We start from the raw sequence: 57671 nt of genomic DNA, 5'->3' as shown, positions 1-57671 counted from the left end.
ACACTGGCGACGCTTACAGCTTCAACTGGTCGATTCGCATCGCGCCGGACCTGCAAATTCCGTTCGAACCGTCGCATGAGAATATGGCGAATCTGCAACTTTACCCCGATCAACCGGTTGAAATTCTGGCGGCGGATCTGCGGCGCGCCTTCTCCGGCATCGTTGCGGGTAACGTCAAGGAGGTTGGCATCCGTGCGATTGAGGAGTTCGGGCCTTATAAAATCCACGGCGACCGCGAGATGATGCGTCGCATGGACGACCTGCTCCAGGGCTTTGTCGCGCAGCATCGTATGAAACTGCCCGGCTCGGCTTACATTCCCTGCTACGAAATCTGCGCATAACGCGCAGCGCCCGGTGGAGCACATCCGCCGGGTCAGACGATCGTCCGCTTTCTCAGACCGGGTCTGGTGTTTTCACCGCCCGGTTTTTTCATTGATACCAGTCACATAGTGAAGCTAAGTTTATAAATGCCGCTTATATTTCAAAATAAAAGCATTAATGCGCAAACGTTTACCTTACAATACCAATAGTAATTTATCAGCCGTAATTCTTATTAGTCGCGACAATCCTCCAAAAACATTGTTTTTTATAGCCAAACCTCCGTATATTGCGCCCCGATCTTTTAGGGCATATGTCGTTAATGGTAGCCTTCGCGCCCGTAAATTCGCTTTGACGTTTTTTTAACAGATTAATGGTCCAAATTTATCCACATAACAGGTGGATTATTGCATTTGGGATCGCGATCACTGATACATTCATAAGTTAAATGTATCTTTCCGCCCGCAAATTATTACGGCGAAAAATTATATAAAAATCGTCATTAAACGAATTTCATTTTACGGTCAGGTCTTTTTTCATTGGATTAGACCACAAACCTGACTTTTAGCTTCCTCCAGGAGAAACAGATGGAAACCACTCAAACCAGCACTATTGCTTCGATTGATTCTCGAAGCGGATGGCGCAAGACGGACACCATGTGGATGCTGGGCCTTTACGGCACGGCAATCGGCGCGGGCGTACTGTTCCTGCCAATTAACGCAGGCGTCGGCGGTATGATCCCGCTGATCATCATGGCGATTATCGCTTTCCCGATGACCTTCTTCGCACACCGTGGCCTGACTCGCTTCGTGCTGTCCGGTAAAAACCCTGGCGAAGACATCACTGAAGTGGTTGAAGAGCACTTCGGTATTGGCGCGGGTAAACTGATCACCCTGCTCTACTTCTTCGCGATTTACCCGATTCTGCTGGTTTACAGTGTGGCGATTACCAACACCGTGGAAAGCTTCATGACCCACCAGTTGGCCATCACCCCGCCGCCGCGCGCGATTCTGTCTCTGATCCTGATTGTCGGCATGATGACCATCGTGCGCTTCGGTGAGCAGATGATCGTTAAAGCGATGAGTATTCTGGTATTCCCGTTTGTTGCGGCCCTGATGCTGCTGGCCCTGTACCTGATCCCCCAGTGGAGCGGCGCAGCGCTGGAAACGCTCTCCTTTGATTCCGCTGCCTCTACCGGCAATGGTCTGTGGATGACGCTGTGGCTGGCAATTCCGGTAATGGTGTTCTCTTTCAACCACTCTCCGATCATCTCCTCCTTCGCGGTCGCGAAGCGTGAAGAGTACGGCGATGCGGCTGAGAAGAAATGCTCTAAGATCCTGGCATTCGCTCACATCATGATGGTGCTGACCGTTATGTTCTTCGTCTTCAGTTGCGTACTGAGCCTGACGCCAGCAGACCTGGCGGCAGCGAAAGAGCAGAACATCTCTATTCTGTCTTACCTGGCGAACCACTTTAACGCGCCAGTTATCGCCTGGATGGCGCCGATCATCGCGATTATCGCCATCACGAAATCCTTCCTCGGCCACTACCTGGGCGCTCGTGAAGGTTTCAACGGAATGGTTATCAAGTCTCTGCGCGGCAAAGGCAAATCCATCGAAATCAACAAGCTGAACAAAATCACTGCGCTGTTCATGCTGGTTACGACCTGGATTGTCGCCACGCTGAACCCAAGCATCCTGGGAATGATTGAAACCCTGGGCGGCCCAATCATCGCGATGATTCTGTTCCTGATGCCGATGTATGCCATCCAGAAAGTCCCGGCAATGCGTAAGTACAGCGGCCACATCAGCAACGTGTTCGTTGTTGTTATGGGTCTGATCGCTATCTCCGCTATTTTCTACTCCCTGTTCAGCTAAGTTTTGTAGCGCCGCTTTCGGGCGGCGCTTCCTCCCTGAGATTTAAGCAATGGATGCCCTATGATTAGCGTATTCGATATTTTCAAAATCGGCATTGGCCCTTCCAGCTCTCACACCGTCGGGCCAATGAAAGCAGGCAAACAATTCACGGATGATCTGATTGCCCGCAATATCCTGACCGATGTCACCCGCGTCGTGGTGGATGTCTATGGTTCACTGTCGCTGACCGGTAAAGGTCACCACACTGACATTGCCATTATTATGGGTCTGGCGGGAAATCTGCCGGATACCGTCGACATCGACGCCATTCCGTTCTTTATTCAGGACGTGAATACCCACGGACGTTTACTGCTGGCGAATGGTCAGCATGAAGTGGAGTTTCCGGTCGATAAGTGCATGAATTTCCATGCCGACAACCTGTCTCTGCATGAGAACGGGATGCGTATTAGCGCGCTGGCGGGCGATAAGGTCCTCTACAGCCAAACTTACTACTCCATTGGCGGTGGTTTCATCGTTGATGAAGAACATTTCGGTTTGTCGAACAGTGCGCCGGTCAACGTGCCGTATCCGTACAAATCCGCTGCCGATCTGCAAAAACACTGCCAGGAAACCGGTCTGTCGCTTTCCGGCCTGATGATGCAAAACGAGCTGGCGCTGCACAGCAAAGAAGAGCTGGAACAGCACTTTGCCAACGTCTGGGAAGTGATGCGCGGCGGTATTGAACGCGGCATCACGACGGAAGGCGTACTGCCGGGGAAACTGCGCGTTCCACGTCGTGCCGCGGCGCTGCGTCGTATGCTGGTCAGCCAGGATAAAACCACGACCGACCCGATGGCGGTTGTCGACTGGATCAACATGTTCGCGCTGGCGGTCAACGAAGAGAACGCGGCGGGCGGGCGTGTCGTGACTGCGCCAACCAACGGCGCATGCGGCATCGTTCCGGCGGTACTGGCGTACTACGACAAGTTTATCCGCGAAGTTAACGCCAACTCACTGGCTCGCTACATGCTGGTGGCCAGCGCGATCGGCTCTCTGTACAAGATGAACGCCTCCATTTCCGGTGCGGAAGTGGGCTGTCAGGGTGAGGTCGGCGTGGCCTGCTCTATGGCGGCGGCGGGTCTGGCAGAGCTGCTGGGCGGCAGTCCGACGCAAGTGTGCATCGCTGCGGAAATCGGCATGGAGCACAACCTGGGTCTGACCTGCGATCCGGTTGCGGGCCAGGTACAGGTGCCGTGCATTGAGCGTAACGCGATTGCCTCCGTGAAAGCGGTCAACGCCGCGCGTATGGCGCTGCGTCGTACCAGCGAGCCGCGCGTGTGCCTCGATAAAGTTATTGAGACCATGTACGAAACCGGTAAAGACATGAACGCCAAGTACCGTGAAACCTCTCGCGGCGGCCTGGCGATGAAGATTGTCGCCTGCGATTAAGTCCTACCACGTTTCAGGATCTGTAGGCCGGATAAGGCGCTCGACGCCATCCGGCATTTATTGCCTGATGGCGCTTCGCTTATCAGGCCTACGGATCGCGCTATTTCGCAACACTCGCCTCCTGTCGCCCTGGATGTTACCCTGTCCCCAAATTTGTCAGGGAGAACACCGTGGCCGTCCATCTGCTTATCGTCGATGCACTGAATTTAATTCGCCGTATTCATGCGGTTCAAGGCTCGCCCTGCGCGGAGACCTGCCTGCATGCGCTTGAGCAGTTGATTGTACACAGTCAGCCGACGCACGCCGTCGCCGTATTTGACGATGACGCGCGCAACAGCGGCTGGCGTCATCAGCGTCTCCCGGACTACAAAGCCGGTCGTCCTCCCATGCCTGACGAGTTGCACAATGAAATGCCCGCAATACGCGCCGCCTTCGAACAGCGCGGCGTGCAATGCTGGGTTTCCAGCGGCAATGAGGCGGATGATTTAGCCGCCACGCTGGCGGTCAAGGTCACACAGGCCGGGCATCAGGCCACTATCGTTTCTACCGACAAAGGCTACTGTCAGTTGCTCTCCCCGACGCTGCGTATCCGCGATTATTTCCAGAAACGCTGGCTGGATGCGCCATTCATTGAGAAAGAGTTCGGCGTCCTTCCCCAACAGTTGCCGGACTACTGGGGACTGGCGGGGATCAGCAGTTCAAAAGTCCCCGGCGTGGCGGGCATCGGCCCCAAAAGCGCGACCCAATTGTTGGTTCAGTTTCAGACTCTGGAAGGGATTTATGCGCACCTCGACGAGGTGGCGGAAAAGTGGCGCAAGAAGCTTGAAGCGCATAAAGAGATGGCATTTTTGTGCCGCGATATCGCGCGCCTGCAAACGGATCTCCATATCGACGGGAACTTGCAGCAGCTACGGCTGACGTGGTAGCTGTGTTGCCGGGTGGCGCTGCGCTTATCCGGCCTACATTTCGTGCAATCCTGTAGGCCGGATAAGGCCATCTGGCAAAATTACCAGGCGGTATGATACAACTCGACGATATCGGCAATACTCGCTTCACGCGGATTACCACCGGTGCAGACATCGTCAAATGCCGCCTGCGCCAGCGCCGGAATATCCTCTTTACGCACGCCGACATCGCGTAAATGCAACGGAATACCGACGTCCCGGTTGAGGGTAAATACCGCTTCCACGGCGGCATTACGCGCCTCGCTCAAACTTATCCCCTCAACCTTCTCGCCCATCGCACACGCGATATCACGGAACTTCTCACCGGTATATTCCGCGTTGTAGCGCATGATATGCGGCAGAAGAATCGCATTAGCAACGCCGTGCGGAGTGTTATAAAACGCGCCCAGCGGATGCGCCATCCCGTGCACCAGCCCAAGCCCCACGTTGGAAAAGCCCATCCCGGCAACATACTGCCCCAGCGCCATCGCTTCGCCCGCTTCACGCTCGCCCGCAACCGAACCACGCAATGCCCCGGCGATAATCTCAATGGCCTTAATATGCAGCGCATCCGTCAACGCCCACGCGGCACGGGTGATGTATCCTTCGATCGCGTGGGTTAACGCATCCACCCCGGTTGCCGCCTTCAGCGCGGGCGGCATGCCATCCATCATGTCGGCATCAATAAACGCGACCTGCGGGATATCATGCGGATCGACACAAACAAATTTACGCCGCTTTTCTTCATCGGTGATCACATAGTTAATGGTCACTTCCGCTGCGGTTCCCGCAGTGGTCGGGATCGCCATCACCGGCACGCTCGGATAACGGGTCGGCGACAGACCTTCCAGACTGCGCACGTCAGCAAACTCAGGGTTATTGCTGATAATACCGATCGCCTTACAGGTATCCTGCGGGGAGCCGCCGCCGATGGCAATCAGGTAGTCTGCCCCGCTTTGTTGAAATACGTTCAGCCCCTCTTTCACCACACCGATGGTTGGATTTGGGATCACGCCATCGTAGATCGCCCATGCCAGCCCTGCGGCATCCATCTTATCCGTGACGTTTCTGACCACACCGCACTGCACCAGCGTTTTGTCACTGACAATTAGCGCCTTGCGATAGCCCCGGCGTTGAACCTCATCGGTTAACGCCGCCACCGCCCCCCGGCCAAACCATGCCGTTTCGTTCAGGATCATTCTGTTCGCCATAGCCCGTCTCCTTCGCTGTGCGAAATTACTCTTCGATACGTAATCCGTAGGTTTTGAATTTTTCCAGCACAATGGCGATAGCCTCATCATCCAGTACAGGCACCGGATCGGTAATCGCCAGCGTACTGAGGTACAGCTGCGCCAGCACTTCCACTTCATGCGCCAGCCACAGCGCTTTTTCCAGGTTCTCTTCGCAGGCGATCAACCCATGATGCTGTAGCAGGGTCGCTTTGCGATTTTTGAGCGCAACGGCAACGTATTCAGAAAGTTCACGCGTGCCGAACGTGGCGTAAGGCGCACACGGAATGGAGTTCCCCCCCGCCGCCGCAATCATGTAATGAATGGCTGGAATAGGACGATTGAGGATCGACACCGCCGTGCAGTGAACGGCATGGTTATGGACGACAGCATTAGCATCCGGGCGCGTCTGGTAGGCCGCCATATGAAAACGCCACTCGCTGGAAGGCAATTTTCCCTGCTCATGCTGACCCTCTGCATCAATAAAGACGATATGTGATTCGGTGAGTTTGTCATACGGAATGCCCGTTGGCGTGATCAGCATCCCGCCCTGATAACGCACGCTCACATTGCCTGCGGTCCCCTGGTTCAGCCCCAGCCGGGTCATCTCCAGGCAGGTGTCGATAATCTGGCGGGCCAGTGTGTTTCGTTCCATTAGTTACCTCTCTCAGTCATTCAAAACGCGACAACAGAACAGCACGTTGCTCTGCTGAATTAATTGAACATTTGGTAACCATCATCATATTGAATAGCGATAAAGGAATTTACATGACTTTATTTTGTGATACGCATCAATTAATCACGTCAGTTAAATACCGTTTTCGCCGGATTCACTCTCGCCAAAATGACCGCTCTTAATATTATTTATCCAAACGGGCATTTTCATAATATTTGTAACAAATGCCCGTTTTCGCAGTAATAAATTAAATCGGTCATCAACGCTGTGGGTTTTTAATTTTATTTACTCAAACGGGCATCATTTTTCAGAAATTAAAGTGATGATAATCACATAAAGCCACCCTCCAGGTGCTAAATGTGACCACCATCATATTAAACAGCGTTTTTTATTTGAAAATGAATTCATGAGTTCACCATCAACAGCCAATTTTCTCTGGCAGATAACAGGAACTCGCCTGGTTTGTCGATCTGGTGAGAAACACCGGTCGTACTTCTAAAATGTTGAACACGCTTCTGAGCCAATGAGGATGCTATGGGAAACACAACAATACAGACGCAGAGTTTTCGTGCGGTGGATACAGGGCAAAGCAAACGCTATATCATTCCGTTCGCTTTACTCTGCTCACTGTTTTTCCTTTGGGCGGTTGCCAATAACCTGAATGACATTTTATTACCACAATTTCAGCAAGCCTTTACATTAACTAATTTTCAGGCAGGTTTGATTCAGTCTGCTTTTTATTTCGGCTATTTTGTTATTCCCATCCCCGCGGGTATTTTGATGAAAAAGCTGAGTTATAAAGCGGGGATAATTACCGGACTATTCTTATATGCTTTTGGCGCGGCATTATTCTGGCCGGCTGCTGAAGTGATGAATTACACCTTGTTTTTGATTGGTCTTTTTATTATTGCCGCAGGACTTGGTTGTCTTGAAACCGCCGCGAACCCTTTTGTTACGGTATTAGGGCCAGAAAGCGGTGGCCATTTCCGTCTCAATCTGGCGCAAACATTTAACTCTTTCGGCGCTATTATCGCCGTGGTGTTCGGGCAAAGTCTTATTTTGTCTAACGTTCCACATCAATCTCAGGACGTGCTCGATAAAATGACGCCTGAGCAATTGAGTACATATAAACACAGCCTGGTTTTGTCGGTACAGACGCCTTATATGATCATCGTGGCTATCGTTTTACTGGTTGCCCTGCTGATCATGCTGACCAAATTCCCGGCGCTACAGAGCGACGATCACAGTGACGCCCAACAAAGTTCATTCACCGCTTCGCTTGCCCGCCTGGTGCGTATTCGCCACTGGCGCTGGGCGGTGCTGGCGCAGTTCTGCTACGTCGGCGCGCAAACCGCCTGCTGGAGCTACCTGATCCGTTACGCTATCGAAGAGATCCCCGGTATGACGCCTGGCTTTGCCGCCAACTACCTGACCGGCACGATGGTGTGCTTCTTTATCGGCCGCTTCTCCGGCACCTGGCTTATCAGCCGCTTTGCGCCGCATAAAGTGCTGGCTGCCTATGCCCTGCTCTCCATGATCCTGTGTCTGGTTTCAGCCTTTAGCGGCGGCCATATCGGTCTGCTGGCCCTGACGCTGTGCAGCGCATTTATGTCGATTCAGTACCCCACTATCTTCTCGCTGGGTATTAAAAATCTGGGACAGGACACCAAATACGGCTCGTCATTCATCGTCATGACCATCATTGGCGGCGGCATCGTCACGCCGGTCATGGGTTTTGTCAGCGATGCGGCTGGCAACATCCCAACGGCTGAGCTGGTCCCGGCGCTCTGCTTTGCCGTCATCTTCATCTTTGCCCGTTTCCGTTCACAAGCGGCAACTAACTGAACATTTTTCCGAATAACGTGAGGAACCTGTAATGAAAAAAATCAGCTTACCGAAAATTGGCATTCGCCCGGTTATTGATGGACGTCGCATGGGGGTACGCGAGTCGCTGGAAGAACAGACCATGAATATGGCGAAAGCCACCGCTGCGCTTATCACCGAAAAACTCCGCCATGCCTGCGGCGCGCAGATTGAGTGCGTGATTGCGGATACCTGCATTGCCGGAATGGCGGAATCCGCCGCCTGTGAGGAGAAATTCAGCAGCCAGAATGTTGGCGTAACCATTACCGTGACGCCGTGCTGGTGCTACGGCAGCGAAACCATCGATATGGACCCAATGCGCCCGAAAGCCATCTGGGGCTTCAACGGTACGGAACGTCCCGGCGCCGTTTATCTGGCCGCCGCGTTGGCCGCGCACAGCCAGAAAGGCATTCCGGCATTCTCTATTTATGGTCATGACGTACAGGATGCCGACGACACCTCGATCCCTGCCGACGTTGAAGAAAAACTGCTGCGCTTTGCGCGCGCGGGTCTGGCGGTCGCCAGCATGAAAGGCAGAAGCTACCTCTCTGTGGGCGGCGTCTCAATGGGGATTGCCGGTTCCATCGTCGATCACAACTTCTTTGAGTCCTGGCTGGGGATGAAAGTGCAGGCGGTGGACATGACCGAGCTGCGCCGTCGCATCGACCAGAAAATCTATGACGAAGCCGAGCTGGAGATGGCGCTGGCGTGGGCGGATAAAAACTTCCGCTATGGCGAGGATCAGAACGCGCAGCAGTACAAACGTAATGAAGAACAAAGCCGCGCGGTGCTGAAAGAGAGCCTGCTGATGGCAATGTGCATTCGCGACATGATGCAGGGCAACAACAAGCTGGCGGAAAAAGGGCTGGTCGAAGAGTCGCTGGGTTATAACGCTATTGCGGCAGGCTTCCAGGGCCAGCGCCACTGGACCGATCAATACCCGAACGGCGACACCGCCGAAGCGCTGCTGAACAGCTCCTTTGACTGGAACGGCGTGCGCGAACCGTTTGTCGTCGCTACCGAAAACGACAGCCTCAACGGCGTAGCGATGCTGCTGGGCCACCAACTCACCGGAACCGCGCAGGTCTTTGCCGACGTGCGAACCTACTGGTCGCCGGAAGCGGTAGAGCGCGTCACAGGCCAGCCGCTCACCGGCCTTGCGGAGCACGGCATCATTCACCTGATCAACTCCGGCTCTGCGGCGCTGGACGGCTCCTGCAAGCAGCGCGATAGCGAAGGCAAACCGACCATGAAGCCGCACTGGGAAATCAGCCAACAGGAAGCGGACGCCTGCCTGGCCGCCACCGAATGGTGCCCGGCGATCCACGAATACTTCCGTGGCGGCGGCTACTCCTCTCGCTTCCTGACCGAAGGCGGCGTGCCGTTCACCATGACCCGCGTGAACATCATCAAGGGTCTGGGGCCGGTACTGCAAATCGCTGAAGGCTGGAGCGTGGAACTGCCGAAAGAGATGCACGATCAGCTCGACGCCCGCACCAACTCGACCTGGCCGACCACCTGGTTTGCGCCGCGTCTTACCGGTAAAGGCCCGTTCACCGACGTTTACTCGGTGATGGCGAACTGGGGCGCTAACCACGGCGTACTGACCATCGGCCACGTCGGCGCTGACTTCATCACGCTCGCCGCCATGCTGCGTATTCCGGTCTGCATGCACAACGTGGACGATGCGAAAATCTACCGTCCTTCCGCCTGGGCTGCGCACGGTATGGATATTGAAGGCCAGGATTATCGCGCCTGCCAGAACTACGGGCCGCTGTACAAACGTTAATGCGTCACTTCTTTGCCCGGTGGCGTAAGCTTACCGGGCCTACAATTTCGCATTTTGTAGGCCGGATCAGCGAAGCGCCATCCGGCAACGTTTCGGAGCTACTATGAAACAAGACGTCATTCTGGTTCTCGACTGCGGCGCCACCAACGTACGGGCAATGGCCGTTGACCGTCAGGGAAACATTGTCGCCCGCGCATCAACAGCGAATGCCAGCGACATCGCCACGGAAAATAGCGCCTGGCATCAGTGGTCGCTGGCGGCCATTCTGCAACGCTTCGCGGACTGCTGTCAGCAACTGAAGACGGAACTGGCGGCCTGCCGGGTTCGCGGTATTACGGTCACCACCTTTGGCGTGGACGGTGCGCTGGTCGATGAACACGGTCAGTTGCTCTATCCGGTGATCAGCTGGAAATGCCCTCGCACCCTTGCCGTCATGGAAAACATCGGCCGCTTTATGCCGCCGCAGCAGTTGCAGGCGATCTCCGGCGTCGGCGCATTCGCCTTTAATACGCTGCATAAACTGGTGTGGCTGAAAGAGAACCACCCGCAGTTGCTCGAACAGGCGCACGCCTGGCTGTTTATTTCATCACTGATCAACCACCGTTTAACCGGTGAATTCACCACGGATATCACCATGGCGGGCACCAGCCAGATGCTGGATATCCACCAGCGGGATTTCAGCCCGGAGATTTTACAGGCCACGGGTTTACCCCGCCGTCTGTTTCCACGGTTAGTTGAAGCGGGCGAACGGATTGGCACGCTGCAAAACGACGCCGCAAACCTGCTTGGGCTTGAGGCGGGTATTCCGGTGATCTCCGCCGGGCATGACACGCAGTTTGCCCTTTTTGGCGCCGGCGCAGAACAGGATGAACCGGTACTCTCGTCCGGTACGTGGGAAATCCTGATGGTACGCAGCGCGCAGGTGAACACGCCGCTGCTCAGCCATTACGCCGGTTCCACCTGTGAACTGGACAGCCAGGCCGGACTTTATAATCCGGGCATGCAGTGGCTGGCTTCCGGCGTGCTCGAATGGGTGCGCAAACTGCTCTGGACGCCAGAAACGCCGTGGCAGACGCTGATTGACGAGGCGCACGCCATTCCGCCGGGTGCTGAAGGCGTGAAGATGCAGTGCGATCTCCTCACCTGTCAAAACGCGGGCTGGCAGGGGGTGACGCTGAACACAACGCGTGGTCATTTTTACCGCGCCGCGCTGGAAGGGCTAACGGCGCAACTGCAACGTAATCTGCAAACGCTGGAAAAGATTGGTCACTTCCAGGCAACTGAGCTTCTGCTGGTTGGCGGCGGAAGCCGCAACGCGCTGTGGAATCAAATCAAAGCCAATCTGCTTGATATACCGATTAAGGTGCTGGATGACGCGGAAACCACCGTCGCCGGGGCCGCCATGTTCGGCTGGTATGGCGTAGGCGAATTTGCCAGCCCGGAACAGGCCCGAGCCCAGGTGCGCTATCAGTACCGCTATTTCTGGCCGCAAACTGAACCCGAATTTATTGAGGGAGTGTGAGATGCTAAAAACTATTTCGCCATTGATATCCCCTGAGTTACTGAAAGTGCTGGCTAAAATGGGGCACGGGGATGAGATTATTTTTTCCGATGCCCACTTTCCCGCTCACAGCATGGGACCGCAGGTTATTCGCGCAGATGGTCTGAAAGTCAGCGATCTGCTCCGGGCGATTATCCCGCTGTTTGAACTGGACAGCTACGCGCCGCCGCTGGTGATGATGGCCGCCGTAGAGGGCGATTCGCTCGACCCGACGGTTGAAGCGCGTTATCGCGATGCGCTCTCATTGCAGACGCCGTGCCCGGAGATTGTCCGCATCGACCGCTATGCGTTTTATGAGCGGGCGCAAAAAGCCTTTGCGATCGTTATCACAGGAGAGTGCGCGAAGTACGGGAATATTCTTTTAAAAAAAGGGGTAACGCCGTAATCTCTTGCCGGTGCGCCCGCATGATGCGGGCGTTCATCGAATGATGGGGTGAGAAAAGATGAAAGCGGCACGCCAACAAGCGATAGTAGACCTGCTGATCAACCATAAAAGTCTGACCACCGAGGCGCTGTCGGTACAGCTTAACGTCAGCAAAGAGACCATTCGCCGCGATCTCAGCGAGCTACAGGCGCAGGGAAAAGTGCTGCGCAATCACGGGCGCGCCAAGTATATTCACCGGGAAAACCAGGACAGCGGCGACCCGTTCCACATCCGGCTGAAAAGCCACTATGCGCATAAGGCGGATATCGCCAGGGAGGCGCTGGCATGGATAGAACCGGGCATGGTGATCGCTCTGGACGCCAGCTCAACCTGCTGGTATCTGGCCCGCCAGTTGCCGGACATTGATATTCACGTCTTTACCAACAGTCACCCGATTTGCCAGGAGCTGGGCAAACGCGAGCATATTCAGCTCATCAGTTCCGGCGGCCAGCTTGAGCGTAAATATGGCTGCTACGTCAATCCGTCGCTTATTTCTCAGCTTAAGCCGCTCGACATTGACCTGTTTATTTTTTCCTGCGAAGGGATTGACCGCGGCGGCGCGCTCTGGGACTCAAATACGATCAACGCGGATTTCAAATCCACGCTGCTTAAGCGCGCATCGCAGTCTTTATTGTTGATCGACAAGAGTAAGCTCAACCGCTCGGGAGAGGCCTGCATCGGGCATCTGGATGATGTGACGCACATCATTTCCGATGAGCGCCAGGGGGTGATTCACGCCTGATGGCGTTGCCGCTTATCAGGACAACAAATACCCGGCGCGGGCCGGATAAGGCATTTACGCCGCTATCCGGCAATTCATCGTATTACCGCTCGTCGCGACGCCCGCCCACGGCGGCCCACAGCCGACGGACATGCACGGTCACTTCTTCACGATCGTGATACAGCTGTCGCGCCTGAATTTGCGCGTTAATGCCGTGTTCATCAAGCTGCGCCTGAATGTATGCCAGGTTCTGCGACACCTCTTCATAGCGTTTTTTCATCGGCAGCTTGAGATTGAAGATCGTCTCGCGACACCAGCCGTTTACTAACCACTGCGCCATCAGCGCGGCAACCTTAGCTGGTTTTTCCACCATGTCGCACACCATCCACGAGATGTTGTTACGGTTCGGACGGTATCTGAATCCATCTTCGCGCAGCCAGGTCACCTGCCCGGTATCCATCAGGCTCTGCGCCATTGGGCCGTTATCGACAGAGTAAACCCACATGTTGCGCTTCACTAACTGGTAGGTCCAACCGCCAGGGCAGGCGCCTAAATCCACGGCATACATCCCGTTCGCCAGACGTTCATCCCACTCATCGGCCGGAATAAAAACATGCAGCGCTTCTTCCAGCTTCAGCGTCGAACGGCTTGGCGCATCGGCCGGGAATTTCAGCCGCGGAATCCCCATATAGAACGGCGAGTTGTTGTCAGGATACGAATACCCGGTATAACAGCAGCCCGGCGCGATGAAGAAAACATGCACCACCGGACGCTTTGGCGTTTCATAGTTTGTCAGAATCCCCGCGTCGCGCAGCGCGGCCCGCAGCGGCACCGTAAATTTACGGCAAAACTTCATCAACTCTTTGCTTTCATTGGTGTCTGCGACTTCAACACGCAGCTCGCCGCCTTTTTCCACAACGCCCTGTAGCATCCCGACAATCGGCGTAATGCGATCGTCCGGCGGCAGGTCGCGCAGCAGCTCGCCGACGACGAACATCTGACGCGCAAAAATGAGCGAGGAAAAAGGCAACTCTTTTACTATTTTTTCAGCATCGTCCGGCTGATAGCACTCAAAGACGACGTATCCGGCATTGTCTTTAACACGAGCGAAGCCAAAGATTTCCCGACGCGCCGCCTTATCCGTTATTTCAGCAGCGCACTCCTTTTCAAAACCAGGGCGACACAACAATACAACCTTATTCATGACCAACGCCCTTACGTTTCAAACGGATGGCGCCAATTAACATCAGCACCCAGCCTGCCAGGAAACTCACGCCGCCGACAGGAGTAACAAACGCCCACAGGCGTAAATGAGACAGCGCCAGGCAATACAGGCTGCCGCTAAACAGCACCGTACCTAACGCCAGAAAAACGCTGCTCCAGTAAAACCAGATGCTAATACGTCGCTGCATCGCAACCGCCAGGCCAAAAATGGCCAGCGTATGAAACGCCTGATATTGCAGACCGGTCTGGACCCAGCCCATTTCAACCACACCAAGAGTTTTGCTCAGGACATGCGCCCCAAAGGCACCCAGAGCAACATAGATAAAGCCGCTTATCGCGGCAAAAATCAGCATAAAACGGCTGGTCATGGTAGTACCCTAAATAAATTATTGTTCGTAACGAAAGCGGAATTTTTCTTGTTCAGCGGCCGCTTTGGTCAGAATCCACTGACGAAAGGCGGCTATTTTACCCAGTTCTGCCTGACTGTCATGACAAACCAGATAAAAAGCATTTTTACTGACCAGAACGTCGTTAAAGGGACAGACAAGACGCCCGGCTTCAATTTCTGATTGCGCCATGACGTTGTTCGCCAGCGCAACCCCCTGTCCGTGGATGGCAGCCTGTAGCACCATTGCGCTATGGCTGAAAATAGGTCCCTGCTGCACATTAATATGATTCAGCCCCAACTGACGCGTATAGGTCTGCCAGTCTCTTCGCGAAGCATCATGCAGTAATGTATGTTTTGCCAGATCTTCCGGCGTCTTTAACGGCTTATCGCCCGTCAGTAATAACGGTGAACACACCGGCAGTAAATATTCTGCGTACAATTTTTCGACGCGCAAGCCCGGCCAGTTGCCACGCCCATAAAAAATAGCGACGTCGACATCATCAGCCAGCTTATCTTCCTGACGGTCCACGGCCTGAATTCTGACATCGATTCCCGGATAAGTTGAGTTAAAGCTTGAGAGTCGAGGAACCAGCCACTGGATCGCAAAACTGGGCAATAAACTGACCGTAAGCGCGCCTTTTGCACTCCGCGCCTGAAGTTTACGCGTCGCTTCGGTTAATTGCGAAAAAATCTCTTTGATGTCGAGGAAATAGCTCTGCCCCTCTTCCGTTAGCAAAAGCGAACGATTGCGACGACGGAACAGTTTTAGCCCCAAAAAATCCTCAAGTGACTTGATTTGGTGACTTACTGCGGCCTGCGTCACAAAAAGCTCTTCTGCTGCGCGAGTGAAGCTTAAATGCCGCGCTGCGGCATCAAAAACACGTAATGCATTTAAGGGTGGTAATCGTTTTGACATGGCTTTTAGACTTTGATGTTAAATAAATTTAACAATTAGGTAACCTTGTGTAACCTATTAGTTTTTTTAATCTGAGCCATTATAATTTGTCCGTTGAGGTTCTACCAGCAAATACCTATAGTGGCGACACTTCCTGAGCCGGAACGAAAAGTTTTATCGGAATGCGTGTTCTGATGGGCTTTTGGCTTACGGTTGTGATGTTGTGTTGTTGTGTTTGCAATTGGTCTGCGATTCAGACCATGGTAGCGAAGCTACCCTTTTTCACTTCCTGTACATTTACCCTGTCTGTCCATAGTGATTAATGTAGCACCGCCAATTGCGGTGCTTTTTTTTGTCCATGACCGACCGGTTACTGATCCAGTTCGACCATCTCTTTAACGTCAGTACGATTGATCTGCTGTTTGTTGCCGTTAGCGTCTTTATAAGAAATCATGCCGGTTTCATCATCGGTTTTTGGCTTACCGTCTGACACGATAGTACGGCCATCATTTGTGTGCATCACATAATTCGGACCGGAACAGGCGCTCAGGGCAAAAGTCAGCATACATGCAGAGATCATTGCGGCAGTCTTTTTCATTTTCATCTTCTTCTCCTTAAAGCTGTTTATGCTAAATAAAACGGGTTCCGTAACAGGCAAAAACATTCGCCTAACACTATTTAGCATAACCTGCTTCCCTGACTTCACCAGGATAACCAGACAATTCCGATGGTTAGGACAAACCTTGTATCACAGCCCTTTTTGCGCCACGATCGGTATACTGAATTGAGGAATACCATGAACGCTTTCAATCCTTCGCAGTTTCGCGCGCAATTTCCTGCCCTTACCGATGCGGGCGTTTATCTCGACAGCGCCGCGACGGCGCTTAAGCCTCAGGCCGTGATCGACGCCACGCATCAGTTCTACAGCCTGAGCGCCGGAAACGTCCATCGCAGCCAGTTCGCCGAGGCACAGCGGCTAACCGCGCGCTATGAAGCGGCGCGCGGCAAAGTGGCGCAGTGGCTGAACGCGCCTGATGATGCATCGATTGTCTGGACACGCGGCACCACGGAAGCCATCAATATGGTGGCGCAATGCTATGCCCGCCCGCGCCTGCAACCCGGCGATGAGATAATCGTCAGTGAAGCGGAGCATCACGCGAATCTCGTTCCCTGGCTGATGGTCGCTCAGCAGACGGGCGCAAAAATCGTCAAACTGCCCCTAAATGCCCTTTTCCTCCCCGACGTGGAGCGTCTGCCTGAACTCATCACGCCACGCAGCCGGATTCTGGCGCTGGGACAGATGTCGAACGTCACGGGCGGCTGCCCGGACCTGGCGCGCGCTATCACGCTGGCGCACGCGGCAGGGATGGTGGTGATGGTTGACGGCGCGCAAGGCGCGGTGCATTTCCCCGCCGATGTACAGCAGTTGGATATTGATTTTTATGCCTTCTCCGCCCACAAGTTGTACGGCCCGACGGGCATCGGCGCGCTGTACGGCAAACCGGCCTTACTGGAAGAGATGTCCCCGTGGCTCGGCGGCGGCAAGATGATCGCTGAAGTCAATTTTGAAGGATTCACAACCCAGGCCGTTCCCTGGCGTCTGGAAGCCGGCACGCCAAACGTGGCTGGAGTTATTGGCCTTAGCGCCGCGCTGGAGTGGCTGGCGGAAGTGGATATGGCGCAGGCCGAAAGCTGGAGTCGCGGTCTGGCGACGCTGGCGGAAGACGCGCTGGCGAAGCGTCCGGGTTTCCGCGCTTTCCGTTGCCAGGACTCCAGCCTGCTGGCCTTCGATTTTGCCGGCGTTCATCACAGCGATATGGTGACGTTACTGGCCGAATACGGCATCGCCCTGCGCGCCGGGCAGCACTGCGCGCAGCCGCTACTGGCGGCGCTTGGCGTAACGGGCACCCTGCGCGCCTCTTTTGCGCCGTATAATACAAAGCATGATGTGGATGCGTTGGTCAGCGCCGTTGACCGCGCGCTGGAAATACTGGTGGATTAATGACAAGCCCTCTTTTTGCCGGACACCCGTTTGGCACGACCGTAACGGAAGAGACGTTACGCGCTCTCTTTATCCCGCTCTCGCAGTGGGAGGACAAGTATCGCCAGCTTATTCTGTTGGGTAAGCAACTCCCGGCATTGCCGGATGAGCTAAAAACGCAGGCAAAAGAGATCGCAGGATGTGAGAACCGCGTCTGGCTGGGGCATACCCTGTCAGAGAAGGGAACGCTGCACTTTTTCGGTGACAGCGAAGGGCGTATTGTACGCGGTTTGCTGGCGGTTTTACTCACGGCGGTAGAGGGAAAGACCCCGGCGGAACTGCTGGCGCACTCGCCGCTGGGGTTGTTTGATGAGTTAGGCTTAACAACACAACTTAGCGCATCGCGCAGCCAGGGGCTGCATGCGCTGAATAACGCGATTCTTGAGGCTGCCCAGCAAGCCGGATGACGACGCTGATGCGTCTTATCCGGCCTACAACACCGCACGAACCGTAGGTCGGATAAGCATAGCGCCATCCGACACAATCAAGCCTGACGCGCCGCCTTCGCCATCATCTTCTTCAGCGCATGAGACACAGCAACAAAGCCAAAGGTCGCAGTTACCATCGTGGCTGCGCCGAATCCAGAGGCGCAATCCATTCGTTTCGGCCCCTCCGCCGTCGCTTTCATCGCACATACGGAACCATCAGCCTGCGGATAAACCAGCGCTTCCGTTGAGAACACGCAGTCCACGCCCAGTTTGCCCTTGCTGTTTTTCACCACGCCAAAGTCGCTTTTCAGCCGTTCGCGCAGTTTCGCCGCCAGCGGGTCCTGGATGGTTTTCGCCAGATCCGTTACCTGAATCTGGGTCGGGTCTATCTGCCCACCCGCCCCGCCGGTGGTGACTAACGGAACCTTATTTCGGCGGCACCAGGCAATCAGCGCGGCTTTTGGCCGCACGCTGTCGATGGCATCAATGACATACGAAAACCCTGCGCTCATATACTCCGCGACGTTATCCGGCGTGACAAAGTCATCCACCACCGTCACCCGGCACTCCGGGTTGATCTGACGAATACGCTCGGCCATCACCTCGGCTTTCGCCAGACCGACGTTATCGCGTAGCGCATGAATTTGCCGGTTGATGTTGGTGACGCATACGTCATCCATATCGATGAGCGTGATCGCGCCAATGCCGGTACGCGCCAGCGCCTCTGCCGCCCAGGAGCCGACGCCGCCGATCCCGACCACGCAAATATGCGCACCGGCAAACAGCTGCAACGCTTTTTCACCATACAGACGGGCGGTGCCGCCAAAACGCTGGCGCCAGGCATCACTAATTACAACAGACATACGACCTCAGAATTAAAAAGGGGTAATACGATCGTAGGCCGGATACGTCGCTTGCGACGCCATCCGGCATGATTTGCCTGATGGCGCTACGCTTATCAGGCCTACGATTTAAATCTTCAGCGAAGCCGCCATCAGGCAATCAGCCGCTAAATACGTTACCGGTTCCCGGGGCGTTTTTCAGCACCCAGACGCGCCCATAGTGATTATACCAGCCTGCGCGGTGCCCGGCGTCCGGGCCTATCCCCTGATAAATATCAAAGTGCTGGCCTTTAATCGCGCCGCCCACGTCCAGCGCCACCATCAGGCGCAGTTCGTACTGGCCGTTAAACTTGCCGTTGTTATCCAGCAGCGGGACTTCCGCCAGCAGGGTTGTTCCTGCCGGGATAATGCTGCGATCGGAAGCCACAGACGCACGACCGATAAGCGGCACGGCGCTGGCGCCTTTCACCGGCGCAAAAGATTGCGGCTTAAAGAAGACGAATGACGGGTTTTGCTCCAGCAGCTCGCGCACTTCCGCTTCACTGTGGGTTTCTCCCCAGTGGCGAATGGCCTGCATCGACATATCTTCTTTCTTCACTTCACCGCGATCGATCAGCACCTTGCCGATACTGCGGTAAGCATGGCCGTTTTTCCCGGCATAGCTGAAGAAATTCAGCGGGCTGCCGTCGCCAAAATCAATATAGCCGCTGCCCTGAACGTCCATGATGAAGTTATCCATCAGCGAGTTGCTGTACGCCAGAATGTAGCTGTCGCTCAGCGCGCCGGAATAGATCTCGGCACGAGACGGTAAGCGGCCGCGTTTTGGCGGCATGCGATAAATAGGGTACTGGAACTCGCCCTGACGGGTATGGCGCGCCTGGATAACCGGCGTGTAGTAGCCAGTAAACTGGACGTTGCCGTAGTTATCCGCCCCTTCCATCTGCCAGGCATCAATACCAAACTGGCGCATCATTCGCGTATCGCCACCGGAACGTAACCACTCCTGCACGGCGTTATAGACGTTGCTCTGGTTGCCATACAGACGCGGCGACGCGCTGCGGATTTGGTTGACCTGCTCGGCGAAATCGCCTGCGTTGATAGGCGCCCCAATGGCGTCAGGTTGGTTCACCAGTGAGAAAGGCTGGGTAAACTTCCCGTCTTTATACTGCTGGCCGCGATCGGTCGGTTTAGAGGAACAGGCGGCAAGCATTGCAACCACCGCCCCCATAAGAAGGTAATTTGCCCAACGTCCTTTCATGAGTTCTCGTCTTTTAGCTGTAAATCTTGCGCTATGAAGATAACAAACCCCCGAACCTAATGAAATGCGAAGCGCTCCCCTGACGCAAATTACGCACAAAAAACGTACCAAAGCGCGTTGTTTTTGCACACAATCATCCCAATTTCGTGATCCGGGTGAAAAAAGGGTTGCATGAAAATGTTAGCAGAGTATAGTGCGCATCCACGGACGCGGGGTGGAGCAGCCTGGTAGCTCGTCGGGCTCATAACCCGAAGGTCGTCAGTTCAAATCTGGCCCCCGCAACCAATACAATGTGAAGAAAAGGTTACTCGATGAAAGAGTAACAGACGGACGCGGGGTGGAGCAGCCTGGTAGCTCGTCGGGCTCATAACCCGAAGGTCGTCGGTTCAAATCCGGCCCCCGCAACCAATATTAAACACCTTAACGGGTGTTTTTTCGTTTCTGCGGTCCGTAAAAAAAGCGCCTTTCAGCGCTTTTTTATTATCCCCTTCTCGCCAGCGTCGCCCCATCGGCAAAGTAGGCTTTAATACCCGCCAGAATCGACTCCGCCACTTCCTGCTGGAACTTCGCCGTTTTGAGCTTACGCTCCTCTTCAATATTACTGATAAAGGCGGTTTCCACGAGAATAGAGGGAATATCCGGCGCTTTCAGCACCGCAAAGCCGGCCTGCTCGACCTGATTTTTGTGCAGATTATTAACCCTTCCCAGCTTGTTGAGCACCGCTTTACCGAACTTCAGGCTATCGGCGATGGTCAACGATTGCACCATGTCGAACATCGTGTGATCGACATAGCGATCGCCGCTTTTACTCACGCCGCCGATCAAATCCGAGGCGTTCTGAGTTTGCGCGAGGTATTTTGCCGCCGTACTGGTCGCGCCCTTCGTCGAGAGCGCAAAAACGGATGAACCGCTGGGCTGTCGGCTGGTAAACGCGTCCGCATGGATAGAGACAAACAGGTCGGCGCGCTGCTTCTGGGCTTTCGCCACGCGCACTTTCAGCGGAATGAAGATATCCTCATTACGCGTCATGTAGACCTTCATATTGCCTTCTCTCTCAATTAACGCGCGCAAGCGGCGGGCAATCTGCAACACCACGTCTTTTTCGCGCGTCTTGTATTTCCCCACGGCGCCGGGATCTTCCCCTCCATGACCGGGATCGAGCATGATCACGATCGGGCGATCGCGTCCCGCCTTGCCCGGCTGCGGCCCGCTCTGCGCAGGCGGCACCTGCTTATCCAGATCGCCTTTGTTGTAATCTTCCAGCAGCGCCAGCAACGGGTCCTGCATATCCTGCGCATTGGCAGGGTAGAGATCCATCACCAGGCGTTCTTTAAAGCCCGCCACCGGCGCAAGGGCAAACAGCTGCGGTTTCACGTTTTGCTTCAGCTCAAACACCATCCGCACCGTCTGTGGATCAAACTGCCCCACTCGCGCTGACTTGATATACGGATCGTCCGCGCGGATCTGCGCGCCAATGCCTTTAAGCACCGAGTTCAGATTCACACCTTCAATATCCACCACCACGCGCTCAGGGTTACTCAGGGCAAACTGTTTGTATTTCAGCAGACGGTTCGATTCCACCGTGACGCGGGTATAGCTGGACGCAGGCCAGATGCGTACCGCGACGACCTGGCTGACGGCAGCCAAACCGACCTGACTTACGCTCAATAGCCACATGGCGCCCGTCCCTTGTAGTAAACGACGGCGACTGATTGCTGAGTTGGATCCCGACATGCTTCTCCCGAGCAAAACAAACTTAACGGTGCTGATGTACAAAACGTCTAAATTGACCGGAAACTTTAGCGAATGACGCATAATCTGTCATCTATAAAAGGGTAAACTTTCTTTTTGTATTCACGGTATTACTGGGAGAAAACTTCAGCGGGATTAAAATTTGCGCTTGCGCACGACGGAAAAACAGAATAAAAATACATTAATTTCGAATAATCATGCAATGAGGGTGTGCCGTGGTGAAGGAACGTAGAACCGAACTGGTACAGGGATTCCGCCATTCTGTTCCCTATATCAATACCCATCGGGGAAAAACGTTTGTCATTATGCTTGGCGGTGAGGCCATTGAGCATGAAAATTTCTCCAGTATCGTCAATGACATCGGGCTTCTGCACAGTCTGGGCATTCGCCTGGTGGTGGTGTATGGCGCGCGTCCGCAAATCGACGCGAACCTTGCCGCACATCATCATGAGCCGCTGTACCACAAAAATACCCGCGTGACGGACGCCAAAACGCTGGAACTGGTTAAGCAAGCGGCAGGCACGTTGCAGCTGGATATCACCGCCCGTCTGTCGATGAGCCTGAACAACACCCCCTTACAGGGCGCGCACATCAACGTCGTCAGCGGCAATTTTATTATTGCACAGCCGTTGGGCGTGGATGACGGCGTGGATTACTGCCACAGCGGACGCATTCGCCGTATTGATGAAGAGGCAATTCATCGCCAGTTAGACAGCGGCGCAATTGTGCTGATGGGGCCGGTCGCGGTTTCCGTCACAGGCGAAAGCTTTAACCTGACCTCAGAAGAGATCGCCACCCAGCTCGCCATCAAACTGAAGGCGGAGAAGATGATCGGCTTCTGTTCGTCGCAAGGGGTAACTAACGACGAAGGCGACATCGTTTCCGAACTTTTCCCGAACGAAGCGCAGGCACGCGTTGAAGCGCAGGAAGAAAAAGGCGATTACAATTCAGGCACCGTGCGGTTCCTGCGCGGCGCGGTGAAAGCCTGTCGCAGCGGCGTGCGTCGCTGCCATCTGATTAGCTACCAGGAAGACGGCGCGCTATTGCAGGAGCTGTTCTCACGCGACGGGATCGGGACGCAAATCGTGATGGAGAGCGCCGAGCAGATTCGCCGCGCCACCATTAACGATATCGGCGGGATCCTGGAGCTGATTCGCCCGCTGGAGCAACAGGGGATTCTGGTGCGCCGCTCCCGTGAACAACTGGAGATGGAGATCGACAAATTCACGATTATCCAGCGAGATAATCTGACCATCGCCTGCGCCGCGCTGTACCCTTTCCCCGAAGAAAAAATCGGCGAAATGGCCTGCGTGGCGGTACATCCAGATTATCGCAGTTCATCGCGTGGCGAAGTCTTGCTGGAGCGGATCGCCGTGCAGGCAAGACAGATGGGCCTCAGCAAGCTGTTTGTGCTGACAACACGCAGTATTCACTGGTTCCAGGAACGTGGGTTTACGCCGGTGGATATCGAACTGCTGCCCGAGAGCAAAAAAGAGATGTACAACTATCAGCGTCGTTCAAAGGTGTTGATGGCAGATTTGGGATAACCATTTTGCCTGACGGCGACGCTAAAGCGTCTTATCGGGTCTACGGGGATGCTGTAGGCCGGATAAGCGCAGGCGCCATCCGGCAACTTGCCTCACAGCCCGTTATTAAAAAACGCGGACAGTCCGCTACGTCGCTCCGTGCGCGTCGCAATTGCCCCGCTCAAAACCCGTTCATCGGCATAGAGAGACAGGCGACGACGTGCGCGCGTCACGGCGGTATACACCAGCTCACGGGTCACAACCGGCGAGCGCTGGCTGGGTAAAATCAGCGCCGCATGATCGAACTCCGATCCCTGCGATTTATGCACCGTCATCGCCCAGGTTGTTTCATGCTCCGGCAAACGGCTGGGCTGCACCGACTTAATGCTGCCATCCGGCATGGCGAACCACACCCTCAACCCCTGGCCGCGATCGAGCGCAATGCCGATATCGCCATTGAACAACCCCAACGCGCTGTCATTGCGCGCAATCATTACCGGACGCCCTTCATACCAGCGGCTGTGCGGGTGACGCTGAATTTTGCGCTTTTGCAGCATAACCTGTTCGATGCGTTCATTCAGACCGCCAACGCCAAACGGCCCTTCACGCAGCGCGCACAGCAACTGGTACTCATTGAAAGCCTGAATAATCGCCCCCGGCTCCGCGCCCTCGCGAACAAGCGCCAGATAACGCCCATAACCGGCCAGCGCCTCATCGAGCATGGCGGCGTAATCCTCGCTGCTCTGTAGCGTTCGTTTTTCAATATCGCTAAATCCCTGCTGAAAGACCGTTTTCATCGCCGCTTTATCGCCGCGATTAATGGCTGCCGCCAGTTGACCAATGCCGGAATCATGCCCGAAGCGATAGCTTTTTTGCAGCAAACACAGGCTATCGCGCAAAGAGGCTGCCTCCGTGCCTGCGCCCGCAGGAATGGGGCTTCCCGTCAATCGGCTCAGCTGCTGCGCGCGCCCGGCGGTAAATCCGGCATTCACCCAGGCGCAGATATCGCCCAGCACCGCCCCCGCCTCAACGGAAGCCAGCTGATCGCGATCGCCGAGAAAAATCACGCGTCCGTGCGGCGGCAGCGCCTCAATTAGCCGCGACATCATCGGCAAATCGATCATTGATGCCTCATCCACCACCAGCACGTCCAGATGCAGCGGATTTCCCGCGTGATGGCGCAGCCTCTGGCTACCGGGCTGTGCGCCCAACAGCCGGTGCAACGTACTGGCGTCATCCGGGATGCGTTTTTTTTGCTCATCCGTGAGCGGAAGCTGGCGCAATGCCGCGCCAAGCGACTCGGTCAGACGCGCCGCCGCTTTCCCCGTCGGCGCCGCCAGTCGTATACGGCATCGCTCGCCGTCCGCCATCTGAATCAACGCGGCCAGCAGCTTCGCCACGGTAGTGGTTTTACCGGTGCCAGGCCCGCCGGAAATGACGGAAATACGGCGCGTCAACGCCACGGCCGCCGCCACTTTTTGCCAGTTGACGTCATCCGTCGGCGGGAAAAGCGCATCCAGCGTGCGGGCCAGTTGCAGTTCATCTACCGCGATCGCCTGGTTAACCTCGCTAAAAAAGCGGGCTACCGTGCGCTCGTTACTCCACATCCGGTTCAGGTAAAGGCGATCTTCATGCAGAATCAACGGCGTTGGCCGCTCTCCCCGACTGACCGCCCCGGAAGCCAGCAGACACGATGCCCAGTCTTCAGGCGCGTCCCTCTCGCTAAACCAGGAGACCAGTAGCGGATGCGACTCTTCCGTTATCGCCAGGCGCGAAAGCGGCATACAGACATGCCCTTCCCCCGCATCGCGGCTGAGCAATGCAACGGCCAGCGTTACGCACGGATCGTCCTGCCCGGCAACCGCCAGCGCAAACTGAGCGTCTAATGGCCGCAACAGCTTTTGTTCTACGGCCTCCAGTAACCGCTTCTGAATTGTCATTGCGCCTCCTCCGCTACAACGCCTGCAAACATCTCATCCATTAACGCAATCAATTCGCCGTCCGGCCGGGTCGAGAAAATGCCCTGCCGTGGATATTCACGGTCAACGCCGCGCAGGAAAAGGTAGATCACGCCGCCGAAATGGCGTTCATAGTCATAATCGGCGATGCGATGGCGCAGATAGCGGTGCAACGCCAGCGTATACAGCTGATATTGCAGGTCATAGCGATGCGCCTGCATCGCTGAGGCCATCGCCTCCTGAGTGTAGGCCGTGCTGTCTTCGCCCAGCCAGTTTGATTTGTAATCGAGCAGGTAATATCGCCCTTCATGGCGAAACACCAGATCGATAAACCCTTTCAGCATGCCGCGAACCTGCATGAAGTCGAGCGGCGGGCAGCCCGCCGAGAGCGGATCAAACCGGCGAATCAGCGCATCCAGTTGACTGGCGATAAGCGGCTGTGCGATCGGCAGATAAAACGCCATCTCCACCTGTTTTTCACGGGCAGAAAGATGACGCAGACTCACGCCGCGTTCGGTCAGGGGAGCCTGCAAAACAGCGTCCAGCCACTGCGTTAAAACCGGCTCCCAGTGCGCGTCATAACCGCCAAGCTCCAGTTTTTCCCGCACCCAGGCCGGGTCAACGGGCTGCGTAAAGTCGAGGTCTTCAAACAGGCTATGCAGGAATGTACCCGGCGATGCCCCTCGCGGGAACTGGTGCGGCGTCAGCTCCGGCTCTTCCACCACGTCCCCTACCCCGGCGGCATCCACATCCAGACGCGGAATTAAATCCTGGGCGACGCTATGGCCTTGCTGCTGTAAGCCGGAATAACTGGTTACTCGCCAGTTATCGGCAGACGTTCGGCGTAACGCTCTGGCGCTTAGCGCCGCACGCGACGCTTCCGTTACCTGCCAGCGTTCGCTGTCCGGTTCGGCTGGCGTCCGACAGGTGATATCCTCCCCGCAAAGCGCGTCAATGCAGGCGCGAAGCCCGGCGGCATCTTTCGGCTCACCTTTTTGCAGCAGGCGCCCGAGCGCGCTCTGGTGTACATCGGTATCGCCTTTCTTATCTCCGCGACGACGCACCAACGGCGCAACGCCGAGACTGCAATGCCACACCGAACGGGTCAGCGCCACATAAAGCAAACGCAGGTCTTCCGCCAGACGCTCTGCTTCCGCCAGTTCAACGCTCTCCTCGGCGTGGCTGAGATCCAGCACCGCGTCAAACGAATTGCGATCGTGATAAAACGCCTGATCCTGCACGCGGAAATGGGTAATAAAAGGCAGCCAGACGAGCGGATATTCCAGCCCTTTTGATTTATGGATGGTGACGATTTTCACCAGATGTTTATCGCTTTCCAGCCGCAGTTGCTGGCTGGCGGCATTGCTGTCCGGCTCAAGAATATGCTGCGACAGCCAGCGCACCAGCGCATGCTCGCTTTCCAACTGCGAACCGGCTTCCTGCAACAATTCGCTGATGTGCAGAATATCGGTCAGGCGGCGCTCGCCTCCCGCTGTCGCCAGCAGGTTTTCGGCAATATTCCGCGCTGACATCAGCGCGCGCAGCATGGGCATGACGCCGCGCTTATGCCAGATTTGACGATAGCCGTCGAACTCTTCGACCACCGTATCCCAGGCATTTTCGTCGTTATTCAGCGTTTCGATGTCCTGTGCGGTCAGCCCCATCATCGAGGCCGCCATCGCGCTACGCAGCGTATTTTCACGCTCAGGCGTCATGACGGCCTGTAAGATCCACAGCATCTCCTGCGCTTCCAGCGTCTCAAATACGCTGTCGCGGTTGGAGAGATAAACGGACGGAATCGCCAGCAGCGTCAGCGCATCACGAATTTGCGCCGCTTCCTGGCGGCTTCGCACCAGCACGCTGATATCCGAGGCTCGAACCGGACGTGAGGTTTTCTCGCTAACAAGCAGCGCATCGCCAGTTTGCCCGGCTTTCAGCCAGTCACGAATTTGCGTCGCGCACACCTGCGCCATGTAACTCTGATAGTCGCCGATGCCGCAGCTTTCCCCTTCCATCAACCACATATTCATGGCGGGCTGCGTCTCGCCGTTCAGCACAAAGCGCAGCGACTGGTTCTTCTGGGCCGATTTAACCGGCGCAAATGGAATTTCGCGGAACATAAAGGCGTCGTTCATCTGACTGAACAACGTATTCACGCTGTTGACCATGCCCGGTGCGGAACGCCAGTTGGTATCCAGCGTATAATGGGCGCTGACCTCGCTGCGGGCTTTCATGTAGGTGAAGATATCCGCGCCGCGAAACGCATAAATCGCCTGTTTCGGATCGCCAATCAGCAACAGCGCGGTGTCCGGCTGATGCCGCCAGATGTGGCGGAAAATGCGGTACTGCTGCGGGTCGGTATCCTGAAATTCATCAATCATCGCCACCGGGAAACGGCCACGAATTGCGCTTGCCAGCGCATCGCCGCTATTACTACGCAGCGCAACATCCAGACGACTCAGCATGTCGTCGAAACCTAATTCACCCCGGCGTTGTTTTTCCTGCGCAACCGTCTCGCGGATTTCCGCCAGCGCACGGGTGATCAGCAGATCTTTTATCGTCAACGGTTCAGCCAGCAGTTCCTCAATGGCGACAAACAGCGGATGCTGCGGGGTTATGCCGCCCGCTTTGGTTCTCTCTTCCAGGAATCGCCGGGAGAATTTCTCCAGCGCATCGGGTAATTGATAGGTTTGCGTTTCCGCCTGCGCCCACGCCGTGATCTTCTCGATCCATTTCGTCTGGTTGCCGCGATTGAATTTTCTGCGATCGATTCCCGACGACTCTATCACCCCATCCAGTTCATCAACGGACGCGCACCATTGCTGCTTCAGGGCGTTAATACTCGACAAAATGTGTTCGTGGCGAGACGCCAGCGTCTCGTCTGACGGCGGCGGGGCTTTGATAACCGGCGCTTCGCCCTGCAAATAACGATCGATATCTTTCAGTAGCGCCCGGGGGCCTTTCCACGCTTCAAAGACAACCTGGGCAATTTCGCGCGGCAGCGGATAACAGTGACGCCGCCAGAAGTCGGCGCAGGCCTGATAGCGCAGAAGAGATTCATCTTCGATTAGTTGCTGCTCGAACAGCATGCCGGACTCAAACGCATTCAGGCTGAGCATGCGCTGGCAAAAACCGTGGATGGTGAATACCGCCGCCTCATCCATCTGTCTTTCCGCCAACAGTAACCACTGCGCCGCCTGCTTTTTATCCTCGATCTCTTCCAGCAGGCGGGCATATAACGGGTTATCGGTAGTTTCACGCAGACAGGCGATGCGCAGTTCATGGATGTTGCTGCGGATGCGGCCGCGTAACTCTTCGGTGGCCGCCTCGGTAAACGTCACGACCAACAGTTCTTCCACGGTCAGCGGTCGGGGAAAGGCGGCAGAGCCGCCCAATCCGAGCAGCAGGCGCAGATACAACGCGGCGATAGTAAACGTTTTGCCAGTGCCCGCAGAGGCTTCAATCAGACGCTCGCCCGTAAGGGGCAAGCGTAAAGGATCAAGGGACTCAGCGGCATCATTCATTCTTTTCACTCATCAGGGGTAAGGTTTGCTGCAACGCGCTGACGTTCTCCCACACTTTCCAGCCTTCCGGGCGCACGTACTCTGCTTTCCCGTTCTGACTGCCGGAAACCTGTGACAGTATCGCCATGCCTTGCGGCTCAACCACCGCCTGATGGAAGAAATCGGCAAGTTTTTGCGGCGTCAGCAGTTTAATCTGAGCCACGATTTTATCACGTGAATCAAAGCGCATATTGCCGCGATCGAAATCTTTGCTTAATTTCGACGCTTCTTCGCCCAGCGTTTGCGGCGCTTGCAACATCTGCGCGATGATCGCCTGCTGAATTTGCGCAAACTCTTCCGGCGTCATCGCCCGCAGCTTCGCTTCCGCCGTTGGGAAGAATGCTTTGTAACGCTCCCAGAGATAAGACGGTTGCTTGTCGCTGCTTTGCAGCAGGAAACCCATTCCCCACTGACGCCCGACGCTCATCGGGAAAGCGAACACCGCATAGCCTAACTGTTCTTCAGTACGCAACTGATTATAGAACCACGGCTGAACGATTTGCCCTAACATCGCGCTGTAGGCTGAACTGGCATATTCATCGTAACCGGTTGGAACGAATACCGCCGCCAGCGCGGAGTCAGTGCTGCTCCCTGCCTTCTCAAAGATGACCGACTGCTTTTTATCCACCAGTACGTCTTTATTGCGACACCACTCTGAACCGTTGGCGCCAAGCTGCTGTTGGATATCCCGCGCCATGGTTTTCACCTGCGCTTCGCGCATATTGCCAATCACCAGAAACTCCGGTCGCGCGCCTGCTTTTAACGTATCGCGGTAAGCCATGACCTCTTTCAGCGTGATCGAAGGCAACAGCTTACGGCGTTCATCACGCTGGAAGTAAGGCACCTGAGAAAGCATCTGTGCCGGCATAATCGCCTGATCGTAGGCCTTCCCTTTTTCTGCGGAATCCATCATCTGCGCATACCAGGATTTCGCCTGTTCCAGCTGTTCTTCCGTCGCGGTGTAGCTGAAATACCCTTCCAGCAATGCCTGGAAAAGCTGCGGCAAGCGCTGCGTGTAACCGTTCGCGTTAAGCATCAGACCATTGTTGGCGTTGGTGGAAAAGCCAATCCCGCCGACCGATGCCTGGTTGCTTAACTGGTCGAGCGCGATCCCCGCGAGATAATCGTTTAATGCAAACATCACCTGGTTTCTGGCGCTGTCCATTGCTTTCGGGTTACGCAGAATAACGCTGACATCCGCCTTAGGCTCGCTGGCAAAATAACGGCTCGGCGCATAAACCACGCGCAAATCCGGTTCATCGACAATCAGCTCCGGGTGGGGATATTCCTTCTCCGGTTTGATCAGCGTGAAATCGTCTGGAATATAGGGATTAAGCTCCGGTAATGACAGCGCAATGCCCTGCGCTTTTTGCTGCCAGTCGGCGAGCGTTTTGTCGTCGATTTTATTCACCTGATAAGGTGCGTCGACAAAATAGGCCGTTTTGTTGTGCGGTTCCTTCGGGCTAATGTACCAGATACGCGCATTCTGCGGCGTCATCATCGCCAGGCGTGATTTCACCGCCGCCGCATCGTATTGATCGGCGATATTCACCGCATCCAGCGTATGTTCCACCGGAACGCGAATCATCGTATCCGCCAGCCATTCGACGTAATCCATATCACGGGTGATAGAGGGGTAACGGAAGTCGAGATCCAGCACATGCGCCAGCTCATCGAAGTAGCGTTTATCCACGCCTTTTTCACGTAACAGATTGAGATAGCTGAAGATGGCGGCGACAACGTCGTCCCGGTTCGCCAGCCCTTTGTCCGTCAGGGTAGCGGAAATAGCCAGTACGCCGCTGTTACCGTTAACCACCGGGTCAGAGTCCGCACGAATGCCTTCCACTAATCCTTGTTTTTGCAGCCAGTCGGAGAGCGTTCCCGGGCTCCGGTTGCCAATCAGGTAGGTCACCAGTTCGTCGGTTTTGCTGCGAAACTGCGCGCTGTTGTTATCAATACGAAACTCTACGCGCAGCACTTTACGCGGCAGAGCAGGCACATAATGAATGATGATGCCCTTTTGCGCGTCCGTTACTACCGGCACGGTAATTTCCGGCTTTTTGATATTTTTATTCGGCACCCGGCCATAGGTTTCAGCCGCAATACGCGCCAGTTCCGGCAGCGGTTTGTTACTGTAAATCACCGCCTTCATCAGGTTCGCTGAATAATATTTTTCGTGAAACGCCTGCAACGCCTGCTGAACCGGGTTGCCCGGTTTGTCGCTTAAAGTTTCCAGATTGCCGCCAGAGAAGCGCGAACCCGGGTGCGCCGGGTTGATGGTTTCTGCGCTGACCTGCGCCATACGCATACCGTCTCGCGTACGCGCCATCGTCAGTTCGGCATTGACCGCATTGCGCTCACGCTCGGCATATTTTTTATCCAACAACGGGGCGGCAATGGCATCGGCAAGGCGATCGACCGCACCTGACAGGGCGTCGTTTTCCACCTCCAGATAGAAGGCGGTACGATACGGCGCGGTGCTGGCATTATGGCTGCCGCCGTGCATTTTAAGGTATTCGGCAAGGCTGTCAGGCTGGGGATATTTTTTAGATCCCATCAGACTCATATGTTCGAGATAGTGCGCCAGCCCCTGATGTTCATCGGGGTCCTCCAGCGATCCAACAGGCACCACCAGCGCGGAAAGCGATTTTACCGCTTGCGGGTCGGATACCAGCAAAACCACCATGTCATTGTCCAGACGAATCGCCTGATACTGACGCGTATCTTTCTCGCTTTTACGGATGGTTTCCGCCAAAGGCTGCCAACCGGTATCTGCCTGACTTAAGGGTGCCCAAAGGGCGACAAACAACAGTAACGCTTTGAACCAGGTGCTGCGGGGCATTCACGAACCTCATCATTAACTTTCTTTCCCGCTCAGGTGAAGCGCGAGCGCGACGCTGGCGCTTATTGAGCAGGACAAAACTGTGTGCTAAACGAGTCAGCATCTCTTATTGTAAAATCAGTCCGTGACAGAAAACGCATCATAAATGAAGCCATTTAATTGCGCAATTTTTATACAACCCTCACGACTGATTAAAACGAAATAGCGGTAACAGATAACGTTGAGACTGAGAAATAATGCTCTCTATCGTCTTCGGCTCCAGCTGACGCCACAACCGTTGATACCAGATATCATCCCCTTCTCCGCGTATCACCATGTTACCTTCATAAGCCTGCAAGAACTTCGTCCGGGCTTTTTGCAGCGTGTCAGCATCATCTAACATGGCATCATTCGCCGCGTCATAACAAGCTTTTATCCATGCGCCGCCGCTTTCAGGAAGAACCAGCAGTGGGGATGACATCCCTTCCCGATAACCGTCAATCAGCTGTGCGAGGTAAGTTAACGCCTGTTCAGCCTCTAACGGCGGGAAGCGCCACTCTCCCTCTTTACGCAGGAACAAACGACTTTCGCCTTTTCCGCCACAGGCACAATAGACAAGGTGTTCCAGCCAAAGTTGCATTCCCTGCGCAACGCTTATTAAAGATGGGCGCCAGCGCAACAAACCGTCTTCCTGCACCTGCGGCAACCACCCCGTGATCTGCACGCCATTGCAGAGCAGATCAACTTCCATACTTTTCCCCGGCTGACGACACGCGATAATCCTGTCCGCCAGCGACTGCATCTCCTGACGCTGCGTATCCCAGAGGATCTCGCCAAAAGCGCCATACGGGAGATCGCCCGCCGCCCGGAAGCGACGGAATAAAAGCCCGGCATCCTCTTCTTCGACCAGCGTATTAAGCAACTGCTGATTAAGCTGATAGCGGGTTAGCCCTTCCAGAATGAACGGCTCCGTATCGGGAATTTCACTCTCTTCCGCGCGGAAATTCACCTGTAGCCGCATCTGGAAAAACGCCCGCACCGGATGCGCCCAGAAGCGCTGAAGTTTTTCCAGCGTCAACGTCTCAGGGAGTTCATAGGGCAACGGCTGTACAAAATCAGAATGGGCCTCGCCTGACTGACTTGCAGCAGGCAGCCATTCGCGCGCGTAGCTTTGCTGTTCACCGGGAAGATAGTTTTGCGCATCAAACGGCATCCGCGTGTGCAGGCGAGCGATATGCGCTTTCACGCGGGCCTCGCTCTCATCGCTGGTCAGTTCTTCATCTCCCGGCAAATAGTGACTTTGCCCGATATAATCCATCAGTTCCTGCACCAGGACTGACGGGAAACGTTCGCTGTTATCCTGAATAGAGCGCCCGATGTAGCTGATATAGAGCGTCTGCTGCGCAGAGATTAAGGCCTCAAGGAACAGGTAGCGGTCATCATCGCGACGGCTACGATCCCCGCGCATCGGTTTCTGACTCATCAGGTCAAAACCGAGCGGCGCCAGCTGACGCGGATAGACGCCATCATTCATACCAAGGAGACACACAACCTTAAAGGGGATAGAACGCATAGGCATGAGCGTACAGATGTTTACCGGCCCCGCCAGAAAACGCTGGCTGATGCGTTCCTGATCCAGCCTTTGCGCCAGCTCGTCCCGTAACAGAGACAGCGGCACCGCATCGCCATACTCCGCCTCAAGCCCTTCGGTGATAATCGCCTGCCATTGCTGCTCGATAAGGGTCATCGCGGCTTCCGTTTCCGCATCGGGCAGGAAAAAGTCATTGAGCATGTCGCGGCAAACCGGGAGCCACTCTTCCAGCGGACGCGCCTGCGCCAGCCCGCGACGCCAGAGGTTCAACTGCATCAGCAGGGACGCCAGATGCCCGACCAGCTCCGCAATCAGCCCGCTGGACTCGTCATAAGGCAGCACGGACTGCCACTCGCCCTGCGCGCTTTCCATCGCGTAACCCAGCAGCATACGCGTCAGGCCAAATTGCCAGGTATGCTGCCCCGTTGCAGGAAGCGCCAGCTCGCGCACGTTGTCGTCATCAATCCCCCAGCGGATACCCGACTCATTGACCCATAAGCGAAGATAGCGCAACCCTTCTTCGTTGATGTTAAATCGAGCCGCCAGAACCGGTACGTCCAGCAGCGCCAGCACATCTTCAGAGACAAAACGGCTGTCCGGCAACGACAGCAGGCTGATAAACGCCTGCAAAACAGGATGCGACTGACGCGCCCGGCGATCGGAGATGGCATAAGGCAGGTAGCGTTCGGCAGGCGCACTGCCAAATACGGCCTGAATAAAGGGGCTATAGCTGTCGATATCCGCCACCATGACGATAATATCGCGCGGCATCAGCGTCGGGTTGGCCTCCAGCATAGCCAGCAGACGATCGTGCAGGATCTCCACTTCACGCTGCGGGCTATGGCATACGTGAAAGGTCACGCTGGCGTCATTCGGGTCAAGCAGACGCTTGTTGTCGCTTCGGGCGTACTCTTCGAGGTTCACCCCAGCCACGGCGCGACTTTCCAGCTCAAGGATGTCCGCCTGAATGTTATGAAGCAGGTTGTCCGGGGGAATATCGACAAACGCATCCAGTTCCTGCGTGTTTTCCAGTTCGGAAAGCAAGTAGATGTAGTCCCGCCCCAGTTTCCCCCAGGACGCCAGCATCGGGTTCCCGACATCCTGCTCGCCGTCGCTATTAAATAACTCCCCGGCGCGTTGGTTATCGCGAAACAGCGGTAAGTCGCGCTCCTCAAAGCTGTGACGACGCTGACGAGCCACCAGTTTTGCCAGCCAGGCAGGATCTCTGATATCCCCCCAGTAATAACGGCAGGGGTTAGTGAACAGCAGATGGATTTCGATGTGCTTTCCCAGCGCCTGCAAGGCCCGGAGATACACCGGCGGCAGCGCGGAAATACCACAAATAAAGACGCGCGAAGGTAGCCCCGTCGGGCTAGTTGTCGCATTTTCCAGCGTCTGGATAAAACGCTGATACACATTCGCACGGTGCCAGCGCGGCTGCCCCAGTTCAGCCGTGTATTCCACCAGCGCCTTCCACAGCGGCGCCTGCCAGATCTGAGCCTCCCCTAACCCGTCAACCATCTGCCCCGCCTCCCACTGGGTAAGCCAGTCGGGGCGATAGACCAGATACTGATCGAAAAGATCGGCGGCACGCGAGGAAAGCTGGAATAGTTTGCGCTTATCAGCGTCGTCCGTCAGATAGTGGCGCAGTAGCGTAAAATCCTCACGCTCCAGCAGTTGCGGCAGCAGCGTCATCAGCTTCCAGCTCATGTTTTGCTTGCTGAACGCGCTCTCTTTCGGGATATCAGGCAGCACGCGTACAAACATATCCCAGATAAAACTCGCGGGTAGCGGAAAATCGATATTCGCGGCGATACCAAATTTCTGCGAAAGGGTCATTTGCAGCCACTGCGCCATACCGGTACTTTGAACCAACACAATTTCGGGTTCAAAGGGATCGTCAAGCCGATCGCGCTCAACGATGAATTCCATTAACGCTTCCAGCACGTCCAGACGGTTGGAGTGGTAGACCCTTAACATAGCAACTCCTGACTACTGACTTTTCGGGCAGTGTAAGCGCGACACCTGGCCTTGCCTGCCCAAAGGGGAAATGAGTTTAACGCTGATGCTGACACATCCCGCTTGTGTTGTCTGCATTCGGTTGGTCTGCCAGCTTTCGGGAGGTGAAAATGAATACAGCGCCGTTTGCTGCCAGCCGTACCGCCAGAGCTGTTGATATTGCGCCCTGACGACAAGACTCGTCATCAACGCCCGCTGATAACCCGATAACGCGGTGACGGTTATCACCAGCAGCGCCATCGCCAGTATCACTTCCGGCAGACTAAAACCACGCTGCCTGTTCAGGGTATCTGGCATAACGTCACCTCACTCAACGGGCAAAAATCGCTCCATCCATGCGGAGAAAATACAACGCCGCTTTCCTCCAGCGCTCCCAGACGCCAGACCGATGCGCCATCATACTGTGCAATCAATAAAGCGGTGTTGTTCGCGAGCAGGCGCAGGCAAACGCGGGCATTCGGCGTGGCGTATTGCCGACACTCAACCGCAGCCTGCGCCGACCATGACTGCATCCTTCCCCATTCCAGCGCCGACTGCGCCACCGCCTGACGCAGCAAGGCCCGGCTTTCTGTCGCCACCAGAGTGGAAAAACTCGCCTGCTGCTGGTTTGCCCCCTGAAGCAGCAGGCTGCCCAATACCAGCAGCAAAAGCACCATCGCCAGAGAAGACACACCCCGTTCACGTTTCACAGATTAAACCCGGTGACGCTGTATTGCGCCTTAACAGCAGTTTTAGAAGCCGCTTTACTGCGCCCCTGAAGAGACAGCGTCAGTACCGGTGCAAAACCGGGCATCTCCTGACGCTCAACGTTAAATGCCTCAATCTGTACCGTATTGGGATCGGTCATTTTATCCCACCCTTTATCTGCGCATGATGTTGCCCCACGCAGTGTTTCCAGCGTTTTATTGTTTAAACGAAACCCGGTCTGTTCGGCCTCTTTTCCCGGCGCAGTCTCCCAGCGCCCGTTATTATTGGCGTCCCACTGTACGATAACGCACTCCCCCTGCCCGGCAATCACCAGTCCTTTCCCTGTGCAGTTTCCCCGACAATATCCCGAGCGTTGCAGGTGTTTTGCCACGGTATAAGCACGCTGCCAGATCTCATCTTCCAGCAACAGCTGCCGCGTGGTCTGTAGAATCTCACGCTGTAGCGCGGGTAAAAATCGTGCCGCGCCGAGCAGTAGCATGCTGCTTATCGCCATCGCGATAAGTACCTCCAGCAGAGAAAAACCGCGCTCGTTCATCGACATACTTCGGCCTCGCGTCCCTCACAGAGCCGGATTCGCCCCCAGGACGAAACCACCAGACGCCATTCGCCCGCGGCGTTTTTCAGACGGATATGCCCGGCCCAGGCGGTATTGCGCAGACCAAAAAACGCCAGCGAGGGGGTGATCTCCACCATGTCTATATCGCGCCATGCTGGAATAAAGACGAACGGCGCGTCTGGCGTACAGGCACCTTGCGCCGAAGCAGTGCTGACAAAGCACCAGCCGCCGCGTTCTCTGATGACCTGAACAATGTGATCCCGGTTGTGCCAGTTCGCATCCTCACGCAGTTGCAGCAAATAATCCCGCAGCTGGCTGGCGGTTTGCCATAACCGTTGCTGCTGTTGCCAACGCTGCCAGCCATAGAGCCCTGTGGCGCTAAGGCTAACCATAAGAAGCATTGCGACCATTGTTTCAATGAGCGTATAGCCCTGTTGTTTTTTCATAGCGGCAGTATGCCGGGGGCGGAGAAAATGACGAGGCAAGAATGCAGATTATTCGGCGCGTTACGAGAAATAGTTATCGTATTACAGCGCGTTGCAAAAATTCGGGAATCAGCGCCGAAGAATGGCGTACGGGATAAAAAAAACCGACGCGCAAAGGCGTCGGTTATGACAGGATGAGCTCAGGTCAGATAGCGACCGGCGCTTTAATGCCAGGATGCGGGTCGTAGCCTTCAATCTCAAAATCTTCAAAACGGTAGTCGAAGATAGAGTCAGGCTTACGTTTGATCACCAGTTTCGGCAGCGCGCGCGGTTCGCGGCTTAACTGTAGGTGCGTCTGTTCCATATGGTTGCTGTACAGGTGCGTGTCGCCGCCGGTCCAGACGAAGTCGCCCACTTCCAGGTCGCACTGTTGCGCCATCATATGCACCAGTAACGCATAGCTGGCGATATTAAACGGCAGCCCCAGGAAGACGTCGCAGGAGCGCTGATACAGCTGGCAGGAGAGTTTGCCGTCCGCAACATAGAACTGGAAGAACGCATGACACGGCGCCAGCGCCATTTTATCCAGCTCGCCGACGTTCCAGGCGGAAACAATAATACGGCGGGAGTCCGGGTCATTTTTCAACTGGTTCATGACCGTGGTGATCTGGTCAATATGGCGACCGTCCGGCGCAGGCCATGCGCGCCACTGTTTGCCATATACCGGGCCTAAATTACCGTTTTCATCGGCCCATTCGTCCCAGATCGTCACATTGTTTTCATGCAGGTAAGCGACGTTGGTATCGCCTTGCAGGAACCACAACAGCTCGTGAATGATGGAGCGTAAATGGCAGCGCTTCGTCGTCACCAGCGGAAATCCTTCCCGCAGGTTAAAACGCATCTGATGACCAAAAATGGAAAGCGTTCCGGTTCCGGTACGGTCGTTTTTCTGTGTGCCTTCATCCAGCACTTTTTGCATCAGTTCTAAATACTGTTTCATGGTTCCTCAGGAAACGTGTTGCTGTGGGCTGCGGCGGTAAGCCCAAACCATCATGATCACACCAGCGACAATCATCGGGATAGAGAGAATCTGCCCCATGCTGATGTACTGTACCCATGCGCCGGTAAACTGCGCATCCGGCTGGCGGAAGAATTCAACAATGATACGAAACGCGCCATAGCCAATCAGGAACAGGCCAGAGACAGCCCCCATCGGGCGCGACTTGCGGATAAACAGGTTAAGAATAATGAACAGCACGATACCTTCCAGCACCAGCTCATACAGCTGGGACGGATGGCGAGGCAGAACGCCATAGGTATCAAAGATCGACTGCCACTGCGGGTTTGACGGCAACAGCGCGATATCTTCCGCACGAGAGCCCGGGAACAGCATGGCAAACGGGAAGCTTGGATCGACACGCCCCCACAGCTCGCCGTTGATAAAGTTCCCCAGACGCCCTGCGCCTAAACCAAAAGGAATCAGCGGCGCGATAAAATCGGATACCTGGAAGAAAGAACGTTTAGTGCGTCTGGCGAAGATCACCATCACCAGAATGACGCCGATCAGGCCGCCGTGGAAAGACATGCCGCCATCCCAGACGCGGAACAGATAGAGCGGATTTTCCAGGAACAGCGGGAAGTTGTAGAACAGAACGTAACCAATACGGCCACCGAGGAAAACGCCGAGAAAACCGGCATAGAGTAAGTTTTCAACTTCGTTTTTGGTCCAGCCGCTGCCCGGACGGTTTGCCCGGCGAATCGCCAGCCACATTGCAAAGACAAAACCGACCAGGTACATCATGCCGTACCAGTGCAGCGCAACGGGCCCAATTGAGAAAATGACCGGATCAAATTCCGGAAAATGCAGATAGCTACTGGTCATCTGTCACCACAAGTTCTTGTTATTTCGCTGAAAATAGACAGCAATTGATATGCGCGCCAGCCGTTCACAGGCGCTCCAAAGGAGCGAATGATAGCACAAGGGGTGCATCGGTGATGCCGGGAAGATGTAAAAGATCTGTATAGGCTATCAATGACAATCCCAGGAATGCCTGATGGCGCTTACGCTTATCAGGCCTACGAACCGCGCAACACCTTTGCCTGATGGCGCTACGCTTATCAGGCCTACGGACCGCGCAACACCTTTGCCTGATGGCGCTTACGCTTATCAGGCCTACAGACCGCGCAACACCTTTGCCTGATGGCGCTTACGCTTATCAGGCCTACAGACGGTACAACACCTTTGCCTGATGGCGCTACGCTTATCAGGTCTACAGACGGCACAACATCTTTGCCTGATGGCGCTACGCTTATCAGGTCTACAGACGGCACCGTGCCGTAGGCCGGATAAGGCGCGTGCGCCGCCATCCGGCAATCAAGGGCACAGCGCCTGTCACAACCCCCCGCGTATCAGGCCTCCCATGCCACGGCGCTCCATAAACGCCGCCACCTGATGACGCACTTCCGTCGCCATTTGCGCTTCCAGACTGCGCTGCGCCAGCGTTTGCGCGTCTTCATAATCAATGTGCCGCAGCAGGTATTTCACGCGCGCGACGGAGCGACCGTTCATCGACAGATGGCGGAATCCCAGGCCTATCAGGATCGCCACACACATCGGATCGCCCGCCATTTCACCACATAGCCGCAAATCAAGCCCCTGTTTTTCGGCTTCCTGAGCGATCATCGCCAGCGCACGTAACATCCCCGGATGCAGGCTGTCGTAAATACTGGCCACACGCGTATTGTTGCGATCAACCGCCAGGATGTACTGCGTCAGATCATTGGTGCCAACGGAGATAAAATCGACCCGGTTCGCCAGTTGCGGCAGCATAAATACCATCGACGGCACTTCCAGCATGATCCCAATGCGCGGCCTGGGGATCGCGTAACCGATCATCTCTTCGACTTCACGCCCGGCACGCTCAATCAGGCGTCGCGCTTCATCCACTTCATCAATGCTGGTGACCATCGGCAGTAAAATGCTCAGGTTGCCGGTCGCGGCGTTGGCGCGCAGCATCGCGCGCACCTGGATCAGGAAGATCTCCGGCTGATCGAGCGTAATACGAATGCCGCGCCAGCCCAGGCACGGGTTTTCTTCGCTGATCGGCATATAGGGCAGTTGCTTGTCCGCGCCGACATCCAGCGTACGCAAAGTCACCGGTTTGTCGTTAAACATTTGCAGCATCCCCTGATACTGCGCCACCTGCTCTTCTTCCGAGGGGAAACCGCTTTGCAACATGAACGGAATTTCGGTGCGATAAAGCCCGATACCGTCGATACGGCTGCCCAGCTTCTCTTCATGTTCCGGGCTTAACCCTGCGTTAAGCATCACCTTAACGCGTTCGCCGCTTTTCAGATGCGCGGGCAGATTGACATCATCTTCCGCCAGCCGGCTTAGTTCATTCTCTTCGCTGATAAGCCGCTGATATTCCTGCAACAATACCGGTTCAGGATCGACCAGCAGTTCCCCGCGATAGCCATCCACCACCAGCGTGCGGTGATGAAGAACCGAAGGCTGAATATCCGCGCCCATCACGGTCGGAATACCGAGCGCGCGCACCATAATCGCCGCATGCGAGTTAGCCGCGCCGTCGCGAACCACGACGCCGGCCAGTCTGTCCTGCGGCAGTTCCGCCAGCGTGGTGGCTGAGAGTTCGTCCGCCACCAGCACAAAACGCTCGGGCCATGTGTTCGGCCCCTGAATGGTGTCATCCAGGTGGAATAACAGACGCTGGCCCAGCGCGCGTAAATCTCCGGCACGCTCTTTGAGGTAGCCATCCGTCAGGGCGGCAAACTGCTCGGCAAACTTTTCGATGACTTTTTTGACGGCCCACTCCGCCACCGCGCCTTTATCGACTTCGGCAAACAGTTCACGACGCAGTCGGGCATCAGAAAGCAGGTGTGAATACAGATCGAAGATCGCCGCCGTCTCTTTCTGCGCGCCAGCGGCAAAGCGCTTACTGTAACGACGAAATTCGTTAGCGGCCTCTTCCAGCGCGCCGGTCAGCCGCTCGCGCTCAAGCGCCGGGTCAAGGGTGGAGGCTTCATAGACCTGCTCCATCAGCGGCAACGTTGCATCCTGCCAGCCTTCCGCTATCGCCACGCCGGGCGCGGCGGGCAGCGCACGGATGCGCGTATGGCGGTATTGACCAAATAACGCGGTTAGCTGCGTCTGCGAAAGGATAGCCGCCATCTGAGTCGCCAGCGTAACGAGGAAAGACTCCTCACTTTCATCGTACTGGCGCAGTTCACGCTGCTGTACCACCAGCACCCCCAGTAGCTGGCGGCGCTGAATAATCGGCACGCCCAGAAAAGCGCGGAAACGCTCCTCTTTTACTGACGGGATGTATTTAAAGCTGGGGTGTTTCTGCGCATCGGCAAGGTTGATCGGTTCCGCCAGCCTGCCAACCAGGCCGACGATACCTTCATCAAATGCGAGTGTGACAGTACGGCCACGCGGTTTTTTTAGCCCTCGCGTCGCCATGAGGTAGTAACAACGTCGGTCGTGATCGGCCAGATAGACCGAACAGACCTCTGTATCCATCGCAAGACAGATATCAGTGACCAGAATATTCAGCGCCTCGTTAAGGCGCGGCGCACTGGCCACCTTTTCCACTATTTCGCGCAGGCGAGTGAGCATAATTTGCGTAGCTTTAACCTCTTTTACGTCGCCAGGCAGGTGCGTTTTGTGGCTTCGGCGTACTCTCCTGAAGCGCCATCACGACACTTGCGAACTCTTTCATCACCCTGCGGTAGACATCGCGTTTAAATGACACCACCTGCCTGACCGGGTACCAGTAACTTACCCAGCGCCAGCCATCAAACTCAGGGGTGCTGCTGGTTTGCATATTGATTTCCGCATCAGCGCTCATCAATTGCAGAAGAAACCATTTTTGTTTCTGGCCGATACAAACCGGCTTCGTGTCCCAACGCACCAAACGTTTCGGTAACTTGTAACGCAACCAGTTGCGAGTAGAAGCAAGTATCCGCACATCTTTACGGCTCAACCCGACTTCTTCAAACAGTTCCCGGTACATCGCTTGTTCTGCTGACTCCCCTGAATTTATCCCGCCTTGCGGGAATTGCCAGGAGTGCTGACCAAATCGCCGGGCCCACATAACCTGCCCCTGGCGATTACAAATTACGATACCTACATTTGGGCGGTAGCCATCGTCATCAATCACCGGACTACCTCAACATAAACCTTATATATGAATGATTGTTTCACACTCCAGAGAGACGGTAAACCACTCTGTTAGGCGTACGAGCTACTAATAACAATTGAATAACTCACAGCAAATAGCCGAGTTATAAACAGAGAGGTGTGTTCACAGACGATTTTATTCACCTTTTCTGTGGATATAGTTGTGAAGAAGTACGGAATTACTACGGGAAAACCCGGAACAGTCTGAATTGGGCGGCAAACACCATCAAAAAATAGCCCCGTAAATTCATTAAGTTAAATGCAAAACCTGCGACCATTCGTGCTAAATCGTGACAGCCATCACATTGAAGATCGTCAGGCTGATGAAAGATCAACCACCGTCGCTTTTATCCACAGATTGTGCCAATAAGTTAGGCACAATTTGTGTAAAAATTCGATTTTCGTCGCACGTCAAGGCTGTAAATTGAAACAGTAGTGGCGGTTTTTCACAGTTATCCCATCTTTCTGTGGATAACATGGTGTAAGATCCTGTTTATTTTCAGTGACCAGATTTGGAAAACCCATTTCTCTGTTGCGCAACTTGCAGGATCAGTTCCTAAAAACCAATATAAATCATGCGATTGAACATCGCGTGTGGAAATCGTTAAACTCTGTTCATACGGTATAAAATCATTGTTCACTTTTTCGCCTAAGGTATAACGTCATGCCCGGACTCCGCCCGCTACTTTCTCCGCCAGCATCTGAAGCCCTTTTGCTTGCCCAGGCGCAGCAGCTTTCAGGTTACTCGCTGGGCGAACTGGCGGCGCTGGCCGGTTTAGTGGCCCCCAAAGATTTGAAACGGGATAAAGGCTGGATTGGCGTGCTGCTGGAGATCTGGCTCGGCGCCAGCGCCGGTAGCAAACCGGAACAAGATTTCGCCGCGCTTGGCGTGGAGCTGAAAACAATTCCCGTCGATAGCCTTGGCCGCCCGCTGGAAACCACGTTTGTCTGCGTCGCGCCGCTAACCGGCAACAGCGGCGTGACGTGGGAAACAAGTCACGTCCGCCACAAATTAAAACGTGTGTTATGGGTTCCCGTAGAGGGGGATCGCAGTATTCCGTTAGCCGATCGGCGCGTCGGTTCCCCACTGCTGTGGAGCCCAAATGAAGAAGAAGACCAGCAGCTTCGCCTCGACTGGGAAGAGTTGATGGACATGATTGTGCTGGGTCAGGTTGAGCGGATCACCGCCCGGCATGGCGAATTTTTACAACTGCGGCCAAAAGCGGCGAATGCCAAAGCCCTTACCGAAGCAATTGGCGCGCAGGGAGAGACCATTCTGACGCTGCCGCGCGGCTTTTATCTGAAAAAGAACTTCACTCGCACGCTGCTGGCCCGCCATTTCCTGTTACAGGGCTAACAGGCACAGACTGGACTTTCACCTGCCGCATTGCGCGCCTATAATTAGCGCTTCTTTTTTTTGGCAGGACTTTGTTCGATGTTATTTGCATGGGTAACCGATCCTAACGCCTGGCTCGCGCTCGGTACGCTGACGCTGCTGGAGATCGTTCTTGGGATCGACAATATTATTTTCCTCTCTCTGGTGGTGGCGAAACTTCCTACAGCGCAACGGAATCACGCCCGACGCCTTGGGCTGGCGGCGGCGATGGTGATGCGTCTGGCTTTGCTGGCTTCTATCGCCTGGGTCACACGCCTGACAAACCCGCTGTTCGAGATTTTCGGCGAAGCGATTTCCGCCCGCGATCTGATCCTGCTGCTGGGTGGATTGTTCCTGATCTGGAAAGCCAGTAAAGAAATTCACGAATCGATTGAAGGCGAGGAAGAAGGGCTGAAAACGCGCGTCTCCTCCTTCCTGGGCGCAATTGTCCAGATCATGATGCTGGATATTATTTTCAGCCTTGATTCCGTCATCACGGCGGTGGGCCTCTCGGATCATCTGTTTATCATGATGGCGGCAGTTGTGATTGCCGTCGGCGTAATGATGTTCGCGGCGCGCCCTATCGGCGAGTTTGTTGACCGCCACCCTTCCGTAAAAATGCTGGCGCTCTCTTTCCTGATTCTGGTCGGCTTTACCCTGATTCTGGAAAGTTTCGATGTACACGTTCCGAAAGGGTACATCTACTTCGCCATGTTCTTCTCTATCGCCGTAGAGAGCCTGAACCTGATGCGCAATAAAAAGAACCCTCTCTGATTCACTCTTTCGCTCCCTGTAAGGGGAGCGAATACCCGCAATGCCTCTCCCGTTCCTCACAGTTTAAGATTTTACTGCTTTTATCAGACATAACTTCAGGTTATTACTAGACTATTATCAGACGCAGGCCACGTGAGGATAAATGGATGAAAAAATGGGCAGTTGTGATTTCCGCTGTAGGACTGGCTTTTGCTGTTTCTGGATGTAGCAGCGATTATGTAATGGCGACCAAAGATGGTCGGATGATTCTGACCGACGGTAAACCAGAAATTGACGATGATACGGGTCTGGTGAGCTACCACGATCAGCAAGGCAACGCGATGCAAATCAATCGTGACGAAGTCTCTCAGATCATTGAACGCTAATTGTTGAGGTCAGCAGCCCTGCTGGCCTTAGAATTTTCTCTTTCCCTTTTCTCTTCCCTCTGCCATTTTTATATTCCTTTGTCGGGATTTACTGACTTCATAATAAGAAGGAAACGGCTATGCACTATCACCGTATACCCCACAGCTCGCTTGAAATAAGTACACTGGGGCTGGGCACAATGACGTTTGGTGAACAAAACAGCGAAGCCGACGCACATGCACAGCTCGATTACGCCGTGGATCAGGGCATTAACCTGATCGACGTCGCCGAAATGTATCCGGTGCCTCCACGCCCGGAAACCCAGGGGCTAACAGAAACCTATGTCGGTAACTGGCTTGCTAAACACGGCAGCCGTGAGAAGCTGGTTATCGCTTCCAAGGTAAGCGGCCCATCGCGTAATAACGACAGCGGAATTCGCCCCAATCAGGCGCTGGATCGTAAAAATATCCGTGAGGCCTTACACGATAGCCTCAAACGCCTGCAAACCGACTATCTGGACCTGTATCAGGTTCACTGGCCGCAGCGCCCGACCAACTGCTTCGGCAAGCTGGGCTACAGCTGGACGGATTCGACACCGGTTGTCACGCTGCTCGAAACGCTGGATGCGCTGACGGAGTTCCAGCGCGCGGGCAAAATTCGCTACATCGGCGTCTCTAACGAAACGGCCTTCGGCGTCATGCGCTATCTGCATCTGGCAGATAAACATGACCTGCCGCGCATTGTCACTATCCAGAACCCTTACAGCCTGCTGAACCGCAGTTATGAGGTGGGATTGGCGGAAGTCAGCCAGTATGAAGGCGTCGAGCTGCTGGCCTACTCTTGCCTGGCGTTCGGTACGTTGACCGGTAAATATCTGAATGGCGCCAAACCCGCTGGCGCGCGCAACACCCTGTTTAGCCGCTTTACGCGCTACAGCGGCGAGCAGGCGCAAAAGGCGGTTGCGGCCTACGTCGACATCGCCAGACGCCACAACCTCGATCCGGCCCAGATGGCGCTGGCGTTTGTGCGTCGTCAGCCGTTCGTCGCCAGCACCCTGTTGGGCGCAACGACGATGGCGCAGTTAAAAACCAACGTTGAGAGTTTGCATCTGGAGTTAAGCGAAGAGGTGCTGGCGGAGATCGAAGCGGTACACCAGGTTTATACCTACCCGGCACCGTAATGCACATATCCGGCACTTCTGCCTGATGGCGCTACGCTTATCAGGCCTACAGACGGCACCATACCGTAGGCCGGATAAGGCGCCTGCGCCGCCATCCGGCGCTTCTGCCTGATGGCGCTGCGCTTATCAGGCCTACCGACGGCGCAACAATCACATCTGGCGGCGCTGCCAAATCCACAGCGCCGCAATCGCCAGCGCAAACAGCCCGCCAAAACCAATGCCGATCGCCACGACCGGAATGCCCACCAGTACGGCCAGCGAATAGAGACCCAGCATCAACAGCATCGCGCTGTTCTCCCCCAGGTTCTGTACCGCAATCGCGTTGCCCGCGCCGACGCTTTTCTTGCCACGCTCCTGCAACAACGCATTGAGCGGCACCACGAAAAAGCCGCCCAGCACGCCAATAAGCGTCAACAGCGCATAGGCCGGAAGCAACGCGTGTTGCAAAGAAAAAATCAGCACCACCACGCCAATCAGAATACCCGCAGGCATACAACGCGCTACCGTCTCCAGCGTAACCAGCTTCGCCGCAGCGCCTGCGCCCACAACAATACCGATCGCCACCATTGCGTTCAGGTAAGTCGGCGTGGCGTTATCGGTAATTCCCAGCGCTACCGGCACCCACAGCACCAGCAGAAAACGCAGCGTGACGCCCGCGCCCCAAAAAAGGCTGGTGCCAACCAGCGAGAAACGCGTCTCCCCGTTACGCCAGAGCGACATGCAGGCGCAGAAGAAGCTGCGCACCATCTTACGCAAATGCCAGGACTGGCCTGGCCGCGCCGCCGCGAGTTTCGGAATAAAAAGGTTAGCGACAACTGCGCCCGCATAGGCCAACGCACAGGCGACCAGCGCCGCAATCACATGCCAGTCTGCCAGTACGCCGCCCGCCACCGATCCCAGCAGAATCGCGGCAATGGTGGAGGCTTCCATCAGACCATTGGCTTTCACCAGTTTGTCGCCCGTGGTCAGCTCGCCAAGAATGCCATATTTCGCCGGAGAGTAAGCCGCCGCGCCAATCCCCACCAGCGTATAGCCGACAAAGGGATTAAAACCAAAACAGATGCTCGCGGCGCCCAACAGTTTCAGGCCGTTGGCGAACATCATCACCCGACCTTTGGCAAAGCTGTCCGCCACCTGCCCGACAAAGGGGGCAAAAAGAATGTAAGCGCCTACAAACACCATTTGCAGGATCGGCTGGCTCCAGTCCGGGTAGAACTGCGCCTTCAGCAGCGCCAGCGTCGCGAACAACAGCGCGTTATCGCCAAACGCAGAGAGAAACTGCGCGGCGATAACCGACATCATCCCTTTCGACCAGATCGAGGTGTTAGTATGTACTGACTCACGCATGTTGTTTTTCCGGTTCATCAACCCAGCTTTTCAGCGTCACAAAGTCCGGCTTGCCGCTGCCCAGTAACGGAAGTTGTTTCAGATAGCGGATATCACGCGGTACGGCAAGTTCAGGAATGCCGTGTGTGCGGGCATATTGCAGCAGGCTTTCACGCGTCAGCTCGCCGTCTGTCGTGAACAGCACCAGCGCTTCGCCTTTGCTGGCGTCGCTTTTAATCGCCGTGGCGTGCATTTTATCTGGCGAGACGCCCAGCGCCAGCTGTTCGACCATCTCCAGCGAAACCATCTCTCCGGCGATTTTCGCAAAGCGCTTCGCTCGCCCCTGGATCTGCACAAAACCGTTTTCATCGAAACGCACAATATCGCCCGTGTCGTACCAGCCCTGTTCAACGTCGCCCAGCGCATTTTCCGCCGCAGGCGCTTCCAGCACGCCCGGTTTTTCAACCCGCAGGTAGCCATTCATGATATTAGGCCCTTTGAGTTGCAGACGCCCGCCGTCATCAATGCCCGGAACCGCCAGCAAGCGCGCATCCATGCCTGGCAAAATGCGCCCAACGGTGCCCGGCTTCGCCGCCATAGGTACGTTAATCGACACGACCGGCGCGCATTCGGTCACGCCGTAACCTTCCAGAACGCGCAGGCCGAATTTGTCCTGCCAGAGCTGTCGGGTGCTGTCCTGCAATTTTTCCGCGCCGGCGACGACATAGCGCAGACGATAGAAGTCATACGGGTTGGCAAACCGCGCGTAGTTGCCCAGAAACGTCGACGTGCCAAACAGCACCGTGCAGTTCCGGTCATAGACCAGTTCCGGCACAATGCGATAGTGCAACGGGCTGGGATAGAGAAACACCTCAGCGCCGGTCAGCAGCGGCGTCAACAGGCCGACGGTCAGACCGAAGGAGTGGAACAGCGGCAGCGCTGACATAAAGCGGTCGTTCGCCGTGAAATCGGCAATGGTTTTTATCTGCTCAACGTTCGCCAGAAGGCTTTTATGGCTGTGCACCACGCCTTTCGGGTGCCCTTCCGAACCGGATGTAAAGAGGATCATTGCCGCCTCTTCCGGCCGCTGTTTGACCTGCGCCAGGCGCGGCATCAGCAGATGCGCAAAAATCCAGAGCTTATCGGCGAGCGTCACATCAGCTTTTAAATCTTCGAGATAAATCCAGCGAACCTGCGTCAGTTGCTCCGGCAGATGCCAGAGTTTGCCTTTCTCAAGAAACTGACGGGAGGTGAATACGGTTTTGATCTCCGCAGCGGTAATGGCGCTGGTCAACCCTTTCACACCCGCCGTGTAGTTCATCATCGCCGGGATACGGCCACGAGAAACCGCGCCAAAGATGACGGCGGCGCTGATGGCCGCGTTTGGCAGCATCAGGCCGATGTTTTCGCCCTGCGCGCTGTATTTTTCCAGAATGCGGCCGACAAACAGCGTTTTTGTCAGCAATTTGCGATAAGTGTCCGGCGTGAAGTTAATATCTTCAACACAGTTTTTACCCGCCCCGTAGCGGTACTGCGCAGCTAACAGTGATTCATACAGCGTTTCACGCGGGCGCACCGCCATGCGCGCTTCCATCATAATTTGATGCAGCATTTCTCCGGCCAGTTTGCGGCGCTCGCGCGCTCGCGGCGCCTCCGGCATCGGCAGATGGGTGGGCGGCAAGATATGCAGGTGAATGCGCGGGAAAAAGCGCTGTTTTACTAGACCTTTCAGGCGGCTAAAGTGCGTAAGCTCTGCGCCTTCAATACGAACCGGCACCACCGTTGCGCCAGACTTCGCCGCCACAAACCCGGCGCCGTCGTAGATTTTCATCAACGAACCGCTCACCGAAATTCGCCCTTCCGGGAAGATAACCACCGGGCGGCCCTGCTCTACCAGGCGTACCAGGTGCTTAATCGCCATCGGCTTCGTCGGGTCGAGCGGCACAAAATCAATCAGCGACTTTAACCAGCGCATATACCATTGCTGGCTGATAGAGGAATAGACCGCGAAAACAGGGCGAACCGGTAAAAACAGGGCGAGTAAAATACCGTCGATAAAAGAGACATGGTTTGGCGTGATCAGGATGCGCTCACCCTGTAGCGCCCTGGCATCCCCGGTGACGCGTACACGATAAAGCACGCGGAACAGGTTGCGAAAAAATCCAAAAAGCATGTCAACTCCCTTTGCTCACAGTTCGGTAAAGATGCATGGTTGCAGATTATACGAGATGGGGAACAGGCGCGACAGGTAAATGGAAGGACGAAAAAAAACCTGCGCATCCGCGCAGGTTGGTGCAAGAGACAGGTACGAAGAGCGTACCGAATAATCTCACCAATCAATACCTCTGGGATCTTGATTGTGGTCTCCGGCGACGCTGCGCGCCACCAGCAAAACGCAAAGGAATGAACACAAATGCAACGAGTTGTGTAAATTATCGGTTACTGTTACAGATTGCTGTAAGCGCAAAAAAAAACCTGCACATGATGCGCAGGTTGGTGTAATTCTTGTGATCAACCCGAAAGCTGATTTCACCTATCAATACCTCTGGGATCTCAACTCTAGCAATCCGCCCGACGCCCTCACCAGCGAACAATCGCAACAGCGCTTCGCAAAGTGTAACCAAAGGTTTGCATTCTCCCTTTTCTGTCTTACTTCCCCGGCGTGCGCTCACATTTGCGCGTTCCCGTCAGGCAATCTGCTTGAACAGATAGCCATTTTCCGTAACACTGACGAAATGTAAGCGTTTACCCACTATAGGTACTGTTATGGCGACCATAAAGGATGTAGCCCGACTGGCTGGTGTTTCAGTCGCCACCGTTTCTCGCGTTATTAATGATTCCCCGAAAGCCAGCGAAGCATCCCGCCTCGCGGTCACCAGCGCGATGGAATCGCTCAGCTATCACCCCAACGCCAATGCGCGAGCGCTGGCGCAGCAATCCACAGAGACAATTGGTTTAGTTGTGGGGGATGTCTCCGACCCTTTCTTTGGCGCGATGGTTAAAGCGGTCGAGCAGGTGGCCTACCACACCGGTAATTTCTTACTGATTGGCAACGGCTACCACAATGAACAAAAAGAGCATCAGGCGATTGAACAACTGATCCGCCATCGTTGCGCGGCGTTAGTCGTACACGCCAAGATGATCCCGGACGCGGACCTGGCGTCATTAATGAAACAGATGCCTGGCATGGTGCTGATTAACCGCATCCTGCCTGGGTTTGAGCAGCGCTGCGTGGCGTTAGATGACCGTTACGGCGCCTGGCTGGCAACGCGTCACTTAATTCAGCAGGGCCATACCCGCATCGGCTATATCTGTTCCAACCATTCGATTTCTGATGCGGAAGACCGGCTCAAGGGTTATTACGACGCGCTGGAAGAGAGCCATATTCCGGCTAACGACAGGCTGGTCACGTTCGGTGAACCGGATGAGAGCGGCGGTGAACAGGCAATGACCGAACTGTTAGGTCGCGGAAGAAACTTCACGGCGATCGCCTGTTACAACGATTCGATGGCCGCAGGCGCAATGGGCGTATTAAACGACAACGGTATTGACGTGCCGGGCGAAATTTCACTGATTGGTTTCGATGATGTGCTGGTCTCGCGCTACGTGCGTCCACGTCTGACCACGGTACGCTACCCGATCGTGACCATGGCGACCCAGGCCGCCGAACTGGCGCTCGCGCTGGCGGAAAAACGGCCTGTACCCGAAATCACCCATGTCTTTAGCCCTACTCTGGTACGTCGGCATTCCGTTTCGACGCCGTCGGAAACCGGGAATTCTTCGTCAAACGATTAATCAGGATAGCGTCATGACAACAATGCTGGATGTTTCACGTCGCGCGGGCGTATCAAAAGCGACGGTTTCTCGCGTGCTGAACGGAACGGGACAGGTGAAAGAGAGCACGCGCCAGAAAGTCTTCAAAGCGATGCAGGCGTTAGATTACCGACCCAATTTTTTGGCGCGATCGCTGGCGAACCGCACCAGTAACAGCATTGGGCTTGTTGTCTCGACCTTTGACGGATTTTACTTCGGGCGTTTGCTGCAACAGGCGTCACGCCAGACGGAGTCGCACGGTAAGCAGCTTATCGTGACCGATGGCCATGACACGCCGGAACGCGAGCAAGAGGCGGTGCAAATGCTGGCCGACAGGCAGTGCGACGCGATCATTCTCTATACCCGCTATATGAGCGAAAAAACGATCATCTCGTTGATTAATACCATAGAGACGCCGCTGGTCGTGATCAACCGCGATGTCAGTCTGGCCCGCGATCGCGCCATATTCTTTGAACAGGAAGATGCCGCGTTTCAGGCGGTGGATTACCTAATCTCACAAGGCCATCGGGATATCGCCTGCATTACCGTACCGAATCACACGCCAACGGGAAAATCCCGCCTGACGGGCTACCGCAAGGCGCTGGAGAAAAACGGGATCGCCTGGGACCCGGCGAAAGTGAAATACGGCGACTCCAGTATGACACGCGGGTACGAAGCGTGCCGTGAACTGCTGGAGGAAGGGATCGCCTTTACCGCGCTCTTTGCCTGTAACGACGATATGGCGCTTGGCGCATCAAAGGCGCTGCATCAGGCCGGGCTGCGGATACCGCAGGATATCTCGCTGTTTGGCTTCGATGACGCGCCCAGCGCAAAGTGGCTGGAACCGGCGCTGTCCACCGTTTATCTGCCGATCGACAGTATGATCACCACCGCAATCGATCAGGCGATTCGGCTGGCGAGCGGCGAGGAGCTGGAGCCGATCCCGCCGTTTACAGGAACATTAGTGCTGCGTGATTCAGTGACCACCGGGCCATTTTTTCAGTCGGATTGCTGATGGTTTGCCGGATGGCGGCGCAAGCGCCTTATCCGGCCTGTGATATAGCACCGTCTGTAGGCCTGATAAGCGTAGCGCCATCAGGCAAAGGCGTCTTATCCAGCCTGCCGGTTAAAAAACTTCCAGCGCCAGCAACTCTTCAATCGTCTGGCGGCGGCGAATCAATCGCGCTTTACCATTATCAAACAGCACTTCCGGCAGCAGCGGTCGGCTGTTGTAATTTGATGACATGGACGCGCCGTACGCGCCGGTATCGTGCAGAACCAGATAATCCCCCGGCGCGACCGCAGGCAGCGCACGCGTTTCCACGTTACCGCCTTCCTGCTGCGTAAAGACATCGCCAGACTCACACAACGGCCCCGCCACCACGGTGTCCAGCAGCGGCGCATGTTCAAGCGAGCGACCGTCCGCCGCCAGCGCCGTAATATGGTGGTAGCTGCCGTACATTGCCGGGCGCATCAGGTCGTTGAAACCGGCATCCACCAGCACAAAATGACGGCGCCCCATCTCTTTCACGCTGCGTACCTGCGTCACCAGCACGCCGGATTGCGCCACCAGAAAACGTCCCGGCTCAATTTCCAGCTTCACCCGATGCCCCAGATGGCGAGCGATTTGCTCGCGGGCGGCGTTCCACAGTCCGAAGTAATGCTGCGTATCGACCGCCTCTTCTCCCTCGTGATAAGGGATCGACAGCCCGCCTCCCGCCGAAATCGCCTCCAGATCCTGCCCAAAATCGATAACCTGGCGCACCATCGCGCCGCACACCTGCTCCAGATGACCGTAATCAACGCCGGAACCAATATGCATGTGAACCCCGACAAGCTGAAGCCGATGGCGCTGCATCACCGCCAGCGCGGCAGGCAGATCGGTATGCCAGATGCCGTGTTTGCTGTTCTCGCCGCCGGTATTGGTTTTCTGGCTGTGCCCGTGACCAAAACCGGGATTGATACGCAGCCAGACGCGATGACCCGGCGAAACCTGCCCCAGTTGATCCAGCATATCCACCGACCCGGCATTCACCGGAATGCGCAGTTCGCTGACGCGGGCCAGCGTGGCGGCGTCAATAACATCAGCCGTGAAGACGATATCATCAGGATGGTTTTGCGGATCGTATCCCGCCGCCAGCGCGCGCTCAATTTCACCCAGCGAGACGGAATCCACCTTTACGCCCTGCTCACGCATCAGGCGCAAAATATGAATATTCGAGCAGGCCTTTTGCGCAAAGCGCACCACATCAAACTGTTGCAGGGCCGCGATCTGACGGCGAATAATCTGCGCGTCATAGACCCATACCGGGCAGCCGAATTCCGCCGGTAGTCTGAGCAGATTTTCAGCGTTGAGGTCGGTATCAGTGCAATTCAGTGAATGTGGCATAGCAGGCTCCGGGCAAGACATTTTTTATGATTACGCCACAAACTGAAGGGAATAAAAAATATCGTTTTATGGCGAGTCTATGCAAAAATGATATGGATGATATCCACTGAGGGGAAAGCCAACGATGGCAGCCGTGAACCTGCGCCACATTGAAATCTTTCATGCCGTGATGACCGCCGGAAACCTGACCGAAGCGGCGCGCCTGCTGCATACCTCGCAGCCCACCGTCAGCCGGGAACTGGCGCGGTTCGAAAAAGTATTGGGGCTTAAACTGTTTGAGCGCACGCGCGGACGCCTGCACCCGACGGTGCAAGGATTACGGCTATTCGAAGAGGTGCAGCGTTCCTGGTATGGGCTGGATCGCATTGTAAACGCGGCGGAGAGCCTACGTGAATTTCGCCAGGGCGAGCTGTCGATTGTCTGCCTGCCCGTCTTCTCCCAGTCCTTTTTACCCACGCTGCTGCAACCGTTTCTCGCCCGCTATCCTGATGTCAGCCTGAACATCGTGCCGCAGGAGTCGCCGCTGCTGGAAGAGTGGCTTTCCGCTCAACGCCACGACCTCGGCCTGACGGAGACGTTGCATACCCCGGCAGGAACCGAACGCACCGCGTTGTTGACGCTAAATGAAGTGTGCGTGCTGCCGCCCGGCCACCCGCTGGCGACCAAATCCGTGCTGACGCCGGGCGACTTTCAGGGAGAGAATTACATCAGCCTGTCGCGCACCGACAGCTATCGTCAGCTGCTGGATGCGCTGTTTAACGAACACCAGGTTAAACGCCGGATGGTCGTGGAAACCCACAGCGCGGCGTCGGTTTGTGCGATGGTGCGCGCGGGTGCCGGGCTCTCGGTAGTTAACCCGCTCACCGCGCTGGATTATGCCGCCAGCGGAGTGACCGTGCGGCGGTTCAGTGTCGACGTTCCGTTTACCGTCAGTCTGATCCGCCCGCTGCACCGGCCATCATCCGCGCTGGTGGATGCGTTCAGCGAGCACCTGCAAACCAGCCTTCCGCGTCTTGTCGATCCGCTGGAGGCCATTCTGGAGCCGGTTACGAAAGCATAAATTCCACGGCGTCAGCCGCATGGATCGCCGCAGTATCAAACACCGGCAGCGCGCTCTGCGCTTCCGGCACCAGCAACCCAATCTCGGTACAGCCGAAAATCACGCCCTGAGCGCCCTGCGCCGCCAGACGTTCGATCACCTGCAAATAATACTGGCGGGAGCGTTCGCTAAACTCGCCGAGGCACAGTTCGTCAAAGATTATCTGGTTGATCTGCGCGCGGTCGTCAGTTTCCGGCACCAGGGTTTCAATCGCAAATCGCTGCTCCAGACGCCCGCGATAAAAATCCTGCTCCATCGTGTAGCGCGTCCCCAGTAGCGCCACGCGCGTCATGTTTTTGCGCGCAATCGCCCGCCCTGTCGCATCCGCAATATGTAAAAACGGCAGTGAACAGCGCGACTCAATCGTCTCCGCCACTTTATGCATGGTATTAGTACACAGCACTATCGCTTCTGCACCCGCCTGCTGCAAACCCAGTGCGGCCTGCGCCAGAATATCTCCCGTTTTATCCCACTCGCCCTGGCGCTGACACTCTTCAATTTCATGGAAATCAACGCTATGCAGCAACAGGCTGGCGGAATGCAAACCGCCCAGCCGTGTTTTGATTCCTTCATTAATCAAACGGTAATAGGGGATCGTCGATTCCCAACTCATGCCGCCCAGCAGTCCAATCGTTTTCATTACCTTCTCCTTCTCACCTTGATGACAGCAGTGAAGCAAACTTGTGATCAAGTTTCCAGTTCATTTGGTCTGCCATTTTCTTTTTCCCCGGTATGAACTAATTTAGTTGAAACATTGTTTCAATAAATAACAGGATCACCGCATGTTTATTTTTCATAATGAGACGACGCTTGAGGATCTGGGAAATGGCGTTACCCGGCGTATTCTGGCTCACGACGGCAACATGATGGCAGTAGAGGTGAATTTCGAAAAAGGCGCAATCGGGCCGTTGCACAATCATCCTCATGAACAGCTGACTTACGTTTTGTCCGGTGAATTTGAGTTTACTATTGGTGAAGAAAAGCATGTGGTGCGCGCCGGCGACACGCTATATAAACGGCCCAATATCATGCATGGCTGCGTGTGTTTACAACCGGGAACACTGCTGGATACCTTCACGCCAGTACGCGAAGATTTCCTCAACGCGTAAGCCATACGCATCCGGCCTGTACAGGAAACCCTGCGCAGGCCGGATGTTATCGCCTCACCGGGGCGAGGCTTTTACGACATCAGAATTAACGCGCCAGCCAGCCGCCATCTACCGCAACGGTATAGCCGTTAATATAGTCAGATGCGCTGGATGCCAGGAACACCACCGGCCCCATCAGATCGCTAGGCAGTCCCCAACGCCCCGCCGGAATACGGTCGAGGATTTCCGCGCTACGCTGCTCATCAGCACGCAGTTGCTGAGTATTGTTCGTCGCCATGTAACCCGGCGCGATAGCATTCACGTTGATGTTATGTTTCGCCCATTCGTTCGCCATCAGGCGCGTTACGCCCATAACGCCGCTTTTAGACGCGGTGTAAGAAGGAACGCGAATCCCGCCCTGGAAGGAGAGCATAGAGGCGATATTAATAATTTTACCGCCGTTACCCTGGGCGATGAAGTGCTTCGCCGCAGCCTGAGACATAAAGAACACGCTCTTAATGTTCAGGTTCATGACGTCATCCCAGTCTTTTTCACTGAAGTCGATCGCGTCTTCACGGCGGATCAGACCGGCGTTATTCACCAGAATATCGATGTGGCCGAATTCCGCCACCGCACGTTCAAGCAGGGCAGGAATACCGTCAATCTGACGCAAATCCGCCGTCAGACTTAAAAAACGGCGGCCCAGCGCGGTGACGCGTTCAATGGTTTCCGTCGGCTCAACAATGTTGATCCCGACAATATCACAGCCCGCTTCCGCCAGACCCAGCGCCATCCCCTGACCCAGACCGGTATCACAACCTGTGACTACCGCGACCTTACCTTCAAGAGAGAATGCATTCAAAATCATTGTTAATCCTTATTTTCTTAGTGCCTGTCACGGACAGACATGATTGCCGTCCGCGACTAGCGCAGATCTTTTACTGCAACGTGGTCCATATCATCAAAGACCTGGTTTTCACCCACCATCCCCCAGATGAACGTATAGGCCTGGGTGCCGACGCCGGAGTGAATAGACCAGCTTGGGGAGATAACCGCCTGCTCGTTATGCATCACGATATGACGCGTTTCCTGAGGCTGCCCCATCATATGAAAGACGCAGGCGTTCTCTTCCATGTTGAAATAGAAGTACACTTCCATGCGGCGTTCATGGGTATGACAAGGCATGGTGTTCCACAGGTTGCCGGGCGCCAGTTCGGTCAGGCCCATGCTCAGCTGGCAGGTCTCCAGTACGTCCGGCACGAAGTATTTGTTAATGGTGCGGCGGTTACTGGTGAGGTTGTCGCCCAGAGTGACCGGCGCGACATCGGCTGGCGTCACTTTTTTAGTCGGGTAAGTAGTATGCGCCGGCGCACAGTTATAGTAGAACTTCGCCGGATTTGCGCCATCAACGCTGGCGAAAACAACTTCTTTCGCGCCTTTACCGATGTATAAGGCATCGCGGTGGCCGATCTCATAGCACTGACCATCGACAGCGATCGTGCCCGGCCCGCCGATGTTGATCACCCCCAGTTCACGACGCTCCAGGAAGTAGGTAACGCCCAACTGTTTACCAACTTCACCGCCAACGGAAACCGTTTTCGCCACCGGCATGATGCCGCCGACAATAATGCGGTCGATGTGGCTGTAAACCATGGTGTATTCATCAGCAACAAACACTTTCTCGACCAAAAACTCGTTGCGCAGCCCCTGGGTGTCCAGCGTTTTAGCGTGCGCGCTGTGGATGCTCTGTCTTACGTCCACATCAACCTCCAATAATAAACCGACCGTGAATGTCAGAACGGAAGGCGAAACACCGTTCCGTTTTACTTTATGCGGTAATGATATCCCTCCAGAAACGGGTTTTCAATTACAAATAAAACGTTGTTTCATTTTTTCCGCATCTTATTATCAAAAGTGTAATTGCGATCACGTCAGCGCGAGGTTTTCCTTTAGCAGGCACAGGCGGAGATACTTAAAATAAAATTAAAAACAATAAGATAGGTTTATCAGGTGGATATGGGAGCAGCGTGTGCTCCTGAAAAGAAACGCCGGATTGCTGCAACCCGCGGCGTCAGGGAGGGGAAATATCAGCACATATTGCGGCTGGCGCGGTTGGCAGCGCCTGTATGGGGGAAGCGGAAAATGAAAGAGGTTTTAATCTCGTTCGATAGCAAGCGCCACACCTTGCCCACCGCCAATGCAGAGCGTCGCCAGGCCCTTTCGCGCATTGCGTTTAACCATCTCATGCACCAGC

General features: G+C 55.3%; 50 protein-coding genes and 2 tRNA genes (2 of these 52 only partly in view). 22 read left to right on the top strand and 30 right to left on the bottom strand.

Going from position 1 to position 57671, the window contains the following annotated elements; translation table 11 throughout:
* The 4 genes from ppnN to xni all read left to right on the top strand — a co-directional run.
* A protein-coding gene (ppnN, locus tag OGX93_RS16390; RefSeq protein WP_024130903.1) for a nucleotide 5'-monophosphate nucleosidase PpnN crosses the window boundary here: on the top strand, positions 1 to 341 show its 3' end. It extends 1024 nt beyond the left edge of the window; only the last 341 of its 1365 coding nucleotides appear in the window; its start codon lies beyond the left edge, outside the window; the stop codon is at positions 339 to 341.
* Between the two features lie 564 nt (positions 342 to 905).
* Positions 906 to 2195, top strand: coding sequence for an HAAAP family serine/threonine permease SdaC (sdaC, locus tag OGX93_RS16385; RefSeq protein ID WP_049009488.1), 1290 nt, complete (start codon positions 906 to 908; stop codon positions 2193 to 2195).
* A 60-nt stretch (positions 2196 to 2255) separates the two neighbouring features.
* Complete coding sequence (sdaB, locus tag OGX93_RS16380) at positions 2256 to 3623, top strand: L-serine ammonia-lyase II (RefSeq protein ID WP_012134908.1); 1368 nt, start codon at positions 2256 to 2258, stop codon at positions 3621 to 3623.
* 170 nt (positions 3624 to 3793) lie between these two features.
* Entirely contained in the window at positions 3794 to 4549 is a 756-nt protein-coding gene (gene xni / locus OGX93_RS16375; protein ID WP_286448987.1) for a flap endonuclease Xni, read from the top strand.
* A gap of 80 nt (positions 4550 to 4629) precedes the next feature.
* Here the strand turns inward: xni and fucO are convergent, their stop codons facing one another.
* Both fucO and fucA read right to left on the bottom strand, forming a co-directional pair.
* A complete protein-coding gene (gene fucO / locus OGX93_RS16370) occupies positions 4630 to 5778 on the bottom strand; it encodes a lactaldehyde reductase (RefSeq protein ID WP_286448989.1) in 1149 nt (382 codons plus the stop codon).
* 25 nt (positions 5779 to 5803) lie between these two features.
* Complete coding sequence (gene fucA / locus OGX93_RS16365; protein WP_012134912.1) at positions 5804 to 6451, bottom strand: L-fuculose-phosphate aldolase; 648 nt, start codon at positions 6449 to 6451, stop codon at positions 5804 to 5806.
* A 555-nt stretch (positions 6452 to 7006) separates the two neighbouring features.
* Between fucA and fucP the strand changes: the two genes are divergently transcribed.
* The 5 genes from fucP to fucR all read left to right on the top strand — a co-directional run bounded on the left by fucP (position 7007) and on the right by fucR (position 12851).
* Complete coding sequence (fucP, locus tag OGX93_RS16360) at positions 7007 to 8317, top strand: L-fucose:H+ symporter permease (protein WP_012134914.1); 1311 nt, start codon at positions 7007 to 7009, stop codon at positions 8315 to 8317.
* A gap of 31 nt (positions 8318 to 8348) precedes the next feature.
* Complete coding sequence (gene fucI, locus OGX93_RS16355; protein ID WP_112001597.1) at positions 8349 to 10124, top strand: L-fucose isomerase; 1776 nt, start codon at positions 8349 to 8351, stop codon at positions 10122 to 10124.
* A gap of 103 nt (positions 10125 to 10227) precedes the next feature.
* Positions 10228 to 11646, top strand: a complete 1419-nt coding sequence (gene fucK, locus OGX93_RS16350; RefSeq protein ID WP_012134918.1) for an L-fuculokinase — start codon at positions 10228 to 10230, stop codon at positions 11644 to 11646.
* A gap of 1 nt (position 11647) precedes the next feature.
* Positions 11648 to 12070, top strand: coding sequence for an L-fucose mutarotase (gene fucU, locus OGX93_RS16345; RefSeq protein WP_286448991.1), 423 nt, complete (start codon positions 11648 to 11650; stop codon positions 12068 to 12070).
* Between the two features lie 58 nt (positions 12071 to 12128).
* Positions 12129 to 12851 (top strand): L-fucose operon activator, encoded by a 723-nt coding sequence (gene fucR / locus OGX93_RS16340; RefSeq protein WP_012134922.1) that lies wholly within the window; start codon positions 12129 to 12131, stop codon positions 12849 to 12851.
* An 82-nt stretch (positions 12852 to 12933) separates the two neighbouring features.
* Here the strand turns inward: fucR and rlmM are convergent, their stop codons facing one another.
* From rlmM to OGX93_RS16320, 4 genes are all read right to left on the bottom strand, one after another.
* Positions 12934 to 14034: a 23S rRNA (cytidine(2498)-2'-O)-methyltransferase RlmM gene (gene rlmM, locus OGX93_RS16335; protein WP_012134923.1), complete on the bottom strand. Its 1101-nt coding sequence runs from the start codon at positions 14032 to 14034 to the stop codon at positions 12934 to 12936.
* Positions 14027 to 14422: a DUF423 domain-containing protein gene (locus OGX93_RS16330; RefSeq protein WP_012134924.1), complete on the bottom strand. Its 396-nt coding sequence runs from the start codon at positions 14420 to 14422 to the stop codon at positions 14027 to 14029. The genes rlmM and OGX93_RS16330 overlap by 8 nt, the downstream gene beginning before the upstream one ends.
* Positions 14423 to 14440: 18 nt before the next feature.
* Positions 14441 to 15358 carry a glycine cleavage system transcriptional regulator GcvA gene (gene gcvA / locus OGX93_RS16325; protein ID WP_012134925.1) on the bottom strand — a complete coding sequence of 306 codons (918 nt, stop codon included), beginning with the start codon at positions 15356 to 15358 and terminating at the stop codon, positions 14441 to 14443.
* Positions 15359 to 15707: 349 nt separating this feature from the next.
* Entirely contained in the window at positions 15708 to 15935 is a 228-nt protein-coding gene (locus OGX93_RS16320; protein WP_024130904.1) for a YgdI/YgdR family lipoprotein, read from the bottom strand.
* A gap of 198 nt (positions 15936 to 16133) precedes the next feature.
* Between OGX93_RS16320 and csdA the strand changes: the two genes are divergently transcribed.
* Both csdA and csdE read left to right on the top strand, forming a co-directional pair.
* A complete protein-coding gene (csdA, locus tag OGX93_RS16315) occupies positions 16134 to 17339 on the top strand; it encodes a cysteine desulfurase CsdA (RefSeq protein ID WP_286448992.1) in 1206 nt (401 codons plus the stop codon).
* Positions 17339 to 17785, top strand: a complete 447-nt coding sequence (csdE, locus tag OGX93_RS16310) for a cysteine desulfurase sulfur acceptor subunit CsdE (protein ID WP_071257909.1) — start codon at positions 17339 to 17341, stop codon at positions 17783 to 17785. Before csdA ends, csdE begins: the two co-directional genes overlap by 1 nt.
* 77 nt (positions 17786 to 17862) lie before the next feature.
* Here the strand turns inward: csdE and tcdA are convergent, their stop codons facing one another.
* Together tcdA and mltA are read right to left on the bottom strand one after the other, a co-directional pair.
* Positions 17863 to 18669 carry a tRNA cyclic N6-threonylcarbamoyladenosine(37) synthase TcdA gene (gene tcdA, locus OGX93_RS16305; RefSeq protein ID WP_071257908.1) on the bottom strand — a complete coding sequence of 269 codons (807 nt, stop codon included), beginning with the start codon at positions 18667 to 18669 and terminating at the stop codon, positions 17863 to 17865.
* Positions 18670 to 18808: 139 nt separating this feature from the next.
* Positions 18809 to 19906, bottom strand: a complete 1098-nt coding sequence (gene mltA, locus OGX93_RS16300) for a murein transglycosylase A (protein WP_012134931.1) — start codon at positions 19904 to 19906, stop codon at positions 18809 to 18811.
* 208 nt (positions 19907 to 20114) lie between these two features.
* On the opposite strand from mltA, the gene OGX93_RS16295 reads away from it, so the two are divergent.
* Both OGX93_RS16295 and OGX93_RS16290 read left to right on the top strand, forming a co-directional pair.
* Positions 20115 to 20191 (top strand) — tRNA-Met (locus tag OGX93_RS16295).
* Positions 20192 to 20237: 46 nt separating this feature from the next.
* Positions 20238 to 20314 (top strand) — tRNA-Met (locus OGX93_RS16290).
* 72 nt (positions 20315 to 20386) lie between these two features.
* On the opposite strand, the gene amiC is transcribed toward OGX93_RS16290, so the two are convergent.
* Entirely contained in the window at positions 20387 to 21640 is a 1254-nt protein-coding gene (gene amiC / locus OGX93_RS16285; RefSeq protein ID WP_024130905.1) for an N-acetylmuramoyl-L-alanine amidase AmiC, read from the bottom strand.
* Positions 21641 to 21873: 233 nt separating this feature from the next.
* On the opposite strand from amiC, the gene argA reads away from it, so the two are divergent.
* On the top strand, positions 21874 to 23205 hold the full coding sequence (argA, locus tag OGX93_RS16280; RefSeq protein ID WP_024130906.1) for an amino-acid N-acetyltransferase: 1332 nt from the start codon (positions 21874 to 21876) through the stop codon (positions 23203 to 23205).
* Between the two features lie 92 nt (positions 23206 to 23297).
* On the opposite strand, the gene recD is transcribed toward argA, so the two are convergent.
* The 14 genes from recD to OGX93_RS22375 all read right to left on the bottom strand — a co-directional run bounded on the left by recD (position 23298) and on the right by OGX93_RS22375 (position 42506).
* A complete protein-coding gene (gene recD / locus OGX93_RS16275) occupies positions 23298 to 25124 on the bottom strand; it encodes an exodeoxyribonuclease V subunit alpha (protein ID WP_286448994.1) in 1827 nt (608 codons plus the stop codon).
* Positions 25121 to 28666, bottom strand: coding sequence for an exodeoxyribonuclease V subunit beta (gene recB, locus OGX93_RS16270; RefSeq protein ID WP_286448995.1), 3546 nt, complete (start codon positions 28664 to 28666; stop codon positions 25121 to 25123). The genes recD and recB overlap by 4 nt, the downstream gene beginning before the upstream one ends.
* Positions 28659 to 31547 (bottom strand): pitrilysin, encoded by a 2889-nt coding sequence (gene ptrA, locus OGX93_RS16265; protein ID WP_047461534.1) that lies wholly within the window; start codon positions 31545 to 31547, stop codon positions 28659 to 28661. Before ptrA ends, recB begins: the two co-directional genes overlap by 8 nt.
* A 181-nt stretch (positions 31548 to 31728) precedes the next feature.
* Positions 31729 to 35097: an exodeoxyribonuclease V subunit gamma gene (gene recC / locus OGX93_RS16260; RefSeq protein WP_286448997.1), complete on the bottom strand. Its 3369-nt coding sequence runs from the start codon at positions 35095 to 35097 to the stop codon at positions 31729 to 31731.
* Between the two features lie 12 nt (positions 35098 to 35109).
* Positions 35110 to 35433, bottom strand: a complete 324-nt coding sequence (locus tag OGX93_RS16255; protein WP_286448998.1) for a prepilin-type N-terminal cleavage/methylation domain-containing protein — start codon at positions 35431 to 35433, stop codon at positions 35110 to 35112.
* On the bottom strand, positions 35418 to 35825 hold the full coding sequence (locus tag OGX93_RS16250; RefSeq protein WP_275155887.1) for a DUF2509 family protein: 408 nt from the start codon (positions 35823 to 35825) through the stop codon (positions 35418 to 35420). The genes OGX93_RS16255 and OGX93_RS16250 overlap by 16 nt, the downstream gene beginning before the upstream one ends.
* Positions 35822 to 36385 carry a prepilin peptidase-dependent protein gene (locus OGX93_RS16245; protein WP_275155888.1) on the bottom strand — a complete coding sequence of 188 codons (564 nt, stop codon included), beginning with the start codon at positions 36383 to 36385 and terminating at the stop codon, positions 35822 to 35824. Before OGX93_RS16245 ends, OGX93_RS16250 begins: the two co-directional genes overlap by 4 nt.
* Positions 36376 to 36846 carry a prepilin peptidase-dependent protein gene (locus tag OGX93_RS16240; protein ID WP_286449000.1) on the bottom strand — a complete coding sequence of 157 codons (471 nt, stop codon included), beginning with the start codon at positions 36844 to 36846 and terminating at the stop codon, positions 36376 to 36378. Before OGX93_RS16240 ends, OGX93_RS16245 begins: the two co-directional genes overlap by 10 nt.
* Before the next feature lie 184 nt (positions 36847 to 37030).
* Entirely contained in the window at positions 37031 to 37825 is a 795-nt protein-coding gene (thyA, locus tag OGX93_RS16235) for a thymidylate synthase (protein ID WP_012134943.1), read from the bottom strand.
* 6 nt (positions 37826 to 37831) lie between these two features.
* A complete protein-coding gene (lgt, locus tag OGX93_RS16230; protein ID WP_047461522.1) occupies positions 37832 to 38707 on the bottom strand; it encodes a prolipoprotein diacylglyceryl transferase in 876 nt (291 codons plus the stop codon).
* Between the two features lie 291 nt (positions 38708 to 38998).
* Positions 38999 to 39199 (bottom strand): hypothetical protein, encoded by a 201-nt coding sequence (locus OGX93_RS22295; RefSeq protein ID WP_353622161.1) that lies wholly within the window; start codon positions 39197 to 39199, stop codon positions 38999 to 39001.
* An 18-nt stretch (positions 39200 to 39217) separates the two neighbouring features.
* Positions 39218 to 41464, bottom strand: a complete 2247-nt coding sequence (gene ptsP / locus OGX93_RS16225; protein WP_012134945.1) for a phosphoenolpyruvate--protein phosphotransferase — start codon at positions 41462 to 41464, stop codon at positions 39218 to 39220.
* A 13-nt stretch (positions 41465 to 41477) separates the two neighbouring features.
* A complete protein-coding gene (rppH, locus tag OGX93_RS16220; RefSeq protein WP_024130909.1) occupies positions 41478 to 42008 on the bottom strand; it encodes an RNA pyrophosphohydrolase in 531 nt (176 codons plus the stop codon).
* Between the two features lie 351 nt (positions 42009 to 42359).
* A complete protein-coding gene (locus tag OGX93_RS22375) occupies positions 42360 to 42506 on the bottom strand; it encodes a hypothetical protein (RefSeq protein ID WP_047461519.1) in 147 nt (48 codons plus the stop codon).
* A gap of 186 nt (positions 42507 to 42692) precedes the next feature.
* Between OGX93_RS22375 and mutH the strand changes: the two genes are divergently transcribed.
* The 4 genes from mutH to OGX93_RS16200 all read left to right on the top strand — a co-directional run bounded on the left by mutH (position 42693) and on the right by OGX93_RS16200 (position 45702).
* On the top strand, positions 42693 to 43385 hold the full coding sequence (gene mutH, locus OGX93_RS16215; RefSeq protein WP_047461516.1) for a DNA mismatch repair endonuclease MutH: 693 nt from the start codon (positions 42693 to 42695) through the stop codon (positions 43383 to 43385).
* A gap of 78 nt (positions 43386 to 43463) precedes the next feature.
* Positions 43464 to 44177: a TerC family protein gene (locus OGX93_RS16210; RefSeq protein WP_012134949.1), complete on the top strand. Its 714-nt coding sequence runs from the start codon at positions 43464 to 43466 to the stop codon at positions 44175 to 44177.
* A 146-nt stretch (positions 44178 to 44323) separates the two neighbouring features.
* Positions 44324 to 44542 (top strand): lipoprotein YgdR, encoded by a 219-nt coding sequence (ygdR, locus tag OGX93_RS16205; protein WP_012134951.1) that lies wholly within the window; start codon positions 44324 to 44326, stop codon positions 44540 to 44542.
* Positions 44543 to 44661: 119 nt separating this feature from the next.
* Positions 44662 to 45702 (top strand): NADP(H)-dependent aldo-keto reductase, encoded by a 1041-nt coding sequence (locus OGX93_RS16200; protein ID WP_115625871.1) that lies wholly within the window; start codon positions 44662 to 44664, stop codon positions 45700 to 45702.
* Positions 45703 to 45852: 150 nt separating this feature from the next.
* On the opposite strand, the gene lplT is transcribed toward OGX93_RS16200, so the two are convergent.
* On the bottom strand, positions 45853 to 47049 hold the full coding sequence (gene lplT / locus OGX93_RS16195) for a lysophospholipid transporter LplT (RefSeq protein ID WP_047461510.1): 1197 nt from the start codon (positions 47047 to 47049) through the stop codon (positions 45853 to 45855).
* A complete protein-coding gene (gene aas / locus OGX93_RS16190) occupies positions 47042 to 49201 on the bottom strand; it encodes a bifunctional acyl-ACP--phospholipid O-acyltransferase/long-chain-fatty-acid--ACP ligase (RefSeq protein ID WP_012134954.1) in 2160 nt (719 codons plus the stop codon). The genes lplT and aas overlap by 8 nt, the downstream gene beginning before the upstream one ends.
* Positions 49202 to 49794: 593 nt before the next feature.
* Here aas and galR point away from each other — a divergent pair.
* Both galR and OGX93_RS16180 read left to right on the top strand, forming a co-directional pair.
* Positions 49795 to 50823, top strand: coding sequence for an HTH-type transcriptional regulator GalR (gene galR, locus OGX93_RS16185; RefSeq protein WP_012134956.1), 1029 nt, complete (start codon positions 49795 to 49797; stop codon positions 50821 to 50823).
* Between the two features lie 13 nt (positions 50824 to 50836).
* Positions 50837 to 51856 (top strand): LacI family DNA-binding transcriptional regulator, encoded by a 1020-nt coding sequence (locus OGX93_RS16180; protein WP_047461502.1) that lies wholly within the window; start codon positions 50837 to 50839, stop codon positions 51854 to 51856.
* 111 nt (positions 51857 to 51967) lie between these two features.
* On the opposite strand, the gene lysA is transcribed toward OGX93_RS16180, so the two are convergent.
* Positions 51968 to 53230 carry a diaminopimelate decarboxylase gene (gene lysA / locus OGX93_RS16175; protein WP_012134958.1) on the bottom strand — a complete coding sequence of 421 codons (1263 nt, stop codon included), beginning with the start codon at positions 53228 to 53230 and terminating at the stop codon, positions 51968 to 51970.
* Positions 53231 to 53354: 124 nt separating this feature from the next.
* Between lysA and OGX93_RS16170 the strand changes: the two genes are divergently transcribed.
* Entirely contained in the window at positions 53355 to 54290 is a 936-nt protein-coding gene (locus OGX93_RS16170; protein ID WP_012134960.1) for a LysR family transcriptional regulator, read from the top strand.
* Here the strand turns inward: OGX93_RS16170 and OGX93_RS16165 are convergent.
* Positions 54277 to 54969: an aspartate/glutamate racemase gene (locus tag OGX93_RS16165; RefSeq protein ID WP_047461496.1), complete on the bottom strand. Its 693-nt coding sequence runs from the start codon at positions 54967 to 54969 to the stop codon at positions 54277 to 54279. The two genes, OGX93_RS16170 and OGX93_RS16165, sit on opposite strands and share 14 nt — an antisense overlap.
* Positions 54970 to 55111: 142 nt before the next feature.
* On the opposite strand from OGX93_RS16165, the gene OGX93_RS16160 reads away from it, so the two are divergent.
* Positions 55112 to 55438: a cupin domain-containing protein gene (locus tag OGX93_RS16160; RefSeq protein WP_012134962.1), complete on the top strand. Its 327-nt coding sequence runs from the start codon at positions 55112 to 55114 to the stop codon at positions 55436 to 55438.
* Positions 55439 to 55523: 85 nt separating this feature from the next.
* Here the strand turns inward: OGX93_RS16160 and kduD are convergent, their stop codons facing one another.
* From kduD to OGX93_RS16145, 3 genes are all read right to left on the bottom strand, one after another.
* Positions 55524 to 56285, bottom strand: coding sequence for a 2-dehydro-3-deoxy-D-gluconate 5-dehydrogenase KduD (kduD, locus tag OGX93_RS16155; protein WP_005123393.1), 762 nt, complete (start codon positions 56283 to 56285; stop codon positions 55524 to 55526).
* Positions 56286 to 56341: 56 nt separating this feature from the next.
* Positions 56342 to 57178: a 5-dehydro-4-deoxy-D-glucuronate isomerase gene (gene kduI, locus OGX93_RS16150; RefSeq protein WP_286449002.1), complete on the bottom strand. Its 837-nt coding sequence runs from the start codon at positions 57176 to 57178 to the stop codon at positions 56342 to 56344.
* A 393-nt stretch (positions 57179 to 57571) separates the two neighbouring features.
* A protein-coding gene (locus OGX93_RS16145) for an acetyl-CoA C-acetyltransferase (protein ID WP_060815925.1) crosses the window boundary here: on the bottom strand, positions 57572 to 57671 show its 3' end. 1079 nt of this gene lie beyond the right edge of the window; the window shows 100 of its 1179 coding nt (coding positions 1080-1179); its start codon lies beyond the right edge, outside the window — the gene reads right to left on this strand; its stop codon occupies positions 57572 to 57574.

It is taken from the genome of Citrobacter sp. CK195 (assembly GCF_030333365.1).
GTDB classification, from domain to species: Bacteria; Pseudomonadota; Gammaproteobacteria; order Enterobacterales; family Enterobacteriaceae; genus Citrobacter_B; species Citrobacter_B koseri.
The sequence above is the reverse complement of the archived record's forward strand: the minus strand, read 5'-3'. Positions and strand labels throughout refer to the sequence as shown.

Coding starts and splice junctions, on each gene's coding strand:
- fucO (WP_286448989.1), bottom strand. CDS start 5,778: ATGGCGAACAGAATGATCCTGAACGAAACGGCATGGTTTGGCCGGGGG.
- OGX93_RS16160 (WP_012134962.1), top strand. CDS start 55,112: ATGTTTATTTTTCATAATGAGACGACGCTTGAGGATCTGGGAAATGGC.
- csdE (WP_071257909.1), top strand. CDS start 17,339: ATGACAAGCCCTCTTTTTGCCGGACACCCGTTTGGCACGACCGTAACG.
- OGX93_RS16255 (WP_286448998.1), bottom strand. CDS start 35,433: ATGCCAGATACCCTGAACAGGCAGCGTGGTTTTAGTCTGCCGGAAGTG.
- recD (WP_286448994.1), bottom strand. CDS start 25,124: ATGACAATTCAGAAGCGGTTACTGGAGGCCGTAGAACAAAAGCTGTTG.
- fucA (WP_012134912.1), bottom strand. CDS start 6,451: ATGGAACGAAACACACTGGCCCGCCAGATTATCGACACCTGCCTGGAG.
- fucP (WP_012134914.1), top strand. CDS start 7,007: ATGGGAAACACAACAATACAGACGCAGAGTTTTCGTGCGGTGGATACA.
- OGX93_RS16245 (WP_275155888.1), bottom strand. CDS start 36,385: ATGTCGATGAACGAGCGCGGTTTTTCTCTGCTGGAGGTACTTATCGCG.
- ptrA (WP_047461534.1), bottom strand. CDS start 31,547: ATGCCCCGCAGCACCTGGTTCAAAGCGTTACTGTTGTTTGTCGCCCTT.
- mutH (WP_047461516.1), top strand. CDS start 42,693: ATGCCCGGACTCCGCCCGCTACTTTCTCCGCCAGCATCTGAAGCCCTT.
- thyA (WP_012134943.1), bottom strand. CDS start 37,825: ATGAAACAGTATTTAGAACTGATGCAAAAAGTGCTGGATGAAGGCACA.
- recC (WP_286448997.1), bottom strand. CDS start 35,097: ATGTTAAGGGTCTACCACTCCAACCGTCTGGACGTGCTGGAAGCGTTA.
- recB (WP_286448995.1), bottom strand. CDS start 28,666: ATGAATGATGCCGCTGAGTCCCTTGATCCTTTACGCTTGCCCCTTACG.
- ygdR (WP_012134951.1), top strand. CDS start 44,324: ATGAAAAAATGGGCAGTTGTGATTTCCGCTGTAGGACTGGCTTTTGCT.
- fucU (WP_286448991.1), top strand. CDS start 11,648: ATGCTAAAAACTATTTCGCCATTGATATCCCCTGAGTTACTGAAAGTG.
- lysA (WP_012134958.1), bottom strand. CDS start 53,230: ATGCCACATTCACTGAATTGCACTGATACCGACCTCAACGCTGAAAAT.
- sdaB (WP_012134908.1), top strand. CDS start 2,256: ATGATTAGCGTATTCGATATTTTCAAAATCGGCATTGGCCCTTCCAGC.
- fucR (WP_012134922.1), top strand. CDS start 12,129: ATGAAAGCGGCACGCCAACAAGCGATAGTAGACCTGCTGATCAACCAT.
- OGX93_RS16320 (WP_024130904.1), bottom strand. CDS start 15,935: ATGAAAAAGACTGCCGCAATGATCTCTGCATGTATGCTGACTTTTGCC.
- tcdA (WP_071257908.1), bottom strand. CDS start 18,669: ATGTCTGTTGTAATTAGTGATGCCTGGCGCCAGCGTTTTGGCGGCACC.
- OGX93_RS16240 (WP_286449000.1), bottom strand. CDS start 36,846: ATGAAAAAACAACAGGGCTATACGCTCATTGAAACAATGGTCGCAATG.
- gcvA (WP_012134925.1), bottom strand. CDS start 15,358: ATGTCAAAACGATTACCACCCTTAAATGCATTACGTGTTTTTGATGCC.
- amiC (WP_024130905.1), bottom strand. CDS start 21,640: ATGTCGGGATCCAACTCAGCAATCAGTCGCCGTCGTTTACTACAAGGG.
- galR (WP_012134956.1), top strand. CDS start 49,795: ATGGCGACCATAAAGGATGTAGCCCGACTGGCTGGTGTTTCAGTCGCC.
- OGX93_RS22375 (WP_047461519.1), bottom strand. CDS start 42,506: ATGTTATCCACAGAAAGATGGGATAACTGTGAAAAACCGCCACTACTG.
- sdaC (WP_049009488.1), top strand. CDS start 906: ATGGAAACCACTCAAACCAGCACTATTGCTTCGATTGATTCTCGAAGC.
- OGX93_RS16210 (WP_012134949.1), top strand. CDS start 43,464: ATGTTATTTGCATGGGTAACCGATCCTAACGCCTGGCTCGCGCTCGGT.
- fucK (WP_012134918.1), top strand. CDS start 10,228: ATGAAACAAGACGTCATTCTGGTTCTCGACTGCGGCGCCACCAACGTA.
- csdA (WP_286448992.1), top strand. CDS start 16,134: ATGAACGCTTTCAATCCTTCGCAGTTTCGCGCGCAATTTCCTGCCCTT.
- rlmM (WP_012134923.1), bottom strand. CDS start 14,034: ATGAATAAGGTTGTATTGTTGTGTCGCCCTGGTTTTGAAAAGGAGTGC.
- OGX93_RS16180 (WP_047461502.1), top strand. CDS start 50,837: ATGACAACAATGCTGGATGTTTCACGTCGCGCGGGCGTATCAAAAGCG.
- mltA (WP_012134931.1), bottom strand. CDS start 19,906: ATGAAAGGACGTTGGGCAAATTACCTTCTTATGGGGGCGGTGGTTGCA.
- OGX93_RS16170 (WP_012134960.1), top strand. CDS start 53,355: ATGGCAGCCGTGAACCTGCGCCACATTGAAATCTTTCATGCCGTGATG.
- OGX93_RS16330 (WP_012134924.1), bottom strand. CDS start 14,422: ATGACCAGCCGTTTTATGCTGATTTTTGCCGCGATAAGCGGCTTTATC.
- OGX93_RS16200 (WP_115625871.1), top strand. CDS start 44,662: ATGCACTATCACCGTATACCCCACAGCTCGCTTGAAATAAGTACACTG.
- fucI (WP_112001597.1), top strand. CDS start 8,349: ATGAAAAAAATCAGCTTACCGAAAATTGGCATTCGCCCGGTTATTGAT.
- ptsP (WP_012134945.1), bottom strand. CDS start 41,464: ATGCTCACTCGCCTGCGCGAAATAGTGGAAAAGGTGGCCAGTGCGCCG.
- kduD (WP_005123393.1), bottom strand. CDS start 56,285: ATGATTTTGAATGCATTCTCTCTTGAAGGTAAGGTCGCGGTAGTCACA.
- lgt (WP_047461522.1), bottom strand. CDS start 38,707: ATGACCAGTAGCTATCTGCATTTTCCGGAATTTGATCCGGTCATTTTC.
- lplT (WP_047461510.1), bottom strand. CDS start 47,049: ATGCGTGAGTCAGTACATACTAACACCTCGATCTGGTCGAAAGGGATG.
- OGX93_RS16165 (WP_047461496.1), bottom strand. CDS start 54,969: ATGAAAACGATTGGACTGCTGGGCGGCATGAGTTGGGAATCGACGATC.
- aas (WP_012134954.1), bottom strand. CDS start 49,201: ATGCTTTTTGGATTTTTTCGCAACCTGTTCCGCGTGCTTTATCGTGTA.